This window comes from Bacillus methanolicus PB1 (assembly GCF_000262755.1).
Classification (GTDB): Bacteria; Bacillota; Bacilli; order Bacillales; family Cytobacillaceae; genus Bacillus_Z; species Bacillus_Z methanolicus.
In genome coordinates this window covers 1,095,059-1,148,940 of sequence record NZ_AFEU01000003.1, presented here as the reverse complement: position 1 = coordinate 1,148,940, position 53,882 = coordinate 1,095,059, and the positions used below count along the sequence as shown (strand labels likewise).

84 protein-coding genes, 2 pseudogenes and 1 riboswitch (2 of these 87 running past the window's edge) are annotated in these 53,882 nt (G+C 38.9%); of the genes and pseudogenes, 76 read left to right on the top strand and 10 right to left on the bottom strand.

Going from position 1 to position 53,882, the window contains the following annotated elements; translation table 11 throughout:
* From PB1_RS15490 to PB1_RS15425, 14 genes and pseudogenes are all read left to right on the top strand, one after another.
* Positions 1–186, top strand: partial view of an enoyl-CoA hydratase gene (locus PB1_RS15490; RefSeq protein WP_004438732.1) — the 3' portion only. The gene continues 588 nt to the left of window position 1, outside the view; only the last 186 of its 774 coding nucleotides appear in the window; the start codon falls outside the window, past its left edge; its stop codon occupies positions 184–186.
* Positions 187–321: 135 nt separating this feature from the next.
* Positions 322–1,095, top strand: coding sequence for an electron transfer flavoprotein subunit beta/FixA family protein (locus PB1_RS15485; protein WP_004438729.1), 774 nt, complete (start codon positions 322–324; stop codon positions 1,093–1,095).
* A 19-nt stretch (positions 1,096–1,114) separates the two neighbouring features.
* On the top strand, positions 1,115–2,113 hold the full coding sequence (locus tag PB1_RS15480) for an electron transfer flavoprotein subunit alpha/FixB family protein (protein WP_274413141.1): 999 nt from the start codon (positions 1,115–1,117) through the stop codon (positions 2,111–2,113).
* A 129-nt stretch (positions 2,114–2,242) separates the two neighbouring features.
* A complete protein-coding gene (gene trxA / locus PB1_RS15475) occupies positions 2,243–2,557 on the top strand; it encodes a thioredoxin (protein ID WP_004438725.1) in 315 nt (104 codons plus the stop codon).
* 203 nt (positions 2,558–2,760) lie between these two features.
* Positions 2,761–3,966 (top strand): hypothetical protein, encoded by a 1,206-nt coding sequence (locus PB1_RS15470; protein WP_004438723.1) that lies wholly within the window; start codon positions 2,761–2,763, stop codon positions 3,964–3,966.
* Positions 3,967–4,202: 236 nt separating this feature from the next.
* Positions 4,203–5,153 carry an NAD-dependent epimerase/dehydratase family protein gene (locus tag PB1_RS15465; RefSeq protein ID WP_004438719.1) on the top strand — a complete coding sequence of 317 codons (951 nt, stop codon included), beginning with the start codon at positions 4,203–4,205 and terminating at the stop codon, positions 5,151–5,153.
* Positions 5,137–6,078 (top strand): lysylphosphatidylglycerol synthase transmembrane domain-containing protein, encoded by a 942-nt coding sequence (locus PB1_RS15460; RefSeq protein WP_004438716.1) that lies wholly within the window; start codon positions 5,137–5,139, stop codon positions 6,076–6,078. The genes PB1_RS15465 and PB1_RS15460 overlap by 17 nt, the downstream gene beginning before the upstream one ends.
* A pseudogene (locus PB1_RS15455) lies at positions 6,075–7,543 on the top strand (alkaline phosphatase family protein). The gene PB1_RS15460 and the pseudogene PB1_RS15455 overlap by 4 nt, the downstream one beginning before the upstream one ends.
* Entirely contained in the window at positions 7,536–8,387 is an 852-nt protein-coding gene (locus tag PB1_RS15450) for a glycosyltransferase family 2 protein (RefSeq protein WP_004438706.1), read from the top strand. Before PB1_RS15455 ends, PB1_RS15450 begins: the two are co-directional and overlap by 8 nt.
* A 19-nt stretch (positions 8,388–8,406) precedes the next feature.
* Positions 8,407–9,165, top strand: a complete 759-nt coding sequence (locus tag PB1_RS15445) for a hypothetical protein (protein WP_004438702.1) — start codon at positions 8,407–8,409, stop codon at positions 9,163–9,165.
* A gap of 54 nt (positions 9,166–9,219) precedes the next feature.
* Complete coding sequence (locus PB1_RS15440; protein ID WP_004438699.1) at positions 9,220–10,149, top strand: FTR1 family iron permease; 930 nt, start codon at positions 9,220–9,222, stop codon at positions 10,147–10,149.
* 223 nt (positions 10,150–10,372) lie between these two features.
* Positions 10,373–11,875 carry a hypothetical protein gene (locus PB1_RS15435; RefSeq protein WP_004438696.1) on the top strand — a complete coding sequence of 501 codons (1,503 nt, stop codon included), beginning with the start codon at positions 10,373–10,375 and terminating at the stop codon, positions 11,873–11,875.
* Positions 11,868–13,640, top strand: coding sequence for an excinuclease ABC subunit UvrC (gene uvrC / locus PB1_RS15430; RefSeq protein ID WP_004438694.1), 1,773 nt, complete (start codon positions 11,868–11,870; stop codon positions 13,638–13,640). The genes PB1_RS15435 and uvrC overlap by 8 nt, the downstream gene beginning before the upstream one ends.
* 69 nt (positions 13,641–13,709) lie before the next feature.
* A riboswitch (Lysine riboswitch) is annotated at positions 13,710–13,889 on the top strand.
* Between the two features lie 166 nt (positions 13,890–14,055).
* Positions 14,056–15,285 (top strand): aspartate kinase, encoded by a 1,230-nt coding sequence (locus PB1_RS15425; protein WP_004438692.1) that lies wholly within the window; start codon positions 14,056–14,058, stop codon positions 15,283–15,285.
* A 69-nt stretch (positions 15,286–15,354) separates the two neighbouring features.
* Here PB1_RS15425 and PB1_RS15420 read toward each other — a convergent pair whose 3' ends face one another.
* Entirely contained in the window at positions 15,355–15,789 is a 435-nt protein-coding gene (locus PB1_RS15420) for a YslB family protein (RefSeq protein WP_034645706.1), read from the bottom strand.
* A 562-nt stretch (positions 15,790–16,351) separates the two neighbouring features.
* Here PB1_RS15420 and PB1_RS15410 point away from each other — a divergent pair.
* The 4 genes and pseudogenes from PB1_RS15410 to PB1_RS17225 all read left to right on the top strand — a co-directional run.
* The gene (locus tag PB1_RS15410; protein WP_004438689.1) at positions 16,352–16,960 is read left to right on the top strand and encodes a succinate dehydrogenase cytochrome b558 subunit; all 609 of its coding nucleotides are present in this window, start codon (positions 16,352–16,354) and stop codon (positions 16,958–16,960) included.
* A gap of 61 nt (positions 16,961–17,021) precedes the next feature.
* Positions 17,022–18,782 (top strand): succinate dehydrogenase flavoprotein subunit, encoded by a 1,761-nt coding sequence (sdhA, locus tag PB1_RS15405; RefSeq protein ID WP_004438688.1) that lies wholly within the window; start codon positions 17,022–17,024, stop codon positions 18,780–18,782.
* 3 nt (positions 18,783–18,785) lie between these two features.
* Complete coding sequence (sdhB, locus tag PB1_RS15400) at positions 18,786–19,553, top strand: succinate dehydrogenase iron-sulfur subunit (protein WP_004438687.1); 768 nt, start codon at positions 18,786–18,788, stop codon at positions 19,551–19,553.
* A gap of 255 nt (positions 19,554–19,808) precedes the next feature.
* Positions 19,809–19,961, top strand: a pseudogene (locus PB1_RS17225) (helix-turn-helix domain-containing protein); the annotation flags it as partial.
* A gap of 54 nt (positions 19,962–20,015) precedes the next feature.
* Here the strand turns inward: PB1_RS17225 and PB1_RS17740 are convergent.
* The 6 genes from PB1_RS17740 to PB1_RS15375 all read right to left on the bottom strand — a co-directional run bounded on the left by PB1_RS17740 (position 20,016) and on the right by PB1_RS15375 (position 22,938).
* Positions 20,016–20,192 (bottom strand): hypothetical protein, encoded by a 177-nt coding sequence (locus tag PB1_RS17740; RefSeq protein WP_004438686.1) that lies wholly within the window; start codon positions 20,190–20,192, stop codon positions 20,016–20,018.
* Between the two features lie 80 nt (positions 20,193–20,272).
* Positions 20,273–20,620, bottom strand: coding sequence for a DUF4064 domain-containing protein (locus PB1_RS15395; protein ID WP_004438685.1), 348 nt, complete (start codon positions 20,618–20,620; stop codon positions 20,273–20,275).
* A gap of 14 nt (positions 20,621–20,634) precedes the next feature.
* Positions 20,635–21,177 carry a hypothetical protein gene (locus PB1_RS15390; RefSeq protein ID WP_004438684.1) on the bottom strand — a complete coding sequence of 181 codons (543 nt, stop codon included), beginning with the start codon at positions 21,175–21,177 and terminating at the stop codon, positions 20,635–20,637.
* Between the two features lie 146 nt (positions 21,178–21,323).
* Entirely contained in the window at positions 21,324–22,013 is a 690-nt protein-coding gene (locus PB1_RS15385) for a hypothetical protein (RefSeq protein WP_004438682.1), read from the bottom strand.
* Positions 22,014–22,062: 49 nt separating this feature from the next.
* The gene (locus tag PB1_RS15380) at positions 22,063–22,494 is read right to left on the bottom strand and encodes an ImmA/IrrE family metallo-endopeptidase (protein ID WP_004438679.1); all 432 of its coding nucleotides are present in this window, start codon (positions 22,492–22,494) and stop codon (positions 22,063–22,065) included.
* Between the two features lie 15 nt (positions 22,495–22,509).
* Positions 22,510–22,938, bottom strand: a complete 429-nt coding sequence (locus PB1_RS15375) for a helix-turn-helix domain-containing protein (RefSeq protein ID WP_004438676.1) — start codon at positions 22,936–22,938, stop codon at positions 22,510–22,512.
* A 169-nt stretch (positions 22,939–23,107) separates the two neighbouring features.
* On the opposite strand from PB1_RS15375, the gene PB1_RS15370 reads away from it, so the two are divergent.
* The 34 genes from PB1_RS15370 to PB1_RS15230 all read left to right on the top strand — a co-directional run bounded on the left by PB1_RS15370 (position 23,108) and on the right by PB1_RS15230 (position 37,567).
* Entirely contained in the window at positions 23,108–23,344 is a 237-nt protein-coding gene (locus tag PB1_RS15370; RefSeq protein WP_004438673.1) for a helix-turn-helix transcriptional regulator, read from the top strand.
* Between the two features lie 12 nt (positions 23,345–23,356).
* Positions 23,357–24,124 carry a phage antirepressor Ant gene (locus tag PB1_RS15365; RefSeq protein ID WP_004438670.1) on the top strand — a complete coding sequence of 256 codons (768 nt, stop codon included), beginning with the start codon at positions 23,357–23,359 and terminating at the stop codon, positions 24,122–24,124.
* The gene (locus PB1_RS15360) at positions 24,121–24,435 is read left to right on the top strand and encodes a hypothetical protein (protein ID WP_004438667.1); all 315 of its coding nucleotides are present in this window, start codon (positions 24,121–24,123) and stop codon (positions 24,433–24,435) included. The genes PB1_RS15365 and PB1_RS15360 overlap by 4 nt, the downstream gene beginning before the upstream one ends.
* A gap of 278 nt (positions 24,436–24,713) precedes the next feature.
* Entirely contained in the window at positions 24,714–25,346 is a 633-nt protein-coding gene (locus PB1_RS15355; RefSeq protein WP_004438663.1) for a helix-turn-helix domain-containing protein, read from the top strand.
* A gap of 11 nt (positions 25,347–25,357) precedes the next feature.
* Positions 25,358–25,624, top strand: a complete 267-nt coding sequence (locus PB1_RS15350) for a hypothetical protein (protein ID WP_004438660.1) — start codon at positions 25,358–25,360, stop codon at positions 25,622–25,624.
* Positions 25,625–26,155: 531 nt separating this feature from the next.
* The gene (locus PB1_RS17615) at positions 26,156–26,314 is read left to right on the top strand and encodes a hypothetical protein (protein WP_004438654.1); all 159 of its coding nucleotides are present in this window, start codon (positions 26,156–26,158) and stop codon (positions 26,312–26,314) included.
* Between the two features lies 1 nt (position 26,315).
* The gene (locus PB1_RS15345; protein WP_004438652.1) at positions 26,316–26,531 is read left to right on the top strand and encodes a YqaI family protein; all 216 of its coding nucleotides are present in this window, start codon (positions 26,316–26,318) and stop codon (positions 26,529–26,531) included.
* 129 nt (positions 26,532–26,660) lie between these two features.
* Entirely contained in the window at positions 26,661–27,563 is a 903-nt protein-coding gene (locus PB1_RS15340; RefSeq protein WP_034645700.1) for a YqaJ viral recombinase family nuclease, read from the top strand.
* 16 nt (positions 27,564–27,579) lie between these two features.
* Positions 27,580–28,434, top strand: a complete 855-nt coding sequence (recT, locus tag PB1_RS15335; protein ID WP_004438645.1) for a recombination protein RecT — start codon at positions 27,580–27,582, stop codon at positions 28,432–28,434.
* Positions 28,431–28,598, top strand: coding sequence for a hypothetical protein (locus PB1_RS17860; protein WP_004438643.1), 168 nt, complete (start codon positions 28,431–28,433; stop codon positions 28,596–28,598). Before recT ends, PB1_RS17860 begins: the two co-directional genes overlap by 4 nt.
* A 13-nt stretch (positions 28,599–28,611) precedes the next feature.
* On the top strand, positions 28,612–29,571 hold the full coding sequence (locus PB1_RS16625; RefSeq protein ID WP_004438640.1) for a hypothetical protein: 960 nt from the start codon (positions 28,612–28,614) through the stop codon (positions 29,569–29,571).
* Entirely contained in the window at positions 29,528–30,340 is an 813-nt protein-coding gene (locus tag PB1_RS15325; protein WP_004438637.1) for an ATP-binding protein, read from the top strand. The genes PB1_RS16625 and PB1_RS15325 overlap by 44 nt, the downstream gene beginning before the upstream one ends.
* Complete coding sequence (locus PB1_RS17855) at positions 30,333–30,509, top strand: hypothetical protein (protein ID WP_004438635.1); 177 nt, start codon at positions 30,333–30,335, stop codon at positions 30,507–30,509. Before PB1_RS15325 ends, PB1_RS17855 begins: the two co-directional genes overlap by 8 nt.
* A 51-nt stretch (positions 30,510–30,560) precedes the next feature.
* Positions 30,561–30,764: a hypothetical protein gene (locus tag PB1_RS17610; RefSeq protein ID WP_155816446.1), complete on the top strand. Its 204-nt coding sequence runs from the start codon at positions 30,561–30,563 to the stop codon at positions 30,762–30,764.
* A gap of 35 nt (positions 30,765–30,799) precedes the next feature.
* On the top strand, positions 30,800–30,919 hold the full coding sequence (locus PB1_RS18640; RefSeq protein WP_155816465.1) for an IDEAL domain-containing protein: 120 nt from the start codon (positions 30,800–30,802) through the stop codon (positions 30,917–30,919).
* Positions 30,906–31,085, top strand: coding sequence for a hypothetical protein (locus tag PB1_RS15320; protein ID WP_004438627.1), 180 nt, complete (start codon positions 30,906–30,908; stop codon positions 31,083–31,085). Before PB1_RS18640 ends, PB1_RS15320 begins: the two co-directional genes overlap by 14 nt.
* A 14-nt stretch (positions 31,086–31,099) precedes the next feature.
* A complete protein-coding gene (locus PB1_RS15315; protein ID WP_004438625.1) occupies positions 31,100–31,309 on the top strand; it encodes a hypothetical protein in 210 nt (69 codons plus the stop codon).
* Complete coding sequence (locus tag PB1_RS15310; RefSeq protein ID WP_004438622.1) at positions 31,306–31,617, top strand: hypothetical protein; 312 nt, start codon at positions 31,306–31,308, stop codon at positions 31,615–31,617. Before PB1_RS15315 ends, PB1_RS15310 begins: the two co-directional genes overlap by 4 nt.
* A gap of 5 nt (positions 31,618–31,622) precedes the next feature.
* Positions 31,623–31,814 (top strand): hypothetical protein, encoded by a 192-nt coding sequence (locus tag PB1_RS15305; RefSeq protein ID WP_004438619.1) that lies wholly within the window; start codon positions 31,623–31,625, stop codon positions 31,812–31,814.
* Entirely contained in the window at positions 31,814–32,080 is a 267-nt protein-coding gene (locus tag PB1_RS15300) for a hypothetical protein (protein WP_004438616.1), read from the top strand. Before PB1_RS15305 ends, PB1_RS15300 begins: the two co-directional genes overlap by 1 nt.
* Positions 32,077–32,757 carry a sigma-70 family RNA polymerase sigma factor gene (locus tag PB1_RS15295; RefSeq protein WP_004438612.1) on the top strand — a complete coding sequence of 227 codons (681 nt, stop codon included), beginning with the start codon at positions 32,077–32,079 and terminating at the stop codon, positions 32,755–32,757. The genes PB1_RS15300 and PB1_RS15295 overlap by 4 nt, the downstream gene beginning before the upstream one ends.
* Positions 32,754–33,353 (top strand): dUTP diphosphatase, encoded by a 600-nt coding sequence (locus tag PB1_RS15290; protein ID WP_004438609.1) that lies wholly within the window; start codon positions 32,754–32,756, stop codon positions 33,351–33,353. The genes PB1_RS15295 and PB1_RS15290 overlap by 4 nt, the downstream gene beginning before the upstream one ends.
* Before the next feature lie 183 nt (positions 33,354–33,536).
* The gene (locus PB1_RS15280) at positions 33,537–33,743 is read left to right on the top strand and encodes a hypothetical protein (RefSeq protein ID WP_004438607.1); all 207 of its coding nucleotides are present in this window, start codon (positions 33,537–33,539) and stop codon (positions 33,741–33,743) included.
* Entirely contained in the window at positions 33,740–33,865 is a 126-nt protein-coding gene (locus tag PB1_RS18225; protein WP_004438605.1) for a DUF6011 domain-containing protein, read from the top strand. The genes PB1_RS15280 and PB1_RS18225 overlap by 4 nt, the downstream gene beginning before the upstream one ends.
* Positions 33,865–34,317 carry a DUF1064 domain-containing protein gene (locus PB1_RS15275; protein WP_004438602.1) on the top strand — a complete coding sequence of 151 codons (453 nt, stop codon included), beginning with the start codon at positions 33,865–33,867 and terminating at the stop codon, positions 34,315–34,317. The genes PB1_RS18225 and PB1_RS15275 overlap by 1 nt, the downstream gene beginning before the upstream one ends.
* Before the next feature lie 143 nt (positions 34,318–34,460).
* Positions 34,461–34,607: a hypothetical protein gene (locus PB1_RS17600; RefSeq protein WP_004438601.1), complete on the top strand. Its 147-nt coding sequence runs from the start codon at positions 34,461–34,463 to the stop codon at positions 34,605–34,607.
* A gap of 88 nt (positions 34,608–34,695) precedes the next feature.
* The gene (locus PB1_RS15270) at positions 34,696–34,881 is read left to right on the top strand and encodes a hypothetical protein (protein WP_004438598.1); all 186 of its coding nucleotides are present in this window, start codon (positions 34,696–34,698) and stop codon (positions 34,879–34,881) included.
* A 431-nt stretch (positions 34,882–35,312) separates the two neighbouring features.
* A complete protein-coding gene (locus PB1_RS15260; protein WP_004438594.1) occupies positions 35,313–35,510 on the top strand; it encodes a hypothetical protein in 198 nt (65 codons plus the stop codon).
* A 32-nt stretch (positions 35,511–35,542) separates the two neighbouring features.
* The gene (locus PB1_RS17595; protein ID WP_155816444.1) at positions 35,543–35,746 is read left to right on the top strand and encodes a hypothetical protein; all 204 of its coding nucleotides are present in this window, start codon (positions 35,543–35,545) and stop codon (positions 35,744–35,746) included.
* 110 nt (positions 35,747–35,856) lie between these two features.
* Entirely contained in the window at positions 35,857–36,309 is a 453-nt protein-coding gene (locus PB1_RS15250; RefSeq protein WP_004438588.1) for a hypothetical protein, read from the top strand.
* A 9-nt stretch (positions 36,310–36,318) separates the two neighbouring features.
* Positions 36,319–36,555 (top strand): helix-hairpin-helix domain-containing protein, encoded by a 237-nt coding sequence (locus PB1_RS15245; protein ID WP_004438584.1) that lies wholly within the window; start codon positions 36,319–36,321, stop codon positions 36,553–36,555.
* 39 nt (positions 36,556–36,594) lie between these two features.
* A complete protein-coding gene (locus PB1_RS15240; protein ID WP_004438581.1) occupies positions 36,595–36,918 on the top strand; it encodes a hypothetical protein in 324 nt (107 codons plus the stop codon).
* Between the two features lie 28 nt (positions 36,919–36,946).
* A complete protein-coding gene (locus PB1_RS15235; protein WP_004438579.1) occupies positions 36,947–37,219 on the top strand; it encodes a hypothetical protein in 273 nt (90 codons plus the stop codon).
* Positions 37,220–37,231: 12 nt separating this feature from the next.
* Entirely contained in the window at positions 37,232–37,567 is a 336-nt protein-coding gene (locus PB1_RS15230) for a DUF5052 family protein (RefSeq protein WP_004438575.1), read from the top strand.
* Between the two features lie 162 nt (positions 37,568–37,729).
* Here the strand turns inward: PB1_RS15230 and PB1_RS18350 are convergent, their stop codons facing one another.
* From PB1_RS18350 to PB1_RS17850, 3 genes are all read right to left on the bottom strand, one after another.
* On the bottom strand, positions 37,730–37,855 hold the full coding sequence (locus tag PB1_RS18350) for a hypothetical protein (protein ID WP_004438572.1): 126 nt from the start codon (positions 37,853–37,855) through the stop codon (positions 37,730–37,732).
* Between the two features lie 166 nt (positions 37,856–38,021).
* Positions 38,022–38,516: a CBO0543 family protein gene (locus PB1_RS15225; RefSeq protein ID WP_004438569.1), complete on the bottom strand. Its 495-nt coding sequence runs from the start codon at positions 38,514–38,516 to the stop codon at positions 38,022–38,024.
* Between the two features lie 148 nt (positions 38,517–38,664).
* A complete protein-coding gene (locus tag PB1_RS17850; protein WP_004438567.1) occupies positions 38,665–38,823 on the bottom strand; it encodes a hypothetical protein in 159 nt (52 codons plus the stop codon).
* 189 nt (positions 38,824–39,012) lie between these two features.
* Here PB1_RS17850 and PB1_RS15220 point away from each other — a divergent pair, with 189 nt between their 5' ends.
* The 24 genes from PB1_RS15220 to PB1_RS15110 form a co-directional block, all read left to right on the top strand.
* Positions 39,013–39,195, top strand: coding sequence for a DUF3954 domain-containing protein (locus PB1_RS15220; RefSeq protein ID WP_004438565.1), 183 nt, complete (start codon positions 39,013–39,015; stop codon positions 39,193–39,195).
* A gap of 32 nt (positions 39,196–39,227) precedes the next feature.
* On the top strand, positions 39,228–39,437 hold the full coding sequence (locus PB1_RS15215) for a hypothetical protein (protein ID WP_004438563.1): 210 nt from the start codon (positions 39,228–39,230) through the stop codon (positions 39,435–39,437).
* Between the two features lie 62 nt (positions 39,438–39,499).
* On the top strand, positions 39,500–39,673 hold the full coding sequence (locus PB1_RS17590) for a hypothetical protein (RefSeq protein ID WP_004438559.1): 174 nt from the start codon (positions 39,500–39,502) through the stop codon (positions 39,671–39,673).
* A 181-nt stretch (positions 39,674–39,854) separates the two neighbouring features.
* The gene (locus PB1_RS15210; protein WP_004438557.1) at positions 39,855–40,052 is read left to right on the top strand and encodes a hypothetical protein; all 198 of its coding nucleotides are present in this window, start codon (positions 39,855–39,857) and stop codon (positions 40,050–40,052) included.
* Between the two features lie 19 nt (positions 40,053–40,071).
* On the top strand, positions 40,072–40,521 hold the full coding sequence (locus PB1_RS15205; RefSeq protein WP_004438552.1) for a helix-turn-helix domain-containing protein: 450 nt from the start codon (positions 40,072–40,074) through the stop codon (positions 40,519–40,521).
* A 154-nt stretch (positions 40,522–40,675) separates the two neighbouring features.
* Positions 40,676–41,023 carry a hypothetical protein gene (locus PB1_RS15200; protein ID WP_004438549.1) on the top strand — a complete coding sequence of 116 codons (348 nt, stop codon included), beginning with the start codon at positions 40,676–40,678 and terminating at the stop codon, positions 41,021–41,023.
* A gap of 344 nt (positions 41,024–41,367) precedes the next feature.
* Positions 41,368–42,138: a phage terminase small subunit gene (gene terS / locus PB1_RS15195; protein WP_004438548.1), complete on the top strand. Its 771-nt coding sequence runs from the start codon at positions 41,368–41,370 to the stop codon at positions 42,136–42,138.
* Positions 42,131–43,396 (top strand): PBSX family phage terminase large subunit, encoded by a 1,266-nt coding sequence (locus PB1_RS15190; RefSeq protein WP_004438545.1) that lies wholly within the window; start codon positions 42,131–42,133, stop codon positions 43,394–43,396. Before terS ends, PB1_RS15190 begins: the two co-directional genes overlap by 8 nt.
* A gap of 12 nt (positions 43,397–43,408) precedes the next feature.
* Positions 43,409–44,902, top strand: coding sequence for a phage portal protein (locus tag PB1_RS15185; RefSeq protein WP_034645440.1), 1,494 nt, complete (start codon positions 43,409–43,411; stop codon positions 44,900–44,902).
* A gap of 179 nt (positions 44,903–45,081) precedes the next feature.
* The gene (locus PB1_RS15180; protein WP_004438537.1) at positions 45,082–46,347 is read left to right on the top strand and encodes a phage minor capsid protein; all 1,266 of its coding nucleotides are present in this window, start codon (positions 45,082–45,084) and stop codon (positions 46,345–46,347) included.
* Positions 46,348–46,359: 12 nt separating this feature from the next.
* Complete coding sequence (locus PB1_RS15175; protein ID WP_004438535.1) at positions 46,360–46,575, top strand: hypothetical protein; 216 nt, start codon at positions 46,360–46,362, stop codon at positions 46,573–46,575.
* Between the two features lie 92 nt (positions 46,576–46,667).
* A complete protein-coding gene (locus PB1_RS15170; RefSeq protein ID WP_004438531.1) occupies positions 46,668–47,108 on the top strand; it encodes a hypothetical protein in 441 nt (146 codons plus the stop codon).
* A gap of 40 nt (positions 47,109–47,148) precedes the next feature.
* Positions 47,149–47,520, top strand: coding sequence for an Acb2/Tad1 domain-containing protein (locus tag PB1_RS15165; RefSeq protein WP_004438529.1), 372 nt, complete (start codon positions 47,149–47,151; stop codon positions 47,518–47,520).
* A gap of 82 nt (positions 47,521–47,602) precedes the next feature.
* The gene (locus tag PB1_RS15160) at positions 47,603–48,304 is read left to right on the top strand and encodes a hypothetical protein (protein WP_004438526.1); all 702 of its coding nucleotides are present in this window, start codon (positions 47,603–47,605) and stop codon (positions 48,302–48,304) included.
* Positions 48,305–48,326: 22 nt separating this feature from the next.
* A complete protein-coding gene (locus PB1_RS15155) occupies positions 48,327–49,211 on the top strand; it encodes a hypothetical protein (protein WP_004438524.1) in 885 nt (294 codons plus the stop codon).
* 48 nt (positions 49,212–49,259) lie between these two features.
* Positions 49,260–49,556, top strand: coding sequence for a hypothetical protein (locus PB1_RS15150; RefSeq protein ID WP_004438521.1), 297 nt, complete (start codon positions 49,260–49,262; stop codon positions 49,554–49,556).
* A gap of 2 nt (positions 49,557–49,558) precedes the next feature.
* On the top strand, positions 49,559–49,957 hold the full coding sequence (locus PB1_RS15145; RefSeq protein WP_004438517.1) for a head-tail connector protein: 399 nt from the start codon (positions 49,559–49,561) through the stop codon (positions 49,955–49,957).
* Positions 49,954–50,286 (top strand): putative minor capsid protein, encoded by a 333-nt coding sequence (locus PB1_RS15140; protein ID WP_004438514.1) that lies wholly within the window; start codon positions 49,954–49,956, stop codon positions 50,284–50,286. Before PB1_RS15145 ends, PB1_RS15140 begins: the two co-directional genes overlap by 4 nt.
* Entirely contained in the window at positions 50,283–50,648 is a 366-nt protein-coding gene (locus tag PB1_RS15135; protein ID WP_004438511.1) for a minor capsid protein, read from the top strand. The genes PB1_RS15140 and PB1_RS15135 overlap by 4 nt, the downstream gene beginning before the upstream one ends.
* 8 nt (positions 50,649–50,656) lie before the next feature.
* Entirely contained in the window at positions 50,657–51,055 is a 399-nt protein-coding gene (locus PB1_RS15130) for a minor capsid protein (RefSeq protein WP_004438509.1), read from the top strand.
* Position 51,056: 1 nt separating this feature from the next.
* The gene (locus PB1_RS15125) at positions 51,057–51,497 is read left to right on the top strand and encodes a phage tail tube protein (protein WP_004438506.1); all 441 of its coding nucleotides are present in this window, start codon (positions 51,057–51,059) and stop codon (positions 51,495–51,497) included.
* A 50-nt stretch (positions 51,498–51,547) separates the two neighbouring features.
* Positions 51,548–51,949, top strand: coding sequence for a hypothetical protein (locus tag PB1_RS15120; protein ID WP_004438503.1), 402 nt, complete (start codon positions 51,548–51,550; stop codon positions 51,947–51,949).
* The gene (locus PB1_RS15115; protein WP_004438499.1) at positions 51,946–52,566 is read left to right on the top strand and encodes a Gp15 family bacteriophage protein; all 621 of its coding nucleotides are present in this window, start codon (positions 51,946–51,948) and stop codon (positions 52,564–52,566) included. The genes PB1_RS15120 and PB1_RS15115 overlap by 4 nt, the downstream gene beginning before the upstream one ends.
* Positions 52,559–53,882: the 5' end (the start) of a hypothetical protein gene (locus tag PB1_RS15110; protein WP_004438497.1), read on the top strand. 2,762 nt of this gene lie beyond the right edge of the window; the window shows 1,324 of its 4,086 coding nt (coding positions 1–1,324); its start codon is at positions 52,559–52,561; the stop codon falls past the right edge of the window. Before PB1_RS15115 ends, PB1_RS15110 begins: the two co-directional genes overlap by 8 nt.

Genomic DNA, 53,882 nt, shown 5'->3' with positions numbered 1-53,882 from the left:
GCGAAGAAAAGCCCTGTTTCGATTAAAGCGGCTATCCAGCTATTAAACTATGCAAAAACGGAAGAGTTTTATAGTGGAGTTAAAAAAGAAGCCGAGCTATTCGGAAAAGTGTTTGTATCCGAAGATGCGCAAGAAGGCATTCGCGCATTTATTGAAAAAAGAGAGCCTTCATTCAAAGGAAAGTAAATGATTAGAAAAACATGCGTGCGTAAATTTCTGTCTTACCACTGGCATGTATTTTAAGACGTCTAAAATTGTTTATCTTAAATTTTTTTAATCTTTTGAACTGATGGAATGTTTAATTGCTTAGGAGGGGTAAACATGAACATTTTTGTATTGATGAAGAGAACATTTGACACTGAAGAAAAGATTACCATTTCCGGCGGCATAATCAATGAGGATGGCGCTGAGTTTATTATCAATCCGTATGATGAGTATGCAATTGAAGAAGCGATTCAAGTCCGCGATGCCCATGGCGGCGAAATTACTGTCATTTCCGTCGGTAATGAAGAATCAGAAAAGCAGGTGCGTACAGCATTGGCAATGGGAGCTGATAAAGCTGTATTAATTAATACAGAAGATGATATTGAGAATGGCGATCAGTTTACAACGGCTAAAATTCTGGCTGAATATTTGAAAGACAAAGAAGTTGATTTAATTCTTGCCGGAAACGTAGCAATTGACGGCGGGTCGGGACAGGTTGGACCTCGCGTAGCTGAATTGTTAAACATTCCGTACGTAACGACGATTACAAAGCTTGAAATCGATGGAAGCAATGTAACCGTTGTCAGAGATGTAGAAGGAGACTCAGAAATCATTGAAACAAGCCTTCCGCTTCTTGTCACTGCTCAGCAAGGTTTAAATGAACCGAGATATCCATCTTTGCCGGGAATCATGAAGGCAAAGAAAAAACCCCTCGACGAATTGGAACTTGATGATCTTGATCTAGAAGAAGAAGATATTGAAGCGAAGACAAAAACGATCGAAATTTATCTGCCGCCTAAAAAAGAAGCAGGAAAGGTTCTTGAAGGGGAAATTGCTGATCAAGTGAAAGAGCTCGTTCGTCTGCTGCACACTGAAGCTAAAGTAGACTAAACGTGAACTTGACATTTATATTCAGGAGGTAAAACAAGTGGCGAGAAAAGTATTAATATTAGGCGAAGTCCGCGACGGTTCATTGCGCAACGTTTCTTTTGAAGCAATTGCAGCTGCAAAAACGGTAGCTGAAGGCGGCGAAGTAGTCGGAGTATTAGTGGGCGAATCTGTAAGCGCTTTAGGTGTTGAATTGATCCATTACGGAGCTGACCGCGTAGTTGTTGTTGAAGATGAAAAATTAAAACAATATACACCGGACGGATATTCACAAGCATTAATGGCAGTAATTGAATCAGAAAATCCAGAAGGAATTGTTTTTGGACATACGGCATTGGGCAAGGATTTATCGCCGAAAATTGCAAGTAAACTAAACTCCGGCTTAATTTCTGATGTTACCGGAATTGAAGAAGCAGGAGGCAACCTGGTGTTCACAAGACCAATATATTCAGGAAAGGCCTTTGAAAAGAAAATTGTGACTGACGGATTGATCTTTGCAACCATACGTCCTAACAATATTGCTCCTCTTAAAAAGGATGAATCACGGAATGGAGAGGTTATTTCGTTAAGCGTTGATATTAAAGACTTGCGTACGATTATCAAAGAAGTTGTCCGCAAGACAAGTGAAGGAGTCGATTTATCAGAAGCAAAAGTAATTGTTGCCGGCGGCCGAGGAGTAAAAAGTGCAGAAGGCTTTGCGCCTCTAAAAGAACTTGCGAAAGTACTTGGCGGTGCCGTCGGTGCTTCCCGCGGTGCGTGCGATGCTGACTATTGCGACTACTCTTTGCAGATCGGCCAAACCGGTAAAGTGGTAACACCTGATCTTTATATCGCTTGCGGAATCTCAGGCGCCATTCAGCATTTAGCTGGTATGTCCAACTCGAAAGTCATTGTAGCCATTAACAAGGATCCGGAGGCAAACATCTTTAAAGTTGCTGATTATGGAATTGTCGGAGATCTATTCGAAGTTGTTCCGATGCTTACAGAAGAATTCAAAAAATTAAAAGTTCGCTCTAAATAATCGAAGGCTTTGCGAAGAATAGTTGTTGAAAAAAAGGGCAAATTGAATACGAAGCAAATCATTAGAAAGAAATGATAAACGGTGATATACTTTCGTTAGTATTTTATTAAATCTTAGGAGGCATGTAAAATGGCGATAGTAAATGTAACAGATCAAACATTTGCTGCTGAAACAAGTTCTGGGTTAGTACTTGCAGACTTCTGGGCTCCATGGTGCGGCCCTTGTAAAATGATTGCTCCTGTATTGGAAGAGCTTGATCAAGAAATGGGAGATAAAGTTAAAATCGTTAAACTTGATGTAGATGAAAACCAGGAAACAGCTGCTAAGTTTGGCGTAATGAGCATTCCTACTTTAATCGTATTTAAAGACGGTGAAGTAGTGGATAAAGTTATTGGATTCCAGCCAAAAGAAGCTCTTGCAGAAGTCTTAAATAAACACGCTTAATAAAAAGATTTTGAATTGAATTAAGTTGAAGTCTTTAAGAGGCTGACCAAAAGTTGCTATAAAGCGGCTGAAGGTCAGTTTTTTTTATTCATAATTTGCCGCAATTTTTTATAAGTTTCCGTTGACACTGAAAATCATTCTCTTTATAATTACTAATGAAAATCATTATCAGTGAAAAATATTATGATTGATGGAGGATACATATGAAAAAGAAGGATTTAAAACGAATTTTTGCAAGCTTCATCATTGCAAGCACGGTATTAACAGCATGTAATGCAGGTGGTGATACTGCAGAAAAGTCTGAAGAGAAAGTTCAGGAAAAAGCAGGAGAAACTGCTGAAGAAACAAAAGAAATTAAAATTGAAGATACAGATACAGCAAAGCAAGTAACAACATTTTCAGAGATGAAAAAAGAGCTTGAAAAAGCCGAAGAAGGAAAAGAAGTTAATTGGGATGGTGTTTTAGAAAAATATAAATCCGGATTGCAAGCAGCTGTAAGTGAAATAAATGGCGAATATGATCAAGCAATCCAAACAGCGATCGAAGCGGGAAAATCCGGTGAATTAGATCCGGCAATAGCAGGAGAATTAGTGGATAAAACGACTCAATCCTACTTCTATCAAAAGCAAAAGGCTTTGCAAAAAGAAGCAGCGGCTGCATTTAATGAAGGAAAACAAGAAGAGGCAAAGCTTGCTTTCGAACAAGTAAAACATCTTGCAAATGAAATCTTTATTCCAACAGCTGAAAAGCGTGATAATTACTACCAATTAACCGGTGAATCAAGCATTGTTGAAAATATCAATGCTGGTCTTTCTGCTCAGGAAGAAGCATTAACAGCAAATAAAGCGGAAGATTTTAATGTTTTCGTTCAATTAACAGATAAATCCATTTACAAAAACTTTTATTTAGCAGCCAATTCCTATGCGGAAAAAATTGAAGCCGCAGTAAAAGAAGGCAAAGATGAAGCCGATTTGAAAATTATGCAGGCGGAAGCATGGGGATTCTTGCAAGCGATTAAAGAATCGTTATCTGGCGGTGATGAGGCTGCAGCTACAAAACTGAACGAAATTTTCTCTCTTGATAAGACTGACCCGAAAACAATTAAAGCCGCAGATGTAAATGCCTTATTTACAAAAGCGATCGTTGGAAAAATAAAAGGCTATTATGAAAAAGCTCCAAAAGCGTTGGAAGAAAATAATGTAGTAGAAGCAAAAACGGAAGCTCTTGAAGGAAATATGTTCGTTAAAGCACTTGAAATACAATTAAAGAAAAAACTCGGTGATGAAAAAGCAAACGAAACATTCACGCATGCTGAAGATTGGTACAACAGCATTGCCGAAAACAAAAAAGATGACGCAAAAACGCACAGCGATACTGTATTACAAGCATTAGAGCAGTTGCTTCAATAAGGAATATTAATGTAGTAAAACGAGGCTGTCTCAAGCCTAAGGGTCAGACCCCATAACACAATATATAGGACATAATGTTGCATAAATGTGCTATATATTGATAAATGTACATGGGGTCAGACCCTTATGAGACAGCCTCTTCATATCTTATAGAAGCTAGTGGGAGAAACATGGGAACTGCATCCCGATTATGGTAAAATGGCTTTTGGTTTAGATTAACAAAAGAGGTGTACCCAATGAAAGTGTTAATCACCGGCGGAGCCGGCTTTATCGGAAGCCATCTTGCACAGCATTTATTGAAAAAACGTTATGAGATTTTTATAATAGATTGTCTGCATTCATATTACTCTCCTAAAAGGAAAAAACAGCATCTTAAAAAGATTCAAGAGTTAGGATCATTTCAATTTTTCGATGTTAATTTGTTGGATAGAGAGAAAACCATGGCTTTATTTCGTCAAATTTCTCCCGAAGCGGTTATTCATTTAGCGGCATTGCCGGGGGTGGCGTATTCGATTTCAAACCCTCTGGAATATGTAGATTATGATATAAAAGCGACGATTAATGTACTGAAAGCCTCGGGAGAATCGAAAGCAAACCAGGTAATATTTGCTTCATCGTCTTCTGTATATGGCAATCAGCAAAAAATTCCTTTTCGGGAAGATATGGCATCAGGGAAAGTTATTTCTCCCTATGCCGCTTCAAAACATGCAGCAGAATCCTTTTGCCATGTTTATGAGGATCTATACGGGTTCAAAGTAAAAATTTTGAGGTTTTTTACCGTTTACGGACCGTGGCAGCGTCCGGATATGGCGATCGCTTCTTTTATTAAAAAGTTGCTCCGTCATGAAGAAATAACAGTGTTTGGAAAAGGAAGCATCCGCGATTATACGTACATAGATGATATTGTTAACGGGATTTGCCTTGCTATGACGAAGTTAGATCAAAGTGAAATTCTCAACCTCGGATCCGGCAATGCCATTTCGATGGAAATGCTTTTAAGTGATTTGAAGCAATTTTTTCCAAATATGAAAGTGAATTTGGAAGCCGAGCGGAAAGGGGATGTTTATGCAACTTGGGCGGATATTTCGAAAGCGAATCAATTATTAGGCTATCAGCCTCAGGTGGATTTTAAAACCGGTCTTTTAAAAACAGTTGAGTGGGCAAAGAAAAATGAAAACCTTCTTTAAACAATTAATGAAAAATGTTCCGTCCATTTTGATTCTTATTGTTTTTATCGCATTAACTTACAATTTTTTTGATGCCGGGTTCTTATGGGAAAGCGGCAAAGAAATTTGGAAAAAGCCGTCTATCCTTTTTCTTATCTTGCTTGCCTATTTACTGTCTTTCGTCTTAAAAGCGATTGCATGGAAAGTATATTTGAAAGGAAGGCCAAGCTTTTTTTCGTGTCTTGCAGGTCTTTTTTACAGCCTTTTTCTAAACCATATCCTTCCGGTAAAAGCAGGAGACTTGGCAAGGGCAGGAGTGCTGCCTGCCCGGGATCAACATATTTCGGCTGAAGAATCATTGCATTCTGTATTTGTTTTACGAGTAATAGATATGCTTTGTCTATCAGGAATTGCTTTGATAGGGATTTTCGCTTTTCATATACACTATCGAATTCCGTTTTGGGCTCTATTTTTTGTGCTGGTGATAAGTTTAATTGCATTGCAGCTGTTAAAAAATAGGTTTCCTATTTTTGTGAATCGTCATGTCGCTTTATTAAAGAATGCGCTTTCGGGAACCAATGGATTACAGGTTTTTTTATTGACACTGACAAGCTGGATTCTAGAAGCAGCAGTTCTCTACGGGACTATTTTCGCCCTTAATAAGGAAATATCTTTAACGGCTGCAGTTTGGACGAATAGTGTAACCATTGCAGGCCAGGTGTTTCAAATAACACCGGGTGGCATTGCCAATTATGAAGCATTCATGTCTTTTGCTCTTGGATTCATCGGTTTTTCATTTAAAGAAGGGTATACCATTGCGATTTTGACTCATGGGATTAAGTTTATTTTTTCTTATCTGGCCGGATTTGCAGCTATTTGCATATTTCCTGTTCCGATCAATGTACTAAAAAGTTGGATCAGACAGAAAGGAGTGAAGGGGAAGTGAAAAGTGCTTCAAAGTTTGAAAAATTTGCAGCCAGATGCTGGAATTTATTGAATGAAGGAAAGCCGTTTACGCCTATTTTCGTTTTTGGAACGATGCTTCTGTTTCATTTTCATGATCTGAAAGATTTATCAGCTATACACGATCTTTTTCTTGCTTTTTTATTCGTCGTTCCCCTTTTAGCCATTTATTTTATATTTGACTTTCCGTTATTTTTGCGGAATTATTTGTGGATTCCGTTTGTTGTTTTCCTGATCATTTGGAAAGAAGCGAGTTTTCCGCTCCTTCTCTTTTCTGCAGGACTTTATTTCTTTTTTACCGTCTTTTTCTGGGGGACGCTTTATTATCATTTAAGAATCGGAACGTCTTGGCTGAACTTTACCCGTTTTTGGAAACTTGTCTTAAAAAACAGCGATTCCACCAGCGGCAATGCGCAGGAGCAGCTGCCGAAATTTTTCCTTATCCTGTCTGTTTGGGAAATGATCTATCAAGAGACTCCTTCATGGCTGGATGAAAACATATTAAAATTGTTCAGTTTTTATACATTCGTTCTTCTTTTTGCTTATATCCTTCATCGGAATTTATTTGACTGGAAGCCGGCCATTTATCACGAATATACGAATAATGCGCCCAATCCGGCCAAAGCAATATCAGACAAAGTCATTGTCATCGTGATTGACGGAATGCGGAAAGAACGGTTCTATGAAGCGAATACTCCATTCTTGGACTCCCTAAAGGAAAATGGAACGGAGTATATGAATATGGAAACGGTCTATCCAGCAAGAACCGTTGTATGCTTCACTTCCATGTTCACGGGAACGTATCCGTTTGAACACGGGATTCAATCCAATATGGTTTGGAAGCTTGGAATTAAAGTAGAAAGCATCTTTGATTCGCTTCGAAAGGTCGGGAAAACGGGAAGGCTCTTGGGAATTGCCCATTTAGTAGATTCAATGGGGGATGATGTTGAAACGGTTACGGCAGTCATGCATAATGATAAAGCTGATGAAAATATTATCGAAAGAGCGAAAAAGATCATGAAAGAACAAGACCCTGATTTATTGGTCATTCAATTGATCGCCACTGATCAAACAGGACACAGCAGAGGTGTTTTGTACGATGAATATTTGCAAAAAATCGAGGAAGCCGATGCACATGTTCAACAATTTGTTGAATGGTTGGACCGGGAAGGAAAGATGAAAAATACGACTCTAATCATTTGTTCGGATCATGGACAGGCAGATGGGATCGGGGGCCACGGCCATTTAGATGAAGGGGAGCGATATGTTCCGTTTTTCTTGTATGGTCCGAATATCGCCAAAGGAAAAAAATAGAGGAGAAACACAGCCTTGTGTCAGTGGCACCGACCATTGCTTATTTGCTTGGAGCTCCATATCCGAGCCGCAGCAGGGGAAAAGTGCTCCTTGATGCGATTAATGAAGCAAAGGATGAAGTGAAACATGCGTAAGCAACTTGTGATTGTTTTTTTGCCTGCTTTTAATGAAGAAGCTTCGATCGGGGATGTAATAAAGCGAATCCCTCGTCATTTTCACCCCCGGTTCGATGTGAAAGTGCTTGTTATTGACGACGGTTCAAAGGACAGAACTGTGAATATAGCGAAAGAAGCAGGAGTAGAATATATTGTAAGTTTTGAGAAGAATAGAGGACTTGGCGCCGCAGTTCGTGCAGGGTTAAAGGAATGTTATGAAAGAGGTGCGGATATCGGGGTTATGATCGATGCAGACGGCGAGTATCCTCCTGAACAAATTCCTGACTTATTACAACCTATTTTTAATGGGGAAGCTGATTACACTATGGGGTCCCGCTTTTTGGGAACAATTCATGGAATGAAGCTGCATCGGCGTTTAGGGAATTATTTTTTTACTTTTCTTCAATCGGTCTTATTAAGGAAATGGTTATATGACGGCCAATCGGGCATGAGGGCTTTTTCCAGACAGGCATTGAAACATGCTGAAATTATCCACGATTATAACTACGCACAGGTGCTGACTTTAAATTTAGTAAGAAAAGGTTTTCGTGTAAAGGAAGTTCCGATTCGCTATCAAGTACGGACAACAGGACAATCGTTTATTACATTTAAGAAATATTTGAGATCTGTGCTTCCGGCTATTATAAAAGAGATGCTTCGCCCAGTCAAAAAGGAGAAAATTGATCGAAGTTTCGATAAGGGTTTAAAGCCAGAGATCAAAAAAAATTCGACAAAAAATAGCGGTTTAAAACAAAAATATGATAATTTTGTGAAAAATTTGGAACGTTACATTGACATAAACAATGATAATCATTATCATTAACAGTGTAGGAGGGAAACGGATGAAAAAATACCAGTTTTTTTGTTTGATATTGATATTCGTTATCAGTAATATGTACACCAACCATACATTTGCTTATTCATACGGTGATCCGAATGAGGAAAAGCTTGCTGAAGTTTATAAAGAAATGATGCTCAAATTAGATCAAACCCCTCCGGATTTTACTTCTGCAAAAGCTATTTTTGAAACAGTAAAAAAAGAAATTGATATGCATATGGGTCATGAGCCGGCAGAAACGATCTTAAACAACTTAGAAAAAAAAGATAAAAAGAAACTTACTGAGAATATGGAGAAATTGCTCGTTTTAAACATTGCAAGACGATTAGAAAACATTGAAAAAAACTTTTCTGAATACGACACTAGCAAAAAGCTGCTGGCTAAGGCCTTTGCTACATACGAAGCTTTATCTCCTATAGTTGAATCTAAAAACACTGAAACGGATAAAAAACTGAAAGCTGAGTTTGACAATGCTTTAAATTCCCTGGGAAATCCCGGACTTTTCGGAGTAGGGAAAAAGGAATCTGATATTAAGGCCTTTAAAGCAAGCAAGGAAACGATTTTGACCACCCTTCAAAAAGAATTTGGTTTAGCCAGCCTTAAAGTAGGACATTTTACAGAAAGTGAAAATGAAAGCGGAATAAACAACGAAAAGAAGGATTGGACTGATATTTCAAATATCCGAAATTGGATACCGCTTCTTGTGATTGTGGGAATTATTGCAGGAGTTGTTGGTTTTACGGTTCGGCAAAGAAAAAAATAAAAAAATTATAGAGATTAAACTTGTTGACAAACACGATGGGGAGGAGAACACACTGTGGAAATACAAGCATTGCTAATAACCTTCCGTGAAGTATTAGAGGCATTACTAATCGTTGGGATTATCACAACCTATTTAAAAAGGATGGATTATCATAAATACACAAAATATGTCTGGCTCGGTGCAGGAATGGCTGTTCTTGCAAGTGTTGTTGTTGCGATGCTGTTCCAAGTAGTGTTAACCGGTTTTGCCGCCATGGGAAGTGAAATGTACTTAAAAATCGGCATTATGTTAGTCTCAGCTTTGCTGTTAACTCAAATGGTGTTCTGGATGGCGAGTCACAGCCGGGACTTAAAAGGCAATATGGAAGGTAAAATGAATCATTTTATCTCAACCGGAAACATTGCAGGAATGGTGATTCATTCTTTTCTTGTCGTATTGCGGGAAGGTGTAGAAACAGTTTTTTTCTTCGCGGCGATTACCGGCGGAAATATCGGTGCTGCAATGCAAGGCTGGGGCGCTATTACCGGGGGTGTCATTGCGGCAGTTGTTTCATACTTATTCTTTAAAGGAACAATGCGCGTTCCGCTAAAAACTTTCTTTAAAGTAACCGGTGTATTCATTATATTAATAGCTGCCGGTTTGATTGTTCAGTCCATTTCCATGATGCAGGATTTGAATATGATCGGAAGCGTTCTTCCGCATGTTTATGATATTACATGGCTTCTTCCCGAACATCCTATTGATTATCAGCATTACCTTCGCGATCATGGAGTGGCTCCAGTGCTTTCAGGGGATATCGGTATTTTCTTAAAAGCATTATTTGGCTATTCTTCGATGCCGTCCATCGAAGAAGTAATCGCCTATGTTGGTTACTTCGCCGGCATATACCTTTTGACTTGGTATCGACAAAAGGATGTCCATGAGAAAAAAGAAAACAAAGAAGCAGTAAACAATGTGAAAATATTAAAACCACAGGCAAAATAACAGATATGTTCAAAATATCCAGAGGCTGATGCTTAAGAGGAATTTTGTAATGGAAGAAATTCTTCTCCGAACCTTCACTTGAAACAACCTTGTCATAATCACATTTTGGCAAGGTTGTTTTCTTTTTGAGAATGTACCTTTCCTCTTGAGAAAATCCTGACTATTACTTGTTATAATTATTATGACATCGACATATTAAACGTGATAAGACGGTGAAGAATATATGAAAAAAAATAATAAATTTGCGTGTAAAACAAATTTATTTACAACATTCATTCAAATCATTAGTTTACTCGCTATTAGTTTCTTGCTTGGTTTTCAATTTAAATATACAAATTCATTTGCCTCTACTTGGGATCAGGTTGATTTTGCTCGAGGATTGGACATGTACAATATCATGGCTATGCAGCCCCACTTTCCGGGATACCCATATTTTATTCTTGGAGGGAAAATTCTTCATCTTTGGATCGAAAATCCGGCAGAAGCCTTGACAGTTTTTAATATCCTTTTTTTCAGCAGTGCTCTTATACCTATCTATTTAATAGGCAGACAATATCTTAAGAGAGAATATAGCTTGCTCATGACAGCCATTTTATATACTGGAAGCTATTGCCTCACAATGGTTAATCAGCCAATGTCAGAAGGAGCGGCACTTTCGGCATTATGGTGGTATGTTTATAGTCTGAAAACTGCCTTGAAAAGCAGGCATCCGCTTTCCGGCGTCCTGTCGATGTTTCTGTTAAGTATTCTTCTTGGCATTCGGTTATCCTATTTTCCATTTTCAATAGGAATCGTTTATTTTTTTTATAGAAAATGGAAAGAAAAACACATTTCAATGAAGCAAATTTTTGTTAATACCATCATTGCATTTTTATTTCAGTTTGTTTGGGTTTTAGCTGCAGCTTTTTCAGAGGGCGGCATAAAGCCATTCATTAAACTCGCCCTTGCATTTACAAGCGGGCATTTTCAAAGCTGGGGAGGGGCTGTTACAGCGGTTGATCTAAATTTTGTTGAAAGGTTGAGAATTTTCATTATCGAGAACATTTTTTGGACAGGAATCCTTTCCCGGTCTATAATACTGTTGGTTTTCTATTTTCTAATCGCGATTCTTTTTTTGTTTAGCATGAAATGGGAGAATGTTAAGAAAGACATTCTGCTCAAGCTTTTGTTTTTATTGGGCTTTTGTTATTTTTTATGGGCTCTCTTTGCTCAAAATATTGATAAACCGAGACATATTCTTCCGTTAGCAATGTTCATTCTTTTTTATCTTTTTATTGTAGTACTGGCAAAGAGAAATCATCTAGTTGCACTTCTATGCATGTTTATTTTATGCTGTCAATGTTTCTTGGCAGCATCACTTATAAAAGAACAAGCAACCCTTAAGCCTGCCATATACAAGACGGCAAAGTTTTTGAATCATTATAAAAATCCCTTTATTGTTTATACTTGGGAGGAAACAAGGGTATTTGACTATTTAAATGTTCCCTTTTCTCATAAACGTGTTCAAACTTACAATGTATTTGTGCATGATGCCGGATATTATTCCGATAAAGAGATTTTACTTACAGATAAGGTTGTCCAAGGTTTTAAACAGCAAGGAATCGATGTTGAAGACAATATTGTGAAAGTACAACATTTTCAATCAAATGAATTATTCGATCCGATTTATAGCGAGATTACGCTATTTAAATGGAAAAATACATCAGGGGGTGAACATGATGAATGAAACAATAAAGAGCAAACTTGCTCTTTTGCCGGATCAGCCCGGCTGTTATTTAATGAAAGACCGGCAAGGAACGGTTATTTATGTCGGAAAAGCAAAAGTGCTGAAAAATCGGGTCCGCTCCTATTTTACCGGTTCCCATGACGGTAAAACACTTCGGCTTGTCAATGAAATTGAAGACTTTGAATATTTTGTCACTTCTTCAGATATTGAAGCTCTGATCCTTGAGATGAATCTAATTAAAAAACACGATCCGAAGTATAATGTCATGCTGAAGGATGATAAAAGCTATCCGTTTATCAAATTAACGGGCGAACGGCATCCAAGGCTTATCACGACAAGAAAAGTAACGAAAGATAAGGGAAAGTACTTTGGACCTTATCCAAATGTTCAAGCTGCGAATGAAACAAAAAAACTGCTTGACCGGATTTATCCGCTGCGAAAATGCTCTACACTTCCGGACAGGGTTTGTTTATATTATCATATGGGACAATGTCTTGCCCCTTGTGTAAAAGAAGTGGATGAAAAAGAATACAAAACGATTACAGATGAAATTACCCGATTTTTGAATGGCGGTTATAAAGAAATAAAACAAGAACTGGCTGAAAAAATGACTGCTGCTGCCGAAGAACTTGATTTTGAGCGGGCAAAAGAATACCGCGACAAAATTGCGCATATTGAAATGACGATGGAAAAACAAAAAATGACGATGACTGATTTCACCGACCGGGACGTATTTGGATATGCCGTCGAAAAAGGCTGGATGTGCGTTCAAGTATTTTTTATAAGGCAGGGGAAATTGATTGAACGGGATGTTTCGTTGTTCCCGCTTTACAAAGAACCTGAGGAAGAAATTCTTACATTTATGGGGCAATTTTACTCAAAGCCAAATCATTTTAAACCAAAAGAAATACTGGCTCCAGACTCAGTAGATGCGGACATGGCGGAAAAACTTCTTGATGTAAAAGTGTTAAGGCCAAAGCGGGGCCAAAAGAAAGAGCTTGTAAAATTGGCTGAGAAAAATGCTAAGATTGCCTTGCAGGAAAAGTTCTCGCTGATTGAACGGGATGAAGAGAGAACGATTAAAGCAGTTGAAAATTTAGGCCGCCAGCTTGGAATTTATACACCCCATCGGATTGAAGCTTTCGATAATTCGAACATTCAGGGAACAAGCCCCGTTTCTGCTATGGTTGTCTTTATTGACGGCAAACCTGAGAAAAAAGAATATCGAAAATATAAAATTAAATCTGTACAAGGACCTGATGATTATGAGTCAATGAGGGAAGTTGTCCGACGAAGATATTCGAGAGTTTTGAAAGAAAATCTTCCGTTGCCGGATTTGATAATTATTGATGGCGGAAAAGGCCATGTTGAAGCTGTCAAGGACGTGCTTGAGAATGAGTTTGGACTGGAAATTCCAATTGCCGGCCTTGTAAAAGATGAAAAGCATAAAACTTCACAGTTATTATTTGGAAATCCTCTTGCTGTCGTTACATTAAAACGGAACAGCAAGGAGTTCTATTTGCTCCAGCGTATCCAAGATGAAGTGCACCGGTTTGCAATTACATTTCACCGCCAGTTGCGTGGAAAAAGTGCTTTTCAATCGTTATTGGACGACATCCCGGGGATTGGTGAGAAACGGAAAAAACTGCTTCTCAAACAATTTGGTTCCGTGAAAAAAATGAAGGAAGCAACAATGGAGGACTTTACTGCTGCCGGCATTCCGGCAAATGTCGCAAAAGAATTAATGAAAAAGTTGCAGGAATGACATTGTCATAAATCCGGACGTATGCTATACTGAAAAAAATTTAATCGTTTAATCACTTTAGAGCATTAAAGTGAAGATAGAGGTGCGAACTTCATCAGTAAAAGCTTGGAGAAGAATGAGCTTTAATGAAAAGCTTTGAAAGGGAATGTTCGCCGAAGTGAAGAAAAACTCATTTTTTTCTTTGCTGGTCCTGCATTTAAGAGATGCCGGACTGTCAAGGCAGTGCTGCCTTGGAGAGCTATCTCACTGTGTCTGCGTATATTTTCTTACGTTTTCCACAGCAATGAGGTAGCTATCTCATTGCTGTTTTTTATTTTATTAATTTAAAAACAGCTTTTTAGAGAAAACTAGTTATATATAGAAACGGCGGCACTCCTTTAATGAACTTTAACTTTATAGAAAGAAGGGGAAAACATTGGGATTAATTGTCCAAAAGTTTGGCGGAACATCTGTTGGCTCCGCTCGGCGCATCTTAAACGTTGCTGATCGGATAATTGAAGAAAAAAAGAACGGAAATGACGTTGTCGTCGTTGTTTCGGCAATGGGGAAAACAACAGATGAGCTTGTCGATTTAGCAAAACAGATTTCTGCACATCCGGCAAAGCGCGAAATGGATTTGCTTCTTACAACTGGAGAGCAGGTAACGATTTCGCTTTTGGCTATGGCATTAAAAGAAAAAGGCTATGAAGCCATTTCTTACACTGGATGGCAGGCAGGCATCAAAACTGAGCCTGTTTTCGGGAATGCGAGAATAATAAATATCGAAACTGAAAAAATTCAAAAACAGCTAGATGTAGGAAAAATCGTTGTCGTTGCCGGATTCCAAGGTATTGATGAACATGGAGAAATTACGACTCTTGGCAGAGGCGGATCCGATACGACGGCTGTAGCACTGGCTGCAGCTCTGAAAGCTGATAAATGTGACATTTACACCGATGTTACTGGAGTTTTTACAACCGATCCGCGCCATGTAAAGTCGGCTCGGAAACTTTCTTCTGTTTCTTATGATGAAATGCTTGAACTAGCAAATCTTGGGGCAGGCGTCCTTCATCCAAGAGCAGTGGAATTTGCGAAAAATTACGGGGTTCCTTTGGAGGTGCGCTCCAGTATGGAACGGGAATCAGGGACGATCATTGAGGAGGAAGTAACAATGGAACAAAATCTTGTTGTTCGGGGAGTAGCTTTTGAAGACGAAATCACACGAGTAACAGTTATTGGATTGCCAAACTCGTTAACGAGTTTATCCACTATTTTTACGACACTTGCCCAACATCGCATTAATGTTGATATCATTATCCAAAGTGTAACTGAAGCTGAAACAACAAATTTATCTTTTTCGATTAAGAGTGGCAATTTAGAAGAAACAATGGCCGTCCTCGAAAACAATAAGAAATTGCTAAACTACAAAGGGATTGAATCGGAAACGGGATTAGCAAAAGTTTCAATTGTCGGTTCAGGAATGATTTCAAACCCAGGAGTCGCCGCTAAAATGTTTGAAGTGCTTGCTTCAAATGGTATTCTAGTAAAAATGGTTAGCACATCGGAAATAAAAGTATCTACGGTAATTGAAGAAAGCCAGATGATTAAGGCAGCAGAAGCGATTCATCAAGCATTTGAATTGTCGGGATCGACTGTTAAATCGTAACGCTCAACTTAAAAAGAAATACAAAAGGGCTGACTCATATGCAAAGTGTCAGACCCTTTATTAATTAAATCATGGCTTTACGATGTCTTTCTTATCCCACTTAACTGTAAATTGCACCTTTGATCCCTTTTTACGCGGATGTTCGAAAGCTTCAGCAACCACTTGTTTTTGCAGTTCGATTTGCTGGGCTATAAAACCGGCTTCCAGCTGAAAAGAAATATCTTTTTTTGACTGGAGTCTTTGAGAAATTATGCCGCCTGTTAATTCTACTTCAAGTTCGTTACTGGATTCATTTGTTATAATCAGGGTTCCCCAGCTTGCTTTCTGAAAAAAAACACACATTTCATCGAAATTTTTTAGCGGAAATTGCCTCGCCAACCGTTTCCCGGCCCAATATAAGATTTCGGGTTCATCTTTTCCAAGCAGCTCCGGCAGAAGAATGTCACGTATTAATTCATAGCCGAAAGCAGTGACAACAGGAGAATCTGAGTCCGCCGCTTTCATTGCCGCTAATAATTCACTCAATGCTCTTCCCCTCTTTCTATGAATATATTATATACAATTTACCCGTAAATTAGCATATATTTAAAGAAAACGAGTATGAGTTTTAACTCCCAACCCTAACATGGAAATAGATTTCATTATAAAACAGAACCAACATAATAAGGCGGTGTGAGCGAAGCCAAGCTCAAAATATTTACAAAGCCAAACAAGTATCTTGCTAAAGATAAGTTGCCATTTTTATCTTTGTTAGCGTAGCTCACCCCTTTTCCGCAGAAAAAGAGTGGAAGTTAAAAATGAATTTTTGTTATTTTAATATAATGGAATTTTTAGATGAAAATTTGAAATTAAAGTTATTATATATATTATTCGCAATATCAACATATTTCAAAAAAATTTTAAGGAATCTTGTATCCGTTTTCTTGACGCTCTTTGTTGATGAGAGTAAAATGAACATGTCACATAAATGTAAAAAAATTTTTATACAATGATGATAAGGTTGCGTTCCGATAGTGGAGAGCGGAGAGAACCTGAACATCAGTTAAAAACCAAGGAGGATAAGTTCGTGGCAGGAAATCGAGAATTTTTTAACCGCAGGCTGCATTCATTGCTCGGGGTAATTCCGGTAGGGCTGTTCCTTACGCAACATCTTGTAGTAAACCATTTCGCTACTGGAGGAGAAGAATCTTTTAACAGAGCTGCTCATTTTATGGAGAGTCTGCCATTCCGTCTTTTCCTTGAAATATTTGTTATTTATTTGCCGCTTTTGTTTCATGCAATCTACGGGCTTTATATTGCATTCACTGCGAAAAATAATGTAAGCAGATTTGGATTTTTTCGGAACTGGATGTTCTTGCTTCAGCGCGTTTCTGGTGTCATTACCCTTATTTTCGTTACTTGGCACGTATGGGAAACACGCGTTGCTGCAGCATTTGGAGAAGAAGTTAATTTCCAAATGATGGAGAATATTTTATCATCTCCTTTCATGTTCTGGTTTTATGTTATTGGTGTTATTTCTGCCATCTTTCATTTCGCGAATGGCTTATGGTCATTCCTTGTCAGCTGGGGAGTAACAGTTACACCTCGTTCCCAACAGATCTCTACTTACGTAACGCTAGGAATCTTTGTAGCTCTTTCAATTGTTGGAATTCGCGCCCTTACAGCATTTATTTAATTGAAAAATATTCAGATAATAGGAATAAAAATGGACGGACTACGAATAGGAGTGAACCTCAATGAGTAAAGGGAAGATAATTGTAGTCGGCGGCGGTCTGGCTGGCTTAATGGCAACGATCAAAGTTGCGGAAGCAGGGACCCCGGTGGAGTTGTTTTCTTTAGTACCGGTAAAACGTTCCCACTCTGTTTGTGCCCAAGGTGGTATAAATGGAGCTGTTAATACAAAAGGAGAAGGCGATTCCCCATGGGAACACTTTGATGATACGGTTTATGGCGGAGATTTCCTTGCTAACCAGCCACCGGTAAAAGCAATGTGTGAAGCTGCACCAGGGATTATCCATTTAATGGACCGGATGGGTGTAATGTTTAACCGTACACCAGAAGGTTTGTTGGATTTCCGGCGATTTGGCGGGACACAGCATCACCGTACAGCATTTGCAGGAGCAACAACAGGGCAGCAGCTGCTTTATGCATTGGACGAGCAGGTGCGCCGACATGAGGTGGCAGGACTCGTCACGAAATATGAAGGTTGGGAATTTCTAGGAGCAGTTTTGGATGATGAAGGAATCTGCCGCGGAATTGTAGCTCAAAATTTAACTTCCATGGAAATCAAGTCATTTCCGTCCGATGCGGTTATTTTAGCGACTGGCGGTCCGGGGATTATTTTCGGAAAATCAACGAATTCTGTTATTAATACCGGTTCAGCTGCTTCGATTGTATATCAGCAGGGAGCTTACTATGCGAATGGTGAATTTATTCAAATCCACCCGACAGCGATTCCCGGTGATGACAAGCTTCGCCTAATGAGTGAATCTGCGCGCGGTGAAGGCGGGCGTGTCTGGACTTATAAGGACGGAAAGCCATGGTACTTCTTAGAAGAAAAATATCCGGCATACGGAAATCTTGTTCCGCGTGACATTGCTACACGGGAAATCTTCCATGTATGCGTTGATTTAAAACTTGGAATCAACGGTGAAAACATGGTATATCTCGATCTTTCCCATAAAGATCCAAAAGAGCTTGACATTAAACTTGGCGGAATTATCGAAATCTATGAAAAGTTTATGGGTGAAGACCCTCGCAAAGTTCCGATGAAAATTTTCCCTGCCGTTCACTATTCAATGGGCGGACTGTGGGTTGATTATGACCAAATGACAAATATTCCCGGATTGTTTGCGGCAGGTGAGTGTGATTATTCACAGCATGGCGCAAACCGCCTCGGAGCAAACTCTTTATTATCTGCGATTTACGGCGGAATGGTTGCCGGTCCGAATGCAGTTAGATACATTAACGGCTTAGAAAAGAGTTCTGATGCGACTTCTTCTTTAATATTTGACCGATTTGTAAAGAAAGAAGAAGAAAAGTGGAATCATATTATGTCTCTAGATGGAACAGAAAACGCTTACGTCCTCCATAAAGAGCTCGGTGAATGGATGACTGATAACGTAACCGTTGTCCGCTTCAACGATAAACTGTTAAAAACAGATGAGAAAATCGTTGAACTGTTGGAACGTTATGAAAATATCAATATTAATGACACCTCAAAATGGAGCAACCAAGGTGCAGTCTTTACAAGACAATTGAAAAATATGCTTCAATTAGCACGGGTTATTACATTAGGGGCCTATAATCGTAATGAGAGCCGGGGAGCCCATTATAAGCCTGAGTTTCCTGAACGTGATGATGAAAATTTCTTAAAAACCACGATGGCAAAGTTTGTGGACGCAAAATCAGCGCCTGCATTCCATTACGAAGATGTAGATACTTCCTTAATCAAGCCTCGCAAGCGCGATTATTCGAAAAAGAAAGGGGAACAATAAGGTATGTCTGAGACTAAAACTAAAACGGTCCGTTTCATCATCACACGCCAAGATAATCCTGAGTCAGCCCCTTACCAAGAAGAATTTGAAATTGCTTATCGCCCAAATATGAATGTTATATCCGCATTAATGGAAATTCGCCGGAACCCGGTAAATGCGAAAGGTGAAAAAACAACACCGGTAACATGGGAAATGAACTGTTTGGAAGAAGTGTGCGGAGCATGTTCGATGGTCATTAACGGCAAGCCGCGCCAATCTTGTACAGCTCTAATAGATCAACTGGAACAGCCGATCCGCCTGGAACCAATGCGGACTTTTCCGGTTATTCGTGATTTGCAGATTGATCGGAGCCGCATGTTTGATTCATTAAAGAAAGTGAAAGCGTGGATTCCCATTGATGGCACATATGATCTTGGACCCGGCCCGCGCATGCCTGAGAAAAAACGCCAGTGGGCTTATGAGTTATCTAAGTGTATGACATGTGGTGTTTGCCTTGAAGCATGTCCAAATGTAAACAGCAAATCAAACTTTATCGGACCTGCTCCATTATCGCAAGTTCGCTTATTTAATGCCCATCCAACAGGTGCAATGAATAAGGCTGAACGACTTGAAGCGATCATGGGCGACGGAGGCCTTGCCAACTGCGGAAATTCACAAAACTGTGTTCAATCATGCCCTAAAGGCATTCCGTTAACAACTTCAATTGCAGCGTTAAACCGTGATACAACAATCCAGGCCTTCCGTAATTTTTTTGGAAGCGACGAAGTTTAATAATAAAAAGGCTGATCCAAAAACTAACTGGGTCAGCCTCTTTTTGTGTTTAATAAGTAAACATAGCATGAGAAACTGTTAGCTGATCATCAAAAAGTTATGATAAGCGGATAAGCTTTTGCACATTTTTCATAAAACCCTCATCCTTTCAGCGAATATAGTCACTCTGTTCCATTAATTCACATATGATATGGTGACTAAATATATACCCATCCCACGGTTCATAGCTGGCGAAGGCAAGGAGGGTTACAATACTTGAAGGAGAATGAATATACGCACAAACCGTTACTCACGAAAAGAGAAAGAGAAGTATTCGAACTGTTAGTACAGGATAAAACAACAAAAGAGATCGCTAGTGAATTATTTATAAGCGAAAAAACGGTTCGGAATCATATTTCAAATGTGATACATATTCATTGCAAAAAAATAATTAAGGAGTGGACAAGCCACTCCGTTTTTTTATTATCTCTCTTCCCACTTTCTCGGAATGTTTTCTCCTTCTATTTCATAATAAATCTCTCTGTCTTTCATGTAAATTTTTTTAATAATTGGTATGCGGACAATTTCATTGTTTGTTTTATCCCTTTGATCTTGTTTTCTACTTTTTTCTTCTTTTTTTGCGAAAAAATCAATAATCATGAAGTCATCTCCTTTAAGAATATATGTTCGGTTTTAGTTGTTTAAAAGAAAAGCCCTAAAAAAGGGCTTCCCTATTTTACTTAGGCTGCAACTTCTTTATTTTTATCTTTTCTGAAAATCCCCATAAGGCCTGCAATAAGTAATAAAACCCCAGGGAGGATATAAAACATTGAGATACTAATAACTCCACCAATTGCTGAAATAAGCATTAATATCCCACCAAATTTTGCTTTGCTTTTTACAACTACAGATCCTATAATTCCGAGAATTGATAAAATAACCGCAGCCCAACCTAAACCAATAACTTCGCTTGTCCCTGAAGAACTGAACGCAGCATCAACACCACCAATAAATAAAGCCATAAAAGCACCAATAAAGCCAAAAATACCACCTAATAAACCTAATACAAATTCAGTTGTTCTTTTCATAGTTTTTTTCCTCCTTACTGTACAGGTACTACAAATTCAACTGGCTTTGATTGCATAAAGTCTGCAGTTGTTATATCTCCAAAAAGTAATTTAAGTTCTTTGACTGCATTCACATCAATCTTTTTCCCTTCAGGGGCAAGAAATTCAATTACTCCCTCTTGTTTAACTCCACCTTGAACGTCTCCGCCAATTTCTCCAGTAGTCATAAACATGTTTGCATTAAGTTGCATGTCACCAACAACTAATTGGCCTTGATCTGGATAAAAACTAAGAGCAGCGTCTGATGTGTTTTCTAAATTCATTCCCACAGAAATTTTATCTTCAGTAATTTTAATTTCTCCTAATGCTACTTTCATTCCAAGAACATCAGTTGTGTGTGCTGTTGCATCTATGGTTTTACCTGAGTCCTTCTTTACTTCTTTAGTTTCAGAATTAGATTCTTCCTTTTTTTCAGTAGAATTACCTGTTCCTCCTGTACTTACATCAGAAGAGCCACAACCAGCTAATACTAATCCTAAAGATAAAAGTGCAGTTACAAATAAAATTTTCTTTTTCATAATAAACTCCCCTTTTTATAGATTTATGTATTTATGGACAAAATACCCATCAATACCTTAAATTAAAACACGCTTTTGGTGTGGTATTGTAATAGTTTTCAGTTTTATATTTTTGCGACGGTTAATAATAATGAATTTTTCATAAACTATTTCATGTTTATCCTTTGTTTATTACTATCCTCTTTAAGTGAATTTATTTTATTTTCTAATTTCCTAATCAAATCATCCTGCTTCTGATCAGGAATATCATCCTTTTTCAAGAAAAATAGCGCTTCTTGGTATTGTTCTAATGCTTTTTTGTTGTTCCCTTTGAACTCAAATTTTTCGGCTTTCAAAATTAAATCATCAAGTTCCACTTTATGAATGAAGTGTTGGATATTATGAACTAACAATTCGTTCAGGTAGCCGTATTCTTTAGCAAATTCTTTTAGTTCCATCAACGCTTTGTTGGCATTGTTTATTTTGGCATTTACACTTTTCGCAAGCTTCGCTTTATCCATGTGTTTTTCTATACGATTCTCAATTTCCTCTTCAACAAGTCTTTTTCTGATCGCTTGTACTTCTTTCAATTTGTTTCTTGGTGTATCACTTAAAACTGATATGCCCTTACTATAATAATCTTTATCAAGAATTCGATATTGTTCTTCTACTAAATCCAATCTATTCATTTTTGTGTTGAAATTCTTCGAGGTTTCAACCAACGTTAAAGATTCATTGATGATTTCAACATGTCTTTCGATACTAAACATTACAGGGTTATGGCATTTATTACAAAGCCCTGCTTTTGATACCGTCAAGAAGATTCCCTTCTTACCACAAAATTTACATTGAGCCATTTCTAACCCTCCTATAAAAATTACCTAGTAAAAAATAACTATTATACTCTCAAAAAAATTTAAGTTTTGCAAATTCTCTAGGGATACCGTTTATTGATGCTAAATCTTGGAGGGTAATCGAGGTATCACGAAAATCATTGATAAGTTCATCTGGTAGAAGAAGCTCTACAGCAAAAGTATTTGCTTCGACTTCTATCTTATCTATTGAAAATAAAGTCTTATTACGTAAAAAAGGGGTGTTTGATCGTGGATGTAATATCGCATGTCCTAATTCGTGAGCACATACAAAGCGTTGCATATGCTCATCTAACCTATTATTGATATGAATCATTTGTATACGCTTATAGGTACTGTAATATCCATAGGTATTTACTAAGTCTTGAAAACGTAAATAAATGTTTTTTGCTTGGGCAATTTCAAACGGATTGTTTGTTTTATATGTTTGTATGAGTTTTGTAACAATTCCTTTAATATTCCCCATTCTTTCAACCCCCGTCTAATCCTCTTTTCGATACTTTTTCGGGGTGAATTTTTGTTTTGCCAGTTGCTTCGCAAAACGCAACGAGCTTTCTAAAGACAATCGAAGAGCTTCTTTTGTTTCTTCATCCATTGGCTCTCCATGAAAGGATAACGCTTCTTTATTCTCTAAATCGTTAAGCATTTTTTCTAAATCACGAGCAATGTCTCGTTCGTCTTTTTCTGTTAGCGGAGGGAGATCGTCAGATGGCTTTTTGGCATTTTCAGAACCCAATAAATAATCTGTTGAAACCCCATAGAAATCTGCTAATTTCTTTAGTGTTTCAGAATCAGGCTCACTTCTGCCGGTTTCATAATGTGACAACCTTGCTCTAGATATTCCTATTTTTTGTGCAATTTCTTCTTGTGATCTCTTCCCTCTTAATTTTTTTAATCTATCACCAATCATTCCAAAATCCCTTTCTAACAAGGTTTATAAATATATTATAGATACAATATGTATCAAATTAAACAAATGATAAAAAATGTATCAAAAAATAGTTGACGATACAAAACGTATCAACTATAATTAAGTCAAGAATTGATACAAATGGTATCAAAAAAGAGAGGTGAAAAAATTGAGACAAAGACTTGTTCAGGAAAGACTCAAAAGACGCTTAACGCAGAAACAAGTCGCTGAAATTCTTGATATTTCTGAAGTATACGTAAGGAAAATCGAAAAAGGCCTTCGAAATCCAGGTCGAGAAACAATGCTTAAATTTGAAAAGTTATATGATACCCCAGGAAAATTATTGTTTCCGGATCTTTTTGATGTATCTATTGATACAAAACGTATCAAATCTAATCTTGCCTAAGGAGGCGATTTAGTGCATCAATTGCAAACATTCAATCATGAAATGTTTGGTGAGCTGCCAGTATTGATTGTTGAAGGAATTGAATGGTTTGGAGCAACAGAGGCAGCTACGGCGTTATCGTTCTCGGACCCACACAAGGCAATTAATAATCACGTTGATGACGATGACTCGACGGTCCATCCAGTCATCGACTCGCTAGGCAGAAAGCAAAATAAAAAGTTCATTAATGAGTCAGGACTTTACAGCTTGATATTTGGTGCAGCCAAACAAGGTAATAATCCAGAAATCAAAGAGAAAGCAAAACGTTTTAAACGTTGGGTAACAGCCGAAGTATTGCCTACAATCCGAAAAACCGGCGGATACGTTTCTAATGATGATCTGTTCATACAAACCTACTTACCACACGCTGACGAACAAACGAAGATGACTTTCAAGGCAACATTGGCACTTGTCAGAAAACAAAATGAACAAATTGCAGAAATGAAACCGAAAGCCGATTATTTCGACGCTTTGGTTGATCGTAACTTACTTACAAATTTCCGAGATACAGCAAAAGAATTACACATTAAACAAACTGATTTTATCAACTGGTTGTTAGATAAAAAATACGTCTATCGTGATCAGAAAGGTAAATTGAAACCATATTCACAATATGTTCCTAGATTATTCCAACTTAAAGATTGGAATCGCAACGGAAAAGCGGACGTTCAAACGCTGATTACGCCGCAAGGCAAAGAGACATTCCGACTTCTTTTGCAAAAGGAAATTGAAGCTTCATGAACAAAGTTGCTCAATTCCCATTAATAAAGGTTGCCTATAACCTTTTAAAAAGCGCAGAACATAAAGTTTTCAATGTTGATTTATATAACGGATTGGATGCGCCTATTCTGTCAATTCGTGAAAAGCCAGAAAAAATCATTTTGGATTATATCGACGAAACGGAAGGGTATGAGATCGACATCCATTTTAAGAACTCATACATCGTAGCTACCGAAAAAGATTTTACTTTTCACGTCGATAAAGAACGAGATTGTGTGTTCTTTGTATCGAATAATCATGAAAATCTATATTTCATGATCCTGATAGGTTAGTCCACCTGTCCTAACTGCATAAGGTTATTTGAGGTGATAAATATGAAAAAACAAAAGAAAAAATCACCCTTGTACGTCGGAAAAGAGACGTATGGAAAGGTACCAATAGAAGAGGCGTTCAAAAAGGCGCTCGAGCCTTATTTCAACAAAGAAAAATATTTCAAAATTTCGTAGCCATTTGGCTGCCTCTTCTTTGGTAGGACAAGCTTCAATTCAGTTTCTTAAAAATTCTCAATTTTATTCTACCTTTGAAAACTAAATACAAGGAGGCGAACAAAATGGCGAACGCTGTAGCGAAAACCCGTTTATATTCACCGTCAGCGATAGGAAACATCTTACGAATTGCTCGTGAGAGAGCGTGTCAAGAAGAACGACGTACAAAACGGTATATGGCAGAGGCTTTAGGGATTACTGTTGAAAGGTTATCCAGAATTGAAGCAGGGACGGCCCAAGTACCTTTTGAACTTGCCGTTGAATGGTGTCATATCGTCGAAGATTATACGGCTTTAGCGAAGATAAAACACATATACGGGATGGAGTTGCCGCCAACGGATCCACGGCTACTTAAATCTGTTTCTGATCAACTGGTTAACTTTATCAGACAGGCGAGCGACGCTATCGAAGCAGCTAAGAAACTTCTATACATTAGCACTCAGCTGCGTCCCGGCGATCAGATAAGTGAAACTCTTGAGGCTGATGTATTAAATCATGCTGAAGAGATTTTGGATACAAAGCAGGCTGCTGAATGTGTTCTTGATTCCATGCAAAGAAATTGGAGACTTTGCCGGGACACACTAAATCGGAATTGGATCCAAGAAGCGATTGCTGACAGAGTCATTATTTCATCAGTAGCACAATACGAGAATATTCGGAAGGAAATATTTTTCGAAGAAAGATCCAGGAAATTTTAGGGGGATGGAAAGTGAATAAAGATCAGTTTTTGCCACAGGACAGACCGGCTGCCATTGCAGAGTATAGAGCAGTTTGGACGTGTATCGGCCGTATTGAAGAAAGCATTATGAAAGGCGACTTGAAAGAAGCTGAATTGACGATCCGTGATTTATCAAAGTCGGTTCGAGAACTAGAGCGATTGGCTGAAAGAAAACAAAATCATGAACAACTGATGACGTTTGTAGCAGAACTAAAGGAAAAAGGCATTTTAGTATCAACAGTAGTGAGGGTTCGATGATGGGGTACGTTGCATTTGGAGTTATCTTTCTAGGCCTGGTCTTTATCGGGATTTTAACACTCGTGGCATTCGGTTTAGGCGAAATATGACAAAAAGCAGTGAGCAAAGGTTCCAATCCAACCAAGCACACTGCAAGCAGTAACTGAATATCACTATTATTCTACCATTCTTTGAAATGATACGGCAAGCCTTTGTCCTTGCCGTCATGAGCCGGGTTTTTCCTTACTACCTCCATATAATCCACTTTTTCCCCGGCTTAGGACGGTGCGGATAAAGCGCCAGAGGTACATGGCAATCTGCTTTTACCAGAGGTTCGGCGTGTACCTCAGATGATCTTTGAAAACTGGATAGAGAGGAGGTTCGACGTGCTAAGGGCTAAATATCTCCAAGTTGTTGTCGGCCAATGTGCCAATCCAGAGTGTAGATGGCCCATTTACCGCGGCGATCAAGTCTGGAAGTTTGGTAGAAAGCTATATTGCAACGGGCAATGTTTGGTTGAGGGCATGAACAAAAATAGGAAGGAGGCTTAACATGCTAAGAGCTAAATTTCTTCAGGTGAAAATTTTTGAGAGTGTAAGTGAAGCTAACTCTTGGTTGCTTGAAAATCCTGATACAGAAATTATAGATATTAAAGTTTCTGGCGGGGATGGAGACTATGTTATCGGCATTATATATCGAAAGGAGGCGTAACATGCGAGATCATCCAGTAATCGAGCAAATCAATCGGACAGGCTTTCCGAACATGATTTCCCAACCGGTACATGCAGGAATTGATTATTTTGGTTCGGAGATCCTGGCCGGCGATGAGATTGTCATCGACGAGAATACCGGGGAAGTTGTTTTGAAGGAAAATCTGGAAGATTATTTGGTAGAAGTTTATGAATTTCGGTTTACTACAGCAGAATAAAAAACTCCTGCGGCAACAGGAGTAAGTTGTTTAAAAAAATCATTCAATTACCGTCATTGTATCACGGAATGCAGTGACGGTTCAAGGGAGGTTAATTGATTGGCGAAAGTATTAGCTTTAACAAATGATATGAGCCGCGAGGAATGGTTGAAGGCTAGAAAGGCTGGAATCGGAGGCAGTGACGCTGCTGCCATTGCAGGACTCAACAAATGGAAGTCTCCAGTAGCTGTTTTTCTCGATAAAACAGGACAAGCGCCAGAAGAGGATATTAACAGCGAATCAGCTTATTTCGGAACGATTTTAGAAGACGTAGTTGCACAGGAATTTAGTAAACGGACTGGTTTAAAGGTTCGTCGCCGCAATGCCATTCTGAAACATCCAGAACATTCCTTTATGTTAGCAAACGTTGATCGTCTAATCGTTGGAAAGCAGGAAGGTCTTGAGTGTAAGACGGCCAGCGAATATCTCAAGGACGAATGGAAAGACGATGAAGTTCCTGCTCAATATCTTATACAATGTCAGCATTATATGGCTGTAACGGGATATCAAGCATGGTGGATCGCCGTTCTAATCGGCGGAAATAAATTTGTTTACAAGCGCATCGAACGTGATGAAGAGCTCATTCAATATCTCATCGAAATAGAGAAAAACTTTTGGGAAAACCACGTTCTTGCAAACGTTCCGCCGATGTTTGACGGGTCAGATGCTTCAAGTGAGTTGCTGAAAGTGTTGTACCCTGATTCAGTTCCGGAAACTGAAATTGAATTGCCGCCGGATGCAAACTCCTTGATTGAAGCATTAGACCAAGTGAATGAGGAACTAAAACAGCTAGAAACACAAAAGAAAGAATATGAAAACCAAATTAAAGCAATGATGGGCGAAAACGAAAAAGCCTTTGCTGGTGAAAGAATCATCACTTGGAAAAACGTCCATTCAAAAAAATTCGATAGCAATCGTTTTGCTAAAGATCATCCAGAGCTTTATAACCAATACACTAAAACGTCATCATATCGCCGTTTCATGGTGAAGTAAGGGGGAGTATTAGAAAATGGCCACAACCAAAGATGTCAAAAATCAATTAGCTAACAAAGCGAACGGGAGTAATAATGCTCCTGCTTCGCCAGCAAATACAATTGCAGCATATCTGAAAAAGATGGGTCCAGAAATTGAAAAAGCATTACCTTCGCATATGAATCCGGATCGCATGGCAAGAATCGCACTAACAACGATTCGTACGAATCCAAAACTATTAGAAGCTTCTGTTCCTAGTTTGCTAGGAGCAGTCATGCAAGCAGCTCAATTAGGACTAGAACCTGGCCTAATCGGTCATTGCTACTTAGTACCATTCAAGAACGGAAAAACGGGCCAGACAGACGTTCAATTCATCATCGGTTACAAAGGAATGATTGATCTAGCACGTCGATCAGGTCAAATCGAAAACATTTACGCTCATGCGGTTTATTCCAAGGATGAATTTGATTATGAACTAGGCCTTGAACCAAAACTCAAACACAAACCTTATATGGAAGGAGATCGTGGTGAATTCGTCGGAGCTTATGCGGTGGCTCATTTCAAAGATGGCGGCTACCAATTCGAATTCATGCCAAAATCAGAAATCGATAAACGTCGTAAACGTTCCAAAGCTGCCAATAACGGTCCGTGGGTTTCTGATTATGAGGAAATGGCCAAGAAAACGGTGATTCGCCACATGTGGAAGTATCTCCCGATTAGCGTTGAGATTCAGCAACAAGCAATGCAGGACGAAGTGGTAAGAAAAGACGTGACAGCTGAACCAGAATACATCGATATGGAAGTGTCGGCAATTGAGGATATCCCGACGGAGGACGTTGCGGAACAAACAGATGAAGCTTCATCCAATCAACAGGAGATTGAATTTGAATGATCGGCAAAGAGGCCTATTACAAAGTCCTCCTTCCTGAGTGGATCTGGAAGGAGGCTAAAACAAAAGAAGAAGTGAAAAGGCTTGTACTACAGTATATGCGCCATTACCCACATTATGTGGTGAAAAAGGTCAAAGACGGATTTGCGGTTTGTGAGAGAAAGTGAAGGAGTGGTCGGGGTGGAAAAACAAATACAGGCGTCGGGGTTTGTTATCCAGCCCCGACTGCAATTCAAAAATATTAAAGACAAAATGCTCTATCAGCTGTTTTTAGATTTAGCAAATTTTAAAGACGACAACCTTTGTAAAAGAGGGCAATTGATCACATCTTCATTAAAACTTTCCGATGAAACTGGTTGGTCAAGGGGTGAAATAAGAGGTTCTATTAAGAGATTAGAAGATGATGGATACATTAAATCGGAGCCTTTTAAAAAAAATAAAGGGTTAATCATTACAATTATAGGTTATGACGATTTCCAAAAATTAGGTAACTATAACCCGAAAAATAACCAACTCGATAGCCAACAGGATAGCCAACATGAAAACCAACCAGATAACCAACAGACAGAATCTTCAAACCCTTGCGACAGTAAGGAGGAATGCACTTTGAAAGAAGAAATTAACCAACAGGACAGTCAACAGGATAACCAACAGAAAAACCAACTCAATAACCATACTATAACAGCATATATAAACAGCATTAATAACATCAATAAAACATTAAAAGAATATATCGTCGAAGCTCCGGTAAAAAACAAAAATTTGAGCTCTACTGAAGAAATTGAAACCTTTGTTGATTTCGCTTTGCGAACCAACGCTCTACCATCTGGAACTTCAAGAAAAATACTAATCGCTTACTTTGACTGTATCCGCCTTACAAGGCAAACATGCACAATTTCGGCCAATATCCTAGTGAATTTTATAGAAAAAATCAAAAAATACTCTATCAACCAAATCCATTACGCTTTGTGGAAACACATTGATCAGCACGATGACAAAAAAGAGTCTTATACGTTGGGTATTTTAAGAAACACAAATGAGCATGAAGCACGGCGCGGACTTATCAAACTGAAAAACAAAGGTGGTGGATTAGAGCATGCGGTCGGTTCGGAAAATAGCGAATATGACTTCGGATTTTAACGGCGAGTTTGTTAATAAATACAAGTGTGAAGGCTGCGGCAATGAAGTTATTGTTATTCGCACAAAAATGTTATTCGGTCCCAAAAAAGGCGAGTGGTTCGAAGGGAAAAAGGGCTGCGAGTGTGAGATTTTGAAAATCATCAAGGATGAGCAGCAAGAGGCTAAAAAAGCCAGGCTAAAGCGAATTTTTGAGGAGAATAGCCTTATCAATCCAGCTCTGAAAGAAGCGACTTTTGAAAACTTTGAGCCAAATGAATTTGGACAAGCTTTACAAAAAGCAAAACGCTATGTTGACGAATTTAACTTAAAAAATCCTAAGAATTTATTTTTTCAAGGGTCATTTGGAACAGGAAAAAGCCATTTGTCTTTCTCTATTGCTAAAGCTTTAACCGAAAAGGGGTACACAACAATTTTCATTTCCACTCCGAAGCTGCTAACCAAGATACGGAATACATACAACAAAGAGAGTGAAATGAGCGAAGAACGAATCATAAACGCAATAGCGGATGTGGATCTAGTGGTCTTTGACGACATTGGCGCAGAAGGAGAAATTTCCGGTTGGCCAATACAAAAGTTGTTTGAAGTGATAGATCAACGAGCAGGGAAACACAACATTTACACAACAAATTTGAGCTCTAGTGAGTTTGAAGTGTCAAAGGATCTGCGACGGATTTTCTCCCGAATGATGATGGACGCAGAGCCAATTATCATGAACGGAACGGATTACAGGAAAAAACAATTTTTGAAAAAGGTGAAAGAGAATGTGTGATCTTTGCTACGGCACTCATGTAGTGTACGAGATTGATAGTTTTTTTGAGTACGTTTATACATGCCCGAATTGCGGACCTGAGCCGGAAGAAAAATTTCGTACTCGGATGGATGATCTTCAAAGGCGGATCGAGCTTGTTGAAAAGGATTTTGAGAAAAAAGGGGCGTGATGGAAATGATCATCTCCTATTGCCCAGACTGCGGCTGGGAAGAGTGGGGGATTGAAGCCAATCGTCAAAAATGTGTTGCGGGTTTTACGTACGACACGAGGAAGTGGATGGGTGAAGATGCTTAAAGAAGGTGATTGGGTAATCTACGATGGGAAAATTGGTTGCATTACACATATTTATGACTACGGAGTAGCAAAAGAAGCAAAAGTTTATTTTACGAGAGATAGAGGGGGAAAGTTTTTAAAGGACATGTAGGTTTTCATCACTTTAGAGAACTCAAACCAGCTCCCATTGAAGCTTATTACAGTCCTGAACAATTAGAATTTTTAATTAATTTAGCTTTAGACATGAACGACAAAGAATGGTTTTTAGAATTAACGGAAAAGAGGGATTTAATTGGACAAGAGTGAGAATTATGTCATCGCTAATGTAAATGGCGGTTATGCTTATTGGTTAGAACGTGGTAAGACAACTAATGACTTGAATCAAACGCAAAAATTTAAAACAGAACGTTCAGCAGAGTTTGTTTTGCGGTTAATGAGTGAACCAATCAATTGGAGAATTATTAAATTATAAAGGGGTTTTTAAATATGAACTATGCACTGACTGTATTAAAAGCAGAAAAAGCACGATTAGAACATGAATTATTTGAAAGTATTAAATTTAATAATTCTTTGTTTGCCCACAAAAAAATAGTTGAGTACGGACCTGAGAATGTTATTGCCTTTAACTATCAAGTAATCGAAAGACAAATAGCAGAATTAAAAAAAGCGATTAAGTGTTTGGAGGAAACGGAATGAACGATCAAGAGCGGTTGGAAAAATTGAAGAGCACGGATTTAGGGCCAATTGCATTTTATTTGAATCATAAAACGGTGTTTGATGGGACTCGTTTGAAAAAGGATTGGGATTGGCTCATTCAAACTGTTAAGGAATTACAAGCGGAGAATGAAGCATTAAAGAGTTCTTTGGAATTTCAAACAATTTTAAAAGAAAGTTATGACAAATTACACGGGCAGGAATTAAGGGAAAAGTTTAAATTCGCAAAACAACTCCAACAAGCCCAAGAACGCATCGCCTTCTTAGAAGCTCTTTTGAAAGCGAGGTGAGGATGTTGGGCATTCTCTACGACAAAGTGATGGTGACAAAGGAAGCAAAACGGCAAATATTCATTTCTTGTCTGCTCGAAAAAGGCATCACTGCAACGAAGGATGGGACAAGCATTTACGATCTGGATTATTACGACCTGCGGCTTGAGTTGGTTAAGGTGGACTTTCGGGAATCGCCTGAAAACCGGTGGTTTTGATGAGAGGGAAGAAACCTTGCGGTGATTATTTCTTCAAATCACCTAGAAAAAACAGAACCATCGTTCTGGAAGATTTGGATTTTGTTTGGGACTCATGGGAGCTGCAAGAAATGGTCCAAATGTGGCAAAAAGGTGTTCCTGTTGCAAAAATAGGTGAACACTTCCAACGAGATCCGGACGAAGTATTGTTGGCTCTGATTCATTTGGCCCGAGAGGACAAGATTGATAGACGCAAAGGCGGATTGAAAGGAGAAGAGGCTCGATGAGATGGGAACTTGCTACCGATGAGCAGCTATGGAACATCATCGAAAATGACTGGCATGTACCGGAAAGGCATATCGATGGATTAGTAACAGAAGCATTGAACCGAAACTTGTTTGACCATCTAATTAAGCATTTAATCAATAAAATGTTCGACAGATGGGATCCCGAACGAAGATATAACTTTTCTGATCTTTACCAAATTGGATATATCGGTATTGTTCAGGCTTTAAAAAACTATAAAGTCGGCAAGGGTTCATTCAAAACCTTTGCCTACATGAACATCAAAACGGAGTTTGTTCATCATTTAGAAAAAATCAATGCCGAAAAACGAAAACTTTATGAAAATATTCTCTCCCTCGATGTACAAAAACACGAGGATAACGATTCAACTTTCTTAGACTCTCTTATCGACGAAACGAAAAATCCGGAGAAGATAACAATCAACAAACTTTTCTTAGAGGAACAGTTTAAAAAATTATCCCAGCGCGAAAGAGAAATCCTTCTGTATTTCACGCAAGGATATTCCATGCACGAAATTGCAAAGATGTACAAACAGAATGGTGCAGCTTGGATCAGCCGGCAATTTCATAGAGGGATTGCAAAGATCAACCCATCTTACCAGAAAACAAGTTTGAAAGATTTGGGGCTAGTAACTGGAGCGAAAGGAGCTATCGCATGAACCTATCAAAATTATTTGAACTACAACGCAAGCTGGATGACAATATCGAAAAAAAGCATCCACGTCAACCCGGTGAGGATCGGCTAGCAAAGAAGATTCTTGCTTTATACAGCGAACTGGGCGAATTACTTAATGAATGGCGAGAGTTTAAATATTGGAGTTATGACCAGGAGCCGAGAACATTGGTTGAGTATGAGGTTTGCAAGTATTGTAACGGATTAGGGTTTCTTGAAGGTGAAATTCCTTCTCCTTGTCCTGTTCCTAATTGCGTTGATGGAGAACTCACTAAAAACCCACTCCTTGAAGAATTCGCTGACTGCTTGCATTTCATCTTGTCGATTGGATTAGACATAGGTTTTGATCCTGAAGATTGGGAATTTGAAGGTGAACAATATCACGACCTAACAGAACAGTTTATAGCGTTAAATAAAGCCATTATAGAGTTTTATGAAAAGCCATATGAAATGCATTATGTTGAAATTTTTGATCTATTCATAGGGCTTGGAAAAATGATCGGCTTCACATGCGAACAAATTGAAGAAGCATACATGAAGAAAAATTCAGAGAATCATAGAAGGCAGGTGAACGGATATTGATGACTGAAATGATCGAAAACAGTATTAACCGGTCCAAGAATTTCTTGATGTGCTTGAAAAAACTACCTAACCGCGGAGAAACATGTTGTAATTCTGTTTTTTCGATAAGAAAAACGGATGAGGGTCTAATCGCGATATGTACGAATTGCAGCGCGGAACATGTAGTAAAGGGAGGATCCTAAGATGGCCAAGGAACGGTTACACGGTTACTGGACAAGCAAAGAAAATCCCAATATTTATGTGTTTGTCGAAAAGGTATACAAAGCAGGATATGTTACAGGGTTTATGTATGAGCGCTTGGAAGGCGGCGGAGAAAGAATACACGTCCCTGGTCTCAAATGTTCACATGAAGAGTTGAAAGAAAAATTTGAAAGGGGGCTAAAACATTGATTTGTCCTATTTGCAATCGTCAGTTAAGAAGCAAGAAAAGTATTGAACGTGGTATGGGTCCTGTTTGTGCAAGGAAGCTGAAAGAGGCGGAATATCAATCAGAAACACAGAAGGTGAAGTAATGGCAATCACTAAGTACGGATCCAAGAAAGTCACCATTGACGGCCATACTTTTGACAGCAAGGCCGAGGCCAAATATTACGAGCAGCTGAAATGGCTCAAGCAAGCAAAGCAAATAAAGGATTTTAAGTTGCAACCAAGATACATACTCCAGGAAGCTTTCAAAAAGAATGGCAAGCATTTTCGAAAAATTGAATATGTTGCAGATTTCGAGATTCATAACCTTGATGGAAGCATTGAAGTTATTGATGTAAAAGGATATGAAACGAGAGATTTTTCGATCAAGAGAAAGCTTTTTGAAAAGAAATATGAGCACAGTTTAAAGCTTATTACTTATAACAAGTCATTCGGCTGGATTGAGTTGGACGAACTGAAAAAGATGAAAAGAAAGGCAGGGAAGCCCCGTGCAAAACGTTCTAATCGCAGACGACCGGCCGGCGTGGATGAAGGATGAAGACAGGCTAATGGCTTGCCTGTTACGCTGTTCCCTATACAAAAGATGTTCCAGCCGGTACGGGATGGATTGCAAGAAGCTGGGCGGAACGGAGGTTCCGAAGATTCGGGGTTGACCTATTACGTTACAACGGAGGTTTAAAAATGATTAAGATGGATTTATTCCAATGTGATAATTGCGAAAATATTTATGCGGTTTATCCCACACCAGTTATGCACTCTTGCCCGTATTGTCAAGGCGAAAATCATTTGGTAGCAGAAGGTAAATTTATTAAAAACAATAATGACTAAGTGAACAATACGAAGATAAGCGGTTGAAGCATACCGATGAAGAACAGATAAGAAAAGACTGTGCAACAAAAAAAAGGAGAGATATCAAATGACAAAAAATCTTGAACAATATTTGAAAGAAAACTTAGAAAAAGGTGTGATTGACCACGCAATTCGTGTGACAAAAGATTCTCTGGGCACTGTAACATTTTATATTCATCCAGTTAATGCAGACGGTGATACATTAGACTTTATCGTACAAGGCAATAAATTAAAGCAGTTATTCATAGATTAGTGCACAGTAACGAAGATAATCTGATGGGAATGAGATTCCTAAACTGAGGTGATGAAATGAAAAGGAGAGTTGCTTCCAGAAGGTTAAAACGGAAATGCCAAACGTGCGGGCGTGAGTTTAAAAAGGGTGATGTTTATTACAAACATCGTGAAGTGATATTTGATTTTGATTTTGCCGAAATCATCGCATTTGAATTCATCCAATGTCCAAAATGCAAATACAAGCATGATAGTCACAATGATAGATTTGAACGATTCAAATCGCGCTGTCACCATCCTATTACACATGAAGTTTGGTCATATATCCCTGGAGAAGCTGTTATGCAACCAGACCATGATGAATGCCTAATATGTGGTAAATGGGTGTAACATTTTGGCGGAACGGAGGTTCCGAAGATTCGTGGTTGACACATATTGCGAAGGAGTGAGAATGTGAAGAACTTTATTTGTCATTGCAATGTAAGAGCAAATGATGGAGTGGGGCATATCAGTGCAAAACCTACAGTTTATGTGGAAGCCGGCGATAGCTTCAGTGCCGTTCGTGAAGCAATTACACAGCTTGAAGAAAAATATAAGAGATTGGGATGTAATTATGTTAGTGCTTCGGTAGCACTTGTTAAAGAGATTTAGTGAATAGTACGAAAATTAGGAGGTGAACTTACATGATGACTTATACTTGCAATCACTGTAAAAAAGCAATAGACGAAGAAGATTATGAAGCTATCGAAGTTAAGCCTATACAACAAAGAGCATTATTCCCACTTGGCAAAGAGCCATTTGTACAGTCTTGGAAAAATCGATTTAGTGAAAATCAAAGACTACACTATTGCGGAGAATGCAAAGCATTATTTTACGATTTTCTTTAATGCACAATTCGAAGATAATCTGAACGATGAAGGTGAACCATGGACGGGAATGAGATTCCGAAGATTCGCGGTTGACAAATATAGTGCGATAAAAAGGGAGGAACAAAGAAATGAAAAAATTTGAAGTGGAATTATCTATTACTCAAACTTTCACAACAAAAGTCATCGTTGAGGGAGATTTTCAGGGCAACAATGACCCTGCCATTGATGAAGCTGCTAAACGTGCTGCTGACAATATGGATCATAATGATTGGAATTACAATGATACAGAATTTGAAATTGATAACGTAACCTTACTGCCTGATTTTAAAATTTTCGCAGTCGGTGACGATAGGCCCGAATACATTGTAGCCACAACAAAAGAAGAAGCAATTGCTGATCATATGAACAGAATTGATGAAGATTATTACGGCGATGAGGGTCCGAATGTTGAAGAAATTTCATTAGATTCCGTAGGTTGGTTTGAGACTGAAACAGGTTATAAAGAAATGACTTTTGCTCAGTTTTTAGGAAAAGATTTTAAATATACTGGACGGCCTCAACTAATTTGCTGGAGAGAATGAAGGGATCCCATGGGCAAATCACTTCGCAAAATCAAACGGGAGAAGAAACCTGCTTCTCCCATAGATCCAAAACTGATGGAAGCATGGAACCGGGGATTTTCAGCAGGAGCTAAAGAGCAGAGGAAATCAGATATCGAACATTTGGTGAATATCCTGGAAAACCTCGAAGAAATACCAGGCATAGGTGAAAAGACAGCGTGGAAAGTTCGGGAGTTTTTCTTGCAGAGGTTTGGAAAGGAAGGATAGGAAATTCCGTTTGTATAGAGTTTTCAAGGAGTGGTGATCGTGCAGTTAGAGTTGTTCAAAGAAGTTTTGGAGGACCTGGAAATCGAACACTGCTTGTGTCTACAGGAAATGATCCAGAAGCATTTTGGTCATAGAAAACCCCAAAGAGACTTCCGAATTACTGCTTATCACATTAAAGACAAAAAGAAATTTATAGCTAGGATAGGAGGAAGCCTGTTTTTCTGTGAGTTGACTGGCAATAAGAAATTCCCTATTTCCTATGCCAGGAAGTTCCACGGAGGTGGTGACAATCTTTATAAATGGATTGAATACATTGATCGATTTAATAACCGAGTCGATTTACTGAATCTGAGTTATTGGTAATTAAGTTTCATAGAAAGGGGGCAGACGTTTGAAAAACAAAATTTTTGTCTTTGCTTATAACGAAGATAGTGGTCCGCATCCCAAATATCGAGGGTATTTCGACGGCGAATCTTTTGTTCCAAAAACCGGGTTTTGCCAATCGATAGATGAGTTGATTAATTACGATTTTATCGAACTATATGGTATGGACGGATTGCTGAGTCATACTCCAAAAAGGTATTGCAGTAATGTATTAGAATTAATGAAACGTACGTTTGCCCGGGAATATGGTGAGGTTCAGCAAGGAAGTTTATTAGATTAGGAGGTTCTGAGTATGAGAGAGATTAAGTTTTGTGTACGAAAATCCAGAATTATTGGAGGGAAAACAATGATGAAGAAAAATAAATTGGCGGTCATGTTGGCTTTAGGTCTTTCATTAGTGAGTATGACAGGTTGCGAATCGTTTGAAAGAGCAAAAAAGGACATAGATTCAGAATTTGGAGGGTTGGAACGAGTGGCTACTGTCTATGACTCAAATGGAAACGAGATTAAACGCTACGAAGGGAAATTCGATATTGAAGTCAATGAATATGGAAACAAAATCAAATTCGACATAAATGGGAAACGCGTTTTGATTTATAACGCTACTGTCATTGTTGAAGAAAAATAAGCATGGGCGAGCAAGGCAATGATATGGAATTAATTTTGACATGGGATAATTGCCTTGCTCGGATATAGTTTTTCCAAAAAATAAGTTGATCATACATCTGATTTTAAGAGGGATGGCCAGTTACAGCTAATGTGTTGTCCCTTTATCCTGGTTATCTTTTCTTTAATCATAGAATTGAGTCATTTTCTTTTTAGTACTAGGTTTTCTTGATAGTGCTACTAAAGAAATAATAAAGATAATCCCTAAGATGTTTGATAATGTCCATCCGAAAACTTCAATTGATGTCATTACTTAATGACCTCCTTCTTTGGGGTTTATGGGAAAGATATGCAGACATACTTGTCCATATTCTAAGAAGGTTTGTTATAAGGAAACAAAATAAGCATTGTGATAATTAAGGGGGGGACAGAATGGAGAATCGTGAAATTACCATAAAGCGATTACCTTAATCGCTTTATGGTGTTAATGCATTCGAAAATTGATTTTTATTAAACCATCTATAGTATAAACGGGATATGTAATAAGTAATCCATATTGTAATAAAGCTACAGTACCAGGTCCATTTTTTGTATTGAATCAGCTTAGTGTACTTTACAGCAATTATTTCAAAAACTGTAATAAGTGATGTGTGGAAAAAATAGTAAAGACCTTTTATAAAAGCATTTCTTTTTTCTGGATAATAAAGATTAAACAAAGCACATAATGCTGGGTAAATAAAATATTCAAAACAAAAACTCCCTTTATAAGTTTTCTTAAAGAGAAGTCGATAAGGATATTCAATTAGACCTTTCTCTACCACAATTAATCCAAAAAGCCAAGTTACAATCTGTTTAAATAAAAACGGTATCTGTGCTTCACGAATTTTATCCCTTGGTACAAATCGAATTAATAATAAAAGCGTAACAATCCAAGACGAGACTAAAATAGTTTTTTCAACTTTATACGCCAATTTAGAATCCCCCTTTTTGGGGATATTGTTACCTGAATAAAAATTTTGTATGCAAAAGTAATATCGTACCAGTTGATGCAAAATGCAAAAAAAGAAGCACCCATTCGATTAGAAATGAGTGCTTAATAGGGCTCCAAAACCGAGAATTCTACTTAATGTTTGTATTATCTAGAGGTGTAAGATCAGACAGTGTAACTAACTTAATATCATGATCTTTCTTAATTTCGCAATACCCATTGTTGTAAATCCAAAAAATCACATAGATTTCTGAATCAAATTTTACTTTACTTCCTCTAACTAATGCCAAAACATTTTCCTCCTAGGTTCGGATGGAAGCCCTTGGTAAAAGAATATCAGTGAGTGAGGTTTAAAATCAAATGCGGGCTAGTGGGGTATTCTTTACTATGAGGAAAAAGTGTTGAGTTTTAATAAAAATTAAAAAAGCCAGGATCTCTCCCGGCACTCCCACTTAAATTATACCATGGGAGGGGTCTTGGTGAACGTGAATGTTGAAAAAATGACTGCGGAAATTAGTCTTATGGATAACTCATTGTATGTAGTAAAGGACGGAAAAATTACGAAAATTGAAGCCCCTCAAACGGGCTATGGTGAATATACGGCAGTATGGAAAGACGGGAAGGTTTTAGATGTGATTAAGAGTGAGAGGGTGCGGATTTGACACAAACTGTGTAATAAGAAAGGAGAATAAAAATGCCAGTATTAACTTTCCCTTGTCCAAAGTGCAAAAATCCTATGGGGTTTGATTATGCAGACTACGACTTAAGAGATGTCGTAAATAGTAAGAAATCAAGTTATTATTTTGAAGAATTAGAGTGCGAATCTTGCGGAAAGAAACTAAAAACAGTCCCTTGGATTGCTGTTTATGACGAGGTAGAAGAAGAAACAGTAGCTTTTGTTTAGTGAACAGTACGAAGATAACGTGTTCGACACAAAAAGAGACATAAGAAAAAGGAGAGGTAATTATGAATCCATTTGCAAAAGAGATAACGGATTTAATTAAAAAGTATATTTCTGATGGTATGAGTAAGAAGGAGGCCTTAGAAAGTGTAGGGGCTAAAAAGTGGTCCGGTGACAACATCTACTATATTCCTTATGGATTGTACGAGGATAAGGTTCTTTTGATAAAAGTGGATTAATTCGCATTACGAAGATAATGTTCATTTGAAATCAAGAATATAAAAGCCTTACGAAAGAATCGAGGGCACTAATCATGAGCAGGAAAACCCTGCCCTGATTGGTGTCCTTTTATTATTGTTCTACTCTTTGCAACTGAATTACCCAAAAAGCGAGATTTTGGCAACTAAAGGAGTTGAGTATATGAATTTATCGTTAAGAGATCAATTAAAAGAATGGGAAAAGAAAAATTCTTTTCAACGGCCAAAGAAAAAGCCTTCGGAGAAAAAAACGGCAGTAAAGAAAACGGATAAGCTTTCTAAAAGTGACCTTATATATCTCATGGGTATGAATCGCCCTCGGTATTCACGGGGCAAAGGCGGGGCGTTCAGGCAGAAATAAGAAGGTGGGTAGGTCAAATATGCGTAAAGAAGAAATTGAGCAAATTTTAAAGGATTATCATTGGATGATAAACTCAATCCGAATCATGCGGGAATCAATGGAAGAAGCCGGGGAAGGCATTACCTCCAAGTACGGAATTGAAGCTTCAATGCCAAAAGGAAAGGGAACTACGAGTGATCCGATTTATAGGGAGTATTTGCGCCGAGAGAAACGCTGGAAGAAAATTGAGCAATATGAGAAAAAGGTCAAAATCATTCAAGAACGTATTCATGTCATTCAAGATGAGCGTGAATTTGAAGTGCTGCACTGGCTGCTTGAAGGGAAAAGTTACAGATGGATCGGCATGCATATGGGGTTGTCTCACTCACATATTCGGAGACTGAAAGATTCAATTGTTGAACAGTTAACGAAAAATGTTCCAGATGTTCCAAATGATACAATTTTGCAAAATAAAAAGTCGGCTGTGTAAAATGGGAGGCAGGACGGAGCGGAAGCAGCTCCCTGGTTGGTAAGCTGATTTTCTTTTGAACGCCACCTTTCGGTGGTGTTTTATTGTTTTTCTTAAAAGGATTTTCATAGAATATGTCGAAACTTCTTATTGAAACAATAGGGAGGATGATTTTATGAAAATCTTAGTTAACCGTGATTTAATTAGAGACGAGTTAGGAAATTATTATGTTGCATCAAGTGTTTATGGCAAACAATTAACTCTCGTTAACGCTGTTGTATATTATTCTTTTAACCGAATTTTAACTCATGATTTCGTTGATGAGGTTAATTCCCAATATGATAAAGAAGTGGCAGTGGGTCAATTCTTCACAGACATAGTGAAACATAAAATAGAACGCTTAAAAAAAGGCGAATCCCCAGGCGGTATTTATTCTTTAGAAGAGGTTCTTAAAGAATATGTAGTAAGAATTGATGGATTATATGAGAAGTCTGTCTATTTAGAATTAAAAAAGGAAGAGTAAATTTGAGAGCATCCTTCGGGGTGCTTTTTTATTTGAAGAAATAATTTCAGCAAATAAAGTCATTATTATTATAATTTGATTAATTATAGGCTTACTCATGCGCCCTAAATAATTAAGGTGAACGAGTAAGCCTATAATACTTACTTCCTAAAGGTCATTTCGATTCTTAAAAACAAGAACGAAATCCTTAAGGAAGTGATACGCCTTAATGTTTCTTTCACTCAAACTACCCTCCTTTCCGGAGAGACTGATTTTATTATATGCCTATTCTAGTGATGTAATTCTTCGGAGTTCTTCTTTTGCTCCAAAACAAACGAATAACAGTTGGAGGTGGGTGAGATGTAGTGGCCGATCAAAAGGAATTGGCTTACCAGGATTACCTGAAAGGCATGAAATATAAAGACATCGCCGAAAAATACGGTGTCACTATAAACACGGTGAAATCCTGGAAGACTCGTTATAAATGGTCTCGTGATGGTGTGCATACAAAAGAAAAAAGTGTGCACACAAAAAAACGTGGCGGTCAACCCGGCAATCAAAATGCAAAAGGACATGGAGCTCCAAAGAATAATCAAAATGCTACGAAGCATGGTTTTTTCTCTAAATACATCCCACAAGAAACGCTTGAGATCATGGGAATGTTAGAAGAAAAAAGTCCTGCTGATTTAATATGGGACCAAATCCAAATACAATATGCTGCCATCATCAGAGCCCAGCAAATTATGTTTGTTGAAGCAAAAGATGAAATGATTAAAGAGCTCAAGAAAGAGAAAACGGAATTGGAAAGCAGCAAAGATAAGGATGGGAATATTGAATCAATTCCAACTTATGTTGAAAGAGAATACGAATTCCAATTCGCTTGGGATCGTCATGCTACCTTCCTAAACGCTCAATCCAGGGCCATGTCCGAATTGCGAAGCTTAATTAGGCAGTTTGAAGAGATGGCAAGCATGAACGATGAACGCCGATTAAAACTTGAACAGATGAAATTCGGCATCGAGAAAACCAAGAAAGAAACAGAATTCATTGAAGAGCGTACTAAACAGCTTAAAGGTGCTGCTAAGGATACTTCTAAACTTGATGCCCTTATCAAAGTGGTGACAAGTGATGATTGAGTTTTCTCCTAAACAAAAAGAAATCATCCGTGCGCCATTTGACGTGACTCTTGAAGTAAATGAGGGAACGCCGCGGTCAGGGAAAACGACAGCTGGACACTTTCGCTTTGCTTATTATTTGACGGTTACACCTGATGAAAATCACTTGATTGTGGCCTATAACCAAGAACAGGCTTATCGTCTTTTTGTTGACGGTGATGGAACAGGACTAATTCACATTTTTGGAGATTTAGCAAAGCCCAAAAGCGATAGGTTAGGAGATTACTTGGAAGTTTATACGCCTACAGGCATTAAGAAAGTGTATTACAAAGGCGGGGGGAAAGTCGATAGTGTAAAAGCTATCACTGGTATGTCGCTTGGATCCGTCATTTTTTGTGAGATTAATCTTTTGCACATGAATATGATTCAGGAATGTTTTCGCCGTACTTTTGCCGCAAAGATGCGGTATCACTTGGCAGACTTAAACCCGCCTCCGCCGAACCACCCGGTTATCAAAGAAGTGTTCGAAGTTCAGAAAACACGCTGGAAGCATTGGACTATCCAGGACAATCCGATTATCTCGGAAGAACGAAAGCAAGAAATCTATGAAACTCTTTCAAAGAATCCGTACTTGCTGCAGCGTGACTGGTATGGAAAGCGCGTCATGCCCGAAGGTGTTATTTATGGCATGTTCGATATGGACAAGCATATTTTATCTACGCTTTTGGGCGAACCGTACGAAATGTTTTTTACAGCTGACGGTGGGCAGGGGGATGCAACAAGTGTTTCTTGCAATATTGTTACGAGATACAACGGCAAATTCCGATTGAACAGGGTTGCTAATTATTATCATTCTGGTTCAGAAACTGGCCAAGTAAAAGCCATGAGCGTTTATGCAAGGGAAATCAAAGCTTTTGTGAATTGGTGTGTAGAGAAGTTCCAGATGCGTTATACGGAGTTCTTTGTGGACCCTGCCTGTAAGTCATTGCGCGAGGAGCTGCATTTGATTGGAATAGATACACGGCCGGCGAACAATAATGCTCATGATATAAAAGGTTCTTCAAAAGGAATCGAGGTTGGGATTGAACGTGCTCAGAACGCCATTACCAATGAGCAATTTTTCCTTGTAGAAAACGATAAATACGATCATTACAACTTCATAAAAGAGGTTGGTATGTACAGTCGGGATGAAAACGGCAAACCGATTGATGATTTTAACCATGCAATGGATGAATTTAGATACAGTGTGAACTACTTTTACAAACGATATGTGCTATAAGGGTGTGATTTGGTGTTTAAAAGCCTAATCGCCAAGATAAGGCAGGTGATGTACAGGATGGGATTGATAAAAGGCATAAAGAAGCTGGCGGATCACAAGGATATTCAGGTCAGTGAGGAACAATATCAGCAAATTGATATTTGGAAGGCACTCTATAAGGGCTACTATGAGAAATGGCACAAGGTCCAATATCAAACGATTAATGGCCAAAAAACACGGACAATGAAAACGCTGAATATGCCTAAAGTGGTTGCCCAAGAACTAGCAACTCTCGTGTTCAATGAAAAATGTGAGATTAGTATTTCTGATGAGCAGTTGTCAGAAAATATCAAGCAAGTCTTCAAGACTAATAGTTTTTATAAAAAATTTCAGGACTATCTCGAATACAATTTTGCCCTTGGCGGAATGGTCATCAAAGCATATGCGGAAAATGACCAAATTAAGTTGTCATATGTAACGGCTGACTGTTTTATCCCTCTAGGATGGGATAACAAAGGAATCAACGAGGGTGTCTTTGTCAATGAGTTCAGAAAAGGGAACAAGAAGTATACCCATTTAGAATGGCACTTGTGGGAAGGTGATCAGTACGTTATCAAGAATGAAGTGTACGAGAGCAATAATAGCACGGATTTAGGTGTTAAAGTATCGCTGAAAGACTTCTTCCCAAACCTTAAAGAAGAAGCTACTATTGAGAATCTGAAACGGCCATTATTTGTCTATTTCAAGCCGAATACAGCGAACAATATCGACATTACAAGCCCTTTGGGAATATCCGTCTTTGCTAATGCCTTGGACACGCTTCATTCGCTGGATATTGCTTTTGACAGCTATCAGCGTGAGTTTAGGCTGGGGAAGAAACGGATTCTTGTTCCTGCTACAGCAATTAAAACGGTCGTTGATCCACAAACCGGCCAGATGAATCGTTATTTTGATGCCAATGATGAAGTCTATGAAGCTTTTAACTTTGACCAGGATTCGGACGGAATCAAAGACATTTCCGTTGCGTTGAGGGTAGAGGAGCACATTTCGGCTATCAACTCCCTGTTAAACATTTTGGCCATGCAAATTGGGTTTAGTGCTGGCTCCTTCACTTTCGATGGAAAAGGGGTTAAAACAGCTACGGAGGTTGTTTCAGAAAATAGTAAGACGTTCCGCACAAAACAGGGGCATGAAACGATAATTGAAGCCGGGCTGCAGGAATTGGTGGAAGTTATCGTCCAGGTTGCGGAATTATACGGTATTTTTGCTGGCCCAGAAGATTACGAGGTCACTGTCACATTTGATGATTCCATTGCAGAAGATCAGACAGCCGAAATAAATAAGCAGATTCAGCTTGTTAGCAACGGGCTTACTTCAAAGAAAAAAGCCATCATGAAGATTCATGGACTTACAGAAGAAGAAGCTGAGCGCTTGCTGAAAGAAATCCGGGAAGAACAGCAAACGGCAACAGCCGAAGCGATTGACTTTTTTGGGATGAGTAAAAACAGAAATTCGGAAGGTGAATAAGTTTGATCCGTATAAAATGGGAAATTAAATACTTTTTAAGCGGCATTCAATTTTACAGAAAAATAAAAGGTGGCCATTGGTACAAAGTTAGACCAAAATACGATCTAATGTATGGATCGTATTGGATTAATAGGGCGCCTTTCTTTAATGAAATTGTGATAGCGACAGAGGTTTATTAAATGGATCCACTCAAACAGCAGCAACTAACGATGCCTGTTGTTGAGGTCTTTCTTGCTATCGAGGAGCAGATCCTCATTAACATTGCGAAACGATTGAAAAAGCACAAGGGTTTGTTTGATGAAGATATCCATTCCTGGCAAGTTCAAAAACTATCAGAACTCGGAGCGCTGACTCAACAAAATATCATCATGATTGCAAAGTATGCTCGTTTGTCCATTGATGAAGTTACGAAAATGTTAGAGCAAGCAGGATATACAACCGTTCAGGAATATGAAGGTGACTTGCAGGAAGCGGTACAATTAGGGTTGGCGATTCAACCTCCAACAGGACCGGAAGTAAGCACTTCTTTACAAGCGATTTTGAGTGCATATCAAGCGCAGGCAATGAACACTTTCAATCTCGTAAACACAACGCTTATTCAGCAAGCAGAACAGGCATATTTGGACATTGTGAACCAAACGGTAGGGAAAGTATTAGCCGGTGTTCAAACTCCGAGAGAAGCGCTTAGAGAAGTAGCTGCAAAGTGGGCAAATGATGGGATACCGGCACTCATTGATAAGGCGGGGAGAAAATGGAGTACGGAAGGATACTTAAGTATGATTGCTCGAACCATGAGCAACAATATTGCAAATGACATGCAGGATGCCCGTATGGCGGAATATGGGGTGGATTTGATTGAGGTTAGTTCTCATATGGGAGCAAGACCAAAATGTGCTCCATATCAAGGCAGAATCTTTTCCTTGAGTGGAACAAGCGACAAATACCCGCCTTTCAGTTCCACATCATACGGCCAGCCTGATGGGTTGTTCGGCATTAACTGCCGTCATGTGAAATATCCGTTTATTCCTGGCATCACGAAGCAGAGGTTTAAACCTTATGATGCCGAAAAAAACCGAAAAGCGTATGAGGAAAGCCAACAGCAACGCTATCTTGAAAGGCAGATCCGGAAGGCTAAGAGAGAATATAACATGATGGAAGCATTGCATGATAAAGAAGGTATGAAGAAAGCGCGCGAAAAAGTTCTTCAGGCACAAGAAAACATGCGAGAATTTTTCAAGCAAACAGGTAGAACCAGAAACCGTTCGCGTGAACAATTAGCGCTAAATAATCCACGTATTAGTGGATCTCCTTCTTCATCCAAAAAAGAAACGCAAAATAGTAAAACGAAATCTACTAATCCAGAATCGTCAAATAATCCGATAGATCGTTTTGTTAAGGTTAGAGATCGAGGGAATTTTGACGGAAGTAAGATACCTAATAATTAAGGCGGTGATACCGTGCTCGTTGAAAATCTAGTATCAAACGATGTTGCTTGGTCAATTGAAGAAATTAACAAGCTTTACCGTGATGGAAAAATTAAAGGATTTACCATTCAGATTATGTTGAATGATGGTGAATTCATTACCGGTGCAATTGGTGATATATCTTTTCTTGAAAGATTGGGAATGATTGAATCTGCTAAAAATGATATTTTCTTAAGCGCAGGTGATTAAATGATTGTTAAATAATCAATCATATCGTTTTATCAAAGTTAGATTGGGGTTTTTGATGGAAGTTTGATAGCTTATTAAGGAGGTTTTTTTTAATGAAACCAACAGTAGGAAGAATTGTGTACTACAAAAGTTATGGAACTCCAAACGGGGAATATAAGTCAGAAGAAAGAGCGGCTATTGTTACAGGTGTAGTCGATGACGAAACAGTTCATTTGTGTGTTTTGAATCCGACAGGGATGTTTTTTAATCTTAATGTGAAACAAGGGCAAAATGGCGGGCAGCGGGATTGGATGCCATATCAAAAAGGACAAGCTCAGAAAACTGATGAAGTAACGGAAACGCTCAATAAGGTAAACGTTGCGCAAAACTTTGTTATGGAAAACTTGCTACAGCGGATCGAGCAATTAGAAAGTCATGTAAATGAGTTGCAAAAGCAAGAGCAGATTATTCAGAGCATGTCTTATCATCTTGTGCAGCTCCAGCAGGAAATAAATGAACTTAAAAAACCGCAAGAACCTAACTATTTTGGATAGGTTCTTTTTATTTTGAGTAAAAAGTGGGAGGCAAAAAGAAATGAAAAAGTTAGAACATGATTTATTAACCGATAAGTACACGACTATTTATCACGATGAGCCTGAATTTAATGCACCTCACGTTTTTTCAGTTTACGGGAACAAAACCTTAAAAGGTAATGGAGACACTTTTGAACATTTGCAGGATATAAAGTTTCAAAAAGGCCCAATAAAGGAACATGGAGTAAATGGAGTGAGCAACGAGGATCTAATCTCCATGGTAATTTGTCGTTTAGAACATTTTCAAAAAAGCGAGTACAGATGCAGGGAAAATGCTTTGGCTATCACTGCATTAGAAGAAGCTTTACTATGGCTTAGAAAACGTACATTAGGAAGAGAAAAACGCGGTGTAGAAGGAACAAACGTTAAATAATCTTGTTATTAATAGATTGCCCGTTTATTCGGGGTGGGCGTAAAAGAAAACGAAAGAAATTACCCTTATGGGAGGTTTTATCATGGAAATTAAAAAAGCAATGGCATATCGTCAGCCAATTAATGACGAAGGTTTGTTGCGTTTAAATTTGCAGTTTTTTGCTGATGGTGACGGCGGAGATAGTGGAGAAGGTGGTCAAGGCGGCCAAGGGGATCAACCTCCTAACCAAACGCCGGCAGGAGATGGAGGACAAGGCCAACAACCGCAAAATCAACAAAATCAACAGGATCCACCTAAAACCTTCACACAAGACGATGTAAACAATATCGTCGCGAAAGAAGCGAAAAAGGCACAAGAAAAATTGCTTAAGCAGTTAGGAATTGAAGATTTCAATTCCGCGAAAGAAGGCCTTCAAAAATTCAAAGAGTGGCAAGAAAGCCAAAAGACCGAAGCACAAAAGCAGGCTGAACGCTTGCAAGAGCTTGAAACCAATTTCAACACAGTCAATGAAGAAAATGCTTCGCTCAAGGCGCAGATTTCCGCCATGAAATCCGGAGTTCATGCGGATTATGTTCAGGATGTTGTCATTCTTGCTAAAACACTTGTCAACGAAGAAACAGATATTGAAGCAGCTATCCAAAAAGTTGTGGAAAAGTATCCGCATTTCAAACAGGCACAACAAGAACCGCAACAACAAGACCCGAAACCACAATTCACAACAGGGCAACATCAAAAGCAGCCACAATCCGAATTGGAGAAGTGGCTCAACGCGTTTAAAAATTAAAACTATTAGGAGGTAATAAAGAATGCCAAACTATGCTGAACTCTATCAACAAGCCCTGCAACAACGCTTTGCAGAAGGATTAATGTTTAATGCTTTGTATAACACGCCTAATAACCAAACAGTTAAATGGATTAACGCAAAAACGATTCAGATTCCACGTATCACTACTGGTGGCTTTGTCGATGTTGACCGTGATGTAGTAGGAAGCTTCACACGTCGCGCTGATAATAGCTGGGAAACAAAAACACTAGAACACGACCGAGAATTCCGTACCCTTGTGGACCCGGCAGACATTGATGAAACGAACATGGCTTTGTCCATTGCAAATATTACTCGTGTGTTCAATGATGAACAAAAAATCCCGGAAATGGACAAATACATGGCGTCGAAACTGTACGCCGAGTTCCTTGCTTACGGCGGTACAGCCAATACGACGGCACTTTCTGAAAGCAACGTTTTGTCCATCTTCGACACATTTATGGAAGAAATGGATGATGCCGAAGTGCCACAAAATGGACGTATTCTTTATGTCACTCCTGCGGTTAAAAAGATTCTTAAGCAGGCTCAAGACATTCAACGGACGCTGATGGTAACGCAAAACAATGGTTCCGTCAATCGAAACGTCTATTCATTGGATGATGTTACAATCGTCACTGTGCCGTCCAGCCGCATGAAAACAGCGTACAACTTCACCGACGGAGCGGTACCAGACGGAACAGCTAAACAAATCAATATGATTCTTGTTCATCCACTTTCCGTTATTTCACCGCAAAAATATGAATTTGTTGATCTTGACGAACCAACTGCGGCAACAGGCGGAAAGTATTTGTACTATGAACGCAAATACTGGGATGTGTTTGTTATCGAAAAGAAAGCAGCGGGCGTAAAATTCCATACGGCTGTGTAATGACAGAGGGCTTTGTGCCCTCTTTTTAATATGAAGGAGGGAATATATATGGATGTAGTTAAAGTTCGCAAACAAAACAAAATTTTAGAAATTCCAGAAAGTCGCTTGGAAGCCTTTTTGCAGCAGGGATATGACCAAATCGATGAGAAAGGTGGAGTGATTAAACGAGCAACAGGCGGACGGGCTATCTCTGTTGCGGAATACAACAAGGTGGTCGAGGAATTAGAACGGCTGAAAAATACGGACGCGGAAAAAGAACTAGAAGAAGCGAAAAAAGAGATTAAAGCATTAAAAGCAGAAAACACCAAGCTCAAAAAGTCAGTAGAAGAAACTAAGAGTGAGTAATCATGGCTTATATTGATAAGCAATATTACGACAACAATTACAATGGTGTTCCCATCGCTGATGAGAGCACCTTTAATCGTTTAGCCGAAAGAGCCAGTGATGTTATCGACCAAATGACTGGATATTTGCTGCATGGCCAAGAGTTTACCCAGTTTGTACAGTTTATTCAGGAGCAAGTGAAAAAGGCGACTGCTGCCCAAATCGAGTACATGGTGACTGCTGGAGGTGAGGTTGCTGTGCATGGCGGCGGTAGCTTCTCATCTGTAAATATCGGGAATTTTAGCTATTCGGAAGGTGAAGGGGCGAAGAATCTGTCTCGAAATGAGCAACGGACAAGCCCGGCAGTCATCGGCTATTTGAGACCAACCGGTTTACTATATCGGGGCGTGAATGTTCCATGATTAAACCGATTCCTAAAAGGGTTCTCATTCATGAGGTCACATATGAGGAATACGCAGGCAATGACGGATGGGGTGAATCCTACAAAGAACCTGTCACTCTTTCAAACGTTCTTGTCCAGCCGGTTTCTAATATTACTCGTTCTAATACTGCAGAGGAAAAGATATTTAAATCCCTGCTGTTTTTTGATGTTGTAAATTCGTACGCCAGTGCTGAATTTACGTTTACGGAAAAATCAAAAGTGACCTTTGAAGGACAGGTGATGACAGTCTCGAAGGTTAATCCTTGCTATGCTTTTACCCTTCATCATTACGAGGTTGAATTGACATGATTTCATTCAAAACAAGAGTCAATCTGAATACTAGCAAGCTAAAAAGCAAGCAAACTGCTGCGAAAAGAGCGGCTCAAATGCAACTGGATCAAGATGTACTGAAAGACTCTAACTTTTTTATTCCGAAGCAAGAGGGATATTTAGAAGCTAGTTCTTTAACACACAGCCGGATCGGAGAAGGTCATATCGAGTGGAATACGCCTTATGCACGGCGATTGTACTACAATCCTCAATATAACTTCTCAAAAGACGTGAACCCGAACGCTCAAGGGTTATGGTTTGAAGCTGCCAAAGCACTTCACAAACCAGATTGGATTGAAAAGGTACGCCGGCAATATGAGAAATACTTCAACGGAAAGTAGGTGTTTGAATGGATTTTTTAGACCGGTTAAAAGAGTTTTTGCAAGCAAATGTGACATTGAATACGCCGATTGTATTTGGCATTCTTGACTCGGCGACAAGTTCAATAGCAATCCGTCAAACACCTTCATCCGTTTTGAATCGCTATTCTGATCAAGGAAAAACGTTTGAATTTAGCTTTCAGGTGCTTGTGAAGGATATCAACCACAAAAAAGCATATGACACGATACAGGCTATTTTTGAAGCACTAGATGGTCTGTCGAACAACGCTATCACAAGCGCTGACGGCAGTTTTGTTTTTATTAATTGTGAGTGCTACACCTTGCCTAACTTTGTCGAAAAAACCACACATAATGAATACATTTACAGCTCAATTTTCAAGGCAGAATTAGAAAAGGGAGGTTTATAGAATGGCAGGATTTGAATTAATGAATAAACATACGTTTGAGATTAATACAACACCCGGCGCTTCACCTGGTACTTTTGCGCGGATCGCCGCGGGGATTACGAATGTTGAGCCGAACAATAACGAAGAACTATCGCAAGACAGATATCTTGATGGGGATGGATATGGTGAAACAGACGTAATTGGTGCACAAACAGTCTTGACGTTCACTGGCCACCGAAAATATGGAGATGCAGCGCAGGATTTCATTTTCAGCAAATTGCTTGAACTTGGGCCATCACGCCGTACTGAATTTCGATGGACTGAACCTGATGGTGGAATTTTCGAAGGAGAATGCACAATCGCTAACATTTCTGGTCCTAGTGGGGATGCGGGAAGTAAGGGAGAGATAAGTTTCGAAATTCACTTCAATGGTAAACCTAATTACATCCCGCCAACACCTTAATAGAGTCGCTTTTTAGCGGCTCTTTTTTCATATTTAAAGGAGGATAACAAATGAGAAAGTTTGAATTCAAGAAAACATATGAAGAAGTTGAAATATCAGGGAAAGTGTACAAAATCGAATTCAACGATGATAAATTACGCGAATATCAAGAGAAGTTTCTCTCATTTCAATCGGATGTAGATGAATATGTGAAAATCGACGAAACAAAACTGGAAAAAGACGAACAATGGGAACATTTTGAGAAAGGAAAAAAACTTGCTCGAAATCTCATTGATACGCTGTTTGGTGAAGGGGCATTTGATGAACTATATGAAAAAGGCGGTCGTTCACTTGCTAATATGTTTGACCTCATTTGGTATTTGGCCGAAATTGTGAAAGAACGTAGCGGACGGAACAGAGAGGAGAAACGGCAGCAGTACGTGAAGCGTAAAAATCACGTGAACCAAAAATGAGCTTCACTCTAACATCTACATTCGACGATGATTGCTTTGAATACGAGGGCAAAGTTTTTCATGTTGATATGGCATTCGATAACATTTTGCGCTTGTTCGAAATGTTTGACGATGATTCATTGCTTGAGTGGGAAAAGATTCTATGGGCGCTTGAAATCCTCATAATTGAATACGACGAATTGCGGGAAATACCGTTTGATGAACAGTTTGAGCTATTCAAATTTTTGATGAAAGAGTATCTTGAAATCGATTTGGAAAAGCCTGCTGAAGAACAAAAGAAAATCATGGACTACAAAAAAGACGCGGAACTTATCTATGCGTCTTTTTTTGCTGTTTACAAGATTGATTTGTTTAAACTTCACGGCAAATTGCATTGGAAAAAGTTCCAGGCTTTGCTCACTCATTTAGATGACAATTCCCCGTTCAAACAAGCTATTGGCTATCGGACTATGAAAGTTCCAACAGCAAAAGAAGCTTCAAAAGAATATATTCAGCATGTCCGTAAGATGAAACAACTATATGCGCTGGAAGATGAACAACGAAATGTTGATGCTGTGTTTGATGCTCTGGTTCAAACCTTCAAGGCAGGCGCAAAGGTGGTGAAGCAAGATGGCTGATGGTAAAGTTGTGATCGATTCCGAGATTGATGACAATGGGATATCTAGGGGTATCAAAAACATCAAAGATAAACTACGGGACTTGGATACAAGCTTAATTCGCACAGCGGCACTTGGTGCAGCCATTCAAATTGCTCCTGCTGCGATACCTGCATTCGCGTCACTTACAGCCGGAGTTCTTGCTCTCGGTTCCGCGTTTGGTGCGGCGGGGATAGGTGTTGCCGGATTTGGTGCAGTCGCTGTTCCGACATTGAAAGAAGTCTTTGAAGCAAACGAGAACATTCTGAAAGCCGAGGAAAAGCTTGCAAAAGCTGATTCAGCGAAAGAAAAAGCCAAGGCTATGGAAGAATTGAAAGCTGCTACTGCCGGGCTTTCTGACGCACAAAAGGAAGCTTTGAAGTCCTATCAGGAATTCACTTCTTTTTGGGATGAGTTTGCTGGGAGATTTCAGGAGCCGGTCTTAAATCTGTTTACAAGCGGTCTCCAATCTTTAAAAACCTTGCTCGAATTATCCGAACCGGCTATTCAAGGCGCAGCAAAAGCATTCGATTCACTTATGAAATCACTGAACCAGTCACTAGGCACCACTGAAGTCAAAGCCTTTTTTGACTATGTCGGCAAAGATGCAGGACCTACTATAGAGAACTTCGGGAAAATGGCCGGTAATATGTTGCTTGGTGTCATGAACATTATGAGGGCTTTTAGTCCACTATCAAACGAGATGCAGGGCGGATTGTTAGAACTAACTGAACGATTTGCGGAATGGTCAGCTTCACTTAGCGGATCCGCAGCCTTTCAAGCATTTGTTGACTATGTGAGAGCGAACGGGCCTCCGATACTATCAATTATCGGGAATATTGCCGTGATAATTTTAGAACTCAGTAAAGCCTTTGCGCCATTTGGTTCCGTGGTTCTGGATACAATTAACGTCATAACTGGGTTGATTGCACAGTTTATACAGGCCAATCCTGCGATCACGGCAACAGGGGCTGCGATTGCTATGTTAGCAGGAAAAATCATGGCTCTGTCACCGATAATTGCACAAGTGGGTTCTTTTTTTGCGGGTGCGGTGAAGTGGTTTTTGCCTATTACAACTGAAGCGGGTGAAACAATCACAGTATTAACAAGATTGCAAAGCGCTTTTGCGATGCTCACCAGTCCGATCGGTTTGATTATCGGCGCAATTACAGGTTTGATTGCAATTTTTGTTGCTATGTATCAAACAAATGAACAGTTTAGAACAAGTGTCACAACTATATGGACAGCTATCCAATCAACAATTAGCACCGTAATTTCTGCAATCGGTGCTTTTATTA

Excerpts from the sequence above, each read along its gene's own strand:
- PB1_RS15485 (WP_004438729.1), top strand. The coding sequence starts at position 322 with ATGAACATTTTTGTATTGATGAAGAGAACATTTGACACTGAAGAAAAG.
- trxA (WP_004438725.1), top strand. The coding sequence starts at position 2,243 with ATGGCGATAGTAAATGTAACAGATCAAACATTTGCTGCTGAAACAAGT.
- PB1_RS15470 (WP_004438723.1), top strand. The coding sequence starts at position 2,761 with ATGAAAAAGAAGGATTTAAAACGAATTTTTGCAAGCTTCATCATTGCA.
- PB1_RS15465 (WP_004438719.1), top strand. The coding sequence starts at position 4,203 with ATGAAAGTGTTAATCACCGGCGGAGCCGGCTTTATCGGAAGCCATCTT.
- PB1_RS15460 (WP_004438716.1), top strand. The coding sequence starts at position 5,137 with ATGAAAACCTTCTTTAAACAATTAATGAAAAATGTTCCGTCCATTTTG.
- PB1_RS15450 (WP_004438706.1), top strand. The coding sequence starts at position 7,536 with ATGCGTAAGCAACTTGTGATTGTTTTTTTGCCTGCTTTTAATGAAGAA.
- PB1_RS15445 (WP_004438702.1), top strand. The coding sequence starts at position 8,407 with ATGAAAAAATACCAGTTTTTTTGTTTGATATTGATATTCGTTATCAGT.
- PB1_RS15435 (WP_004438696.1), top strand. The coding sequence starts at position 10,373 with ATGAAAAAAAATAATAAATTTGCGTGTAAAACAAATTTATTTACAACA.
- uvrC (WP_004438694.1), top strand. The coding sequence starts at position 11,868 with ATGAATGAAACAATAAAGAGCAAACTTGCTCTTTTGCCGGATCAGCCC.
- PB1_RS15420 (WP_034645706.1), bottom strand. The coding sequence starts at position 15,789 with ATGAAAGCGGCGGACTCAGATTCTCCTGTTGTCACTGCTTTCGGCTAT.
- sdhA (WP_004438688.1), top strand. The coding sequence starts at position 17,022 with ATGAGTAAAGGGAAGATAATTGTAGTCGGCGGCGGTCTGGCTGGCTTA.
- sdhB (WP_004438687.1), top strand. The coding sequence starts at position 18,786 with ATGTCTGAGACTAAAACTAAAACGGTCCGTTTCATCATCACACGCCAA.
- PB1_RS17740 (WP_004438686.1), bottom strand. The coding sequence starts at position 20,192 with ATGATTATTGATTTTTTCGCAAAAAAAGAAGAAAAAAGTAGAAAACAA.
- PB1_RS15395 (WP_004438685.1), bottom strand. The coding sequence starts at position 20,620 with ATGAAAAGAACAACTGAATTTGTATTAGGTTTATTAGGTGGTATTTTT.
- PB1_RS15390 (WP_004438684.1), bottom strand. The coding sequence starts at position 21,177 with ATGAAAAAGAAAATTTTATTTGTAACTGCACTTTTATCTTTAGGATTA.
- PB1_RS15385 (WP_004438682.1), bottom strand. The coding sequence starts at position 22,013 with ATGGCTCAATGTAAATTTTGTGGTAAGAAGGGAATCTTCTTGACGGTA.
- PB1_RS15380 (WP_004438679.1), bottom strand. The coding sequence starts at position 22,494 with ATGGGGAATATTAAAGGAATTGTTACAAAACTCATACAAACATATAAA.
- PB1_RS15375 (WP_004438676.1), bottom strand. The coding sequence starts at position 22,938 with ATGATTGGTGATAGATTAAAAAAATTAAGAGGGAAGAGATCACAAGAA.
- PB1_RS15360 (WP_004438667.1), top strand. The coding sequence starts at position 24,121 with ATGAACAAAGTTGCTCAATTCCCATTAATAAAGGTTGCCTATAACCTT.
- PB1_RS15355 (WP_004438663.1), top strand. The coding sequence starts at position 24,714 with ATGGCGAACGCTGTAGCGAAAACCCGTTTATATTCACCGTCAGCGATA.
- PB1_RS17615 (WP_004438654.1), top strand. The coding sequence starts at position 26,156 with ATGCTAAGAGCTAAATTTCTTCAGGTGAAAATTTTTGAGAGTGTAAGT.
- PB1_RS15345 (WP_004438652.1), top strand. The coding sequence starts at position 26,316 with ATGCGAGATCATCCAGTAATCGAGCAAATCAATCGGACAGGCTTTCCG.
- PB1_RS15340 (WP_034645700.1), top strand. The coding sequence starts at position 26,661 with ATGAGCCGCGAGGAATGGTTGAAGGCTAGAAAGGCTGGAATCGGAGGC.
- recT (WP_004438645.1), top strand. The coding sequence starts at position 27,580 with ATGGCCACAACCAAAGATGTCAAAAATCAATTAGCTAACAAAGCGAAC.
- PB1_RS17860 (WP_004438643.1), top strand. The coding sequence starts at position 28,431 with ATGATCGGCAAAGAGGCCTATTACAAAGTCCTCCTTCCTGAGTGGATC.
- PB1_RS15325 (WP_004438637.1), top strand. The coding sequence starts at position 29,528 with ATGCGGTCGGTTCGGAAAATAGCGAATATGACTTCGGATTTTAACGGC.
- PB1_RS17855 (WP_004438635.1), top strand. The coding sequence starts at position 30,333 with ATGTGTGATCTTTGCTACGGCACTCATGTAGTGTACGAGATTGATAGT.
- PB1_RS15315 (WP_004438625.1), top strand. The coding sequence starts at position 31,100 with ATGAACTATGCACTGACTGTATTAAAAGCAGAAAAAGCACGATTAGAA.
- PB1_RS15310 (WP_004438622.1), top strand. The coding sequence starts at position 31,306 with ATGAACGATCAAGAGCGGTTGGAAAAATTGAAGAGCACGGATTTAGGG.
- PB1_RS15300 (WP_004438616.1), top strand. The coding sequence starts at position 31,814 with ATGAGAGGGAAGAAACCTTGCGGTGATTATTTCTTCAAATCACCTAGA.
- PB1_RS15295 (WP_004438612.1), top strand. The coding sequence starts at position 32,077 with ATGAGATGGGAACTTGCTACCGATGAGCAGCTATGGAACATCATCGAA.
- PB1_RS15290 (WP_004438609.1), top strand. The coding sequence starts at position 32,754 with ATGAACCTATCAAAATTATTTGAACTACAACGCAAGCTGGATGACAAT.
- PB1_RS15280 (WP_004438607.1), top strand. The coding sequence starts at position 33,537 with ATGGCCAAGGAACGGTTACACGGTTACTGGACAAGCAAAGAAAATCCC.
- PB1_RS15275 (WP_004438602.1), top strand. The coding sequence starts at position 33,865 with ATGGCAATCACTAAGTACGGATCCAAGAAAGTCACCATTGACGGCCAT.
- PB1_RS17600 (WP_004438601.1), top strand. The coding sequence starts at position 34,461 with ATGATTAAGATGGATTTATTCCAATGTGATAATTGCGAAAATATTTAT.
- PB1_RS15270 (WP_004438598.1), top strand. The coding sequence starts at position 34,696 with ATGACAAAAAATCTTGAACAATATTTGAAAGAAAACTTAGAAAAAGGT.
- PB1_RS17595 (WP_155816444.1), top strand. The coding sequence starts at position 35,543 with ATGATGACTTATACTTGCAATCACTGTAAAAAAGCAATAGACGAAGAA.
- PB1_RS15250 (WP_004438588.1), top strand. The coding sequence starts at position 35,857 with ATGAAAAAATTTGAAGTGGAATTATCTATTACTCAAACTTTCACAACA.
- PB1_RS15245 (WP_004438584.1), top strand. The coding sequence starts at position 36,319 with ATGGGCAAATCACTTCGCAAAATCAAACGGGAGAAGAAACCTGCTTCT.
- PB1_RS15230 (WP_004438575.1), top strand. The coding sequence starts at position 37,232 with ATGAGAGAGATTAAGTTTTGTGTACGAAAATCCAGAATTATTGGAGGG.
- PB1_RS18350 (WP_004438572.1), bottom strand. The coding sequence starts at position 37,855 with ATGACATCAATTGAAGTTTTCGGATGGACATTATCAAACATCTTAGGG.
- PB1_RS15215 (WP_004438563.1), top strand. The coding sequence starts at position 39,228 with ATGCCAGTATTAACTTTCCCTTGTCCAAAGTGCAAAAATCCTATGGGG.
- PB1_RS17590 (WP_004438559.1), top strand. The coding sequence starts at position 39,500 with ATGAATCCATTTGCAAAAGAGATAACGGATTTAATTAAAAAGTATATT.
- PB1_RS15210 (WP_004438557.1), top strand. The coding sequence starts at position 39,855 with ATGAATTTATCGTTAAGAGATCAATTAAAAGAATGGGAAAAGAAAAAT.
- PB1_RS15205 (WP_004438552.1), top strand. The coding sequence starts at position 40,072 with ATGCGTAAAGAAGAAATTGAGCAAATTTTAAAGGATTATCATTGGATG.
- PB1_RS15200 (WP_004438549.1), top strand. The coding sequence starts at position 40,676 with ATGAAAATCTTAGTTAACCGTGATTTAATTAGAGACGAGTTAGGAAAT.
- PB1_RS15190 (WP_004438545.1), top strand. The coding sequence starts at position 42,131 with ATGATTGAGTTTTCTCCTAAACAAAAAGAAATCATCCGTGCGCCATTT.
- PB1_RS15180 (WP_004438537.1), top strand. The coding sequence starts at position 45,082 with ATGGATCCACTCAAACAGCAGCAACTAACGATGCCTGTTGTTGAGGTC.
- PB1_RS15170 (WP_004438531.1), top strand. The coding sequence starts at position 46,668 with ATGAAACCAACAGTAGGAAGAATTGTGTACTACAAAAGTTATGGAACT.
- PB1_RS15165 (WP_004438529.1), top strand. The coding sequence starts at position 47,149 with ATGAAAAAGTTAGAACATGATTTATTAACCGATAAGTACACGACTATT.
- PB1_RS15160 (WP_004438526.1), top strand. The coding sequence starts at position 47,603 with ATGGAAATTAAAAAAGCAATGGCATATCGTCAGCCAATTAATGACGAA.
- PB1_RS15155 (WP_004438524.1), top strand. The coding sequence starts at position 48,327 with ATGCCAAACTATGCTGAACTCTATCAACAAGCCCTGCAACAACGCTTT.
- PB1_RS15150 (WP_004438521.1), top strand. The coding sequence starts at position 49,260 with ATGGATGTAGTTAAAGTTCGCAAACAAAACAAAATTTTAGAAATTCCA.
- PB1_RS15145 (WP_004438517.1), top strand. The coding sequence starts at position 49,559 with ATGGCTTATATTGATAAGCAATATTACGACAACAATTACAATGGTGTT.
- PB1_RS15140 (WP_004438514.1), top strand. The coding sequence starts at position 49,954 with ATGATTAAACCGATTCCTAAAAGGGTTCTCATTCATGAGGTCACATAT.
- PB1_RS15135 (WP_004438511.1), top strand. The coding sequence starts at position 50,283 with ATGATTTCATTCAAAACAAGAGTCAATCTGAATACTAGCAAGCTAAAA.
- PB1_RS15130 (WP_004438509.1), top strand. The coding sequence starts at position 50,657 with ATGGATTTTTTAGACCGGTTAAAAGAGTTTTTGCAAGCAAATGTGACA.
- PB1_RS15125 (WP_004438506.1), top strand. The coding sequence starts at position 51,057 with ATGGCAGGATTTGAATTAATGAATAAACATACGTTTGAGATTAATACA.
- PB1_RS15120 (WP_004438503.1), top strand. The coding sequence starts at position 51,548 with ATGAGAAAGTTTGAATTCAAGAAAACATATGAAGAAGTTGAAATATCA.
- PB1_RS15115 (WP_004438499.1), top strand. The coding sequence starts at position 51,946 with ATGAGCTTCACTCTAACATCTACATTCGACGATGATTGCTTTGAATAC.